This window comes from Lentzea chajnantorensis (assembly GCF_054300775.1).
The window spans coordinates 848,623-904,134 of sequence record NZ_JBSDZT010000002.1; the positions used below are offsets into that span (position 1 = coordinate 848,623).

The following is a 55,512-nucleotide window of genomic DNA, read 5'->3' on the forward strand; positions in this document are numbered from 1 at the left end:
GAACGCCTCCACCCCGGCCGCACCGTCGCGCAGCAGCACCACGGTGACCGCGTCACGGGGTTCGACGGGTTGGGCAACCGGCGCCGCGGGTACCAGGTTTCCCGGCAAGGTCATGTCCTCGGGCATCCTCCGAGCGTACGACCGCGCTGACGTGAGGATGGTGTGATGGCGACGAAGGTCTCCGGCTGCCTGGTGAAGATGCTGCTGGTCCTGTTCGGCGTGGTGGTGGGAACGGGGCTGACGGCGGTGACGGCCGTCCTGCTGTTCCTGCCCGACCGCACGACCGTGATCAGCGTCGACCCGACCGCCGAGTCCCCCGGCGTGTACGTGAAGAAGGTCGAGCGCGTGGTCGGCGGCACCGGCTACGAGATCTGGCTCGGGCCCACGCCCGACAGGGGTCACGTGGTGACCGTTCCCGCCGGGTGGGAACACGACCCCGACCGCGAGAGCACGCCCGACGGCCTGCGGCTCAAGTTCGACAACGGGGGCGAGATCTTCGTCCCCAGGGCCAGCTACCTCTGAGGCAGGATGGGCGAGTGGACGAACAGCTGCGCGTAGGACTCGTCGGTGCCGGACCGTGGGCGGAGATGGTCCACGCCCCCGGTCTCGCCAACCACCCCGGCACCCGGCTCGCCGGCGTCTGGGCCCGCAGGCCCGAGGCGGCGCAGCGGCTCGCGAACGCCCACGGCACCGAGGCGTTCGAGTCCTACGAGGACATGTTGTCCACTGTGGACGCAGTCGCGTTCTGCGTGCCGCCGGGCGTGCAGGCGCCGATGGCGATCACGGCGGCCAACGCGGGCAAGCACGTCGTCCTGGAGAAGCCGATCGCCGAGTCCGCGGACGTGGCCGAGCGGCTCGCGCAGGCCGTGAGCGACGCGGACGTGGCGTCGCTCGTCGTGCTGACCCGCCGCTACGCCCCGGAGACCAAGGAGCTGCTCAGGCAGCTGCACCGCACCGGCGGCTGGACCGGCGCGGACGGCCGCTGGCTGACCGGCGCGCTGCTCGACGGGCCGTTCTCGAACTCGCCGTGGCGGCACGAGAGGGGCGCGCTCGACGACATCGGCCCGCACGCGTTCGACCTGCTGGACGCGGCACTGGGCGAGATCACCGACGTGCTCGCGGCGAACGTGTCGGAGACCGGGCTGTGGCAGCTGATCCTGCAGCACGCGGGCGGTGCGACGAGCACGCTGACGCTCACCCTGTCGTTGCCGTTGCAGCCGCCGTTCACGGACTTCACCGTGTTCGGGCCGAACGGCCACCGCACGCTGAACGGCCGCGACACGTCCACTTCCGACTGCTACACGAACCTGCTCGACGACTTCGTGGCGATGGTGCACAGCGGCACCACCACCCACGAGTGCGACGTGCGCCGCGGCCTGCACCTGCAGAAGGTCATCGACCTGGCGCGGCGCAAGGCCGGGGCGTGACGTCCGCCCCGGGAGCACGAGTCGCCCTCACTGCTGCTGGTGCCCGTTGTTCGTGGCCCCGAACGCCGACTGACGCGCCGATGACCGGTCGATCTGCCAGCGACCGGCGTCGGACGTCTTCGCGCCGGACTGCTCGCGCTGCGCCAGCTCCTCGTGCAGCTGCTGCAGCAACGCGCGTTCGCGTTCGCTGAGGTTCGCGTCCACACCGGACGACTCCGCGGGCGGTTCGGCCAGCGCGGCCTGCAGGGCCGCCAGCTCGTCGCCGCGCAGTTCCATGGTGACCTCGGCCCGGTTGATCGGGGTGGGCTCCGGCAACGACTCCGGCACCGGCTCCAGCTCCACCACCGGTTCCGGCTCCGGTTCGGGCTCCGGCTCGGCCGGGGCCACGGAGATCCGCTTCACGGGCTTGGGCGGGAAGGGCTGCGACCCCTCCAGGGACGGCGTGCGGGCAAAACGTGAGCCGGACTCCTCCACCACTGGCTCCGGCGCCGGTGTCGGCTCGGCCACCGGCGCCGGAGCGGGAAGTTCTTCCGACTGGTCGAACCAGGTGGGCTCGTGCCCCACGCCCGCGGGTGCCGGTGGTGGCATCGACGCCACCTGCGCCCCGGAGATGGGCACCGGACGCGAGGACGTCACGGCGGAGGCGTGGTAGTCGCCCAGCTGCGTGCCGACGGCCAGCACCTCGACCGCGGCCCGGATGCCCGCCTTGCGCAGCACCGTGTCGACCCGGTACGCGGTCGCGGGCGCGAAGCCCTGCGGACCCACGTCCACGAGCACGACCCGTTGCGGCAGCGGCCCGGGGGTGGCCCCGGCCGGCGAGGAACGCCAGACGCAGCGCACCGCGCGCACGTCCGGCAGCACCGACACCGCGCGCGACAGCAGCGGGCCGAGGTCCGCCGCCGGGTCGGAGTCGGAGGTGAAGCGGTGCCGGATGAACGGCAGCACCTCGACGACCGGCATGCGGTCGGTCAGGCTCGCGTCGGAACGCACCTCGTGCAGCGCCCACGTGATGGCGGCCCGCTCGTCGGGCAGCACGGGGATGCCGCCTGCCAGGAGCGTGCCGACGAGGAGCTCGACCGCGCGGTCCAGCTCTCCGACGGCGAGGAACTCGCGCGCCTTCGACAGGGCGTCGTCGTCGACGCGCCCGGCCATCGACAGCAGGAGATCGTGCAGACGGACCGGCAGGCCGACACCGTCGTTCGTCACGGCAACTCTCCTTAGCTGAGCACCAGGTGCTCCTCGGACTCGGCGCCGGCGCACACCAGCTCCGATGCCGCCAGCGCCGCCCGGTGGTAGGGCGGCAGGTCCAGACCGGACGACACGACCTCGACGCACGGGTCGGGCTCGCCCAGCGCCCGCAGCACGCGCTGCAGCTCGCCGGTCAGCCTCGCGTGACCGGTGGTGGCCGCCACCAGCAGGACGCGGTTGACCCCCTCGGGGCCGATGCGCCAGCAGGAACGGACCTCACCGACCCCGTGGCGGCCTCGCAGCGTGGCACCGAGCACGACGGTCGCGGAATCCCCCATCGGCACCCGATCGGGTGATTCCGGGGAGAAGGTGTAGTCGGTGGGGGGCAGTTCGTCCAGCCCTTTGACCGAACTGACGGCTCCCGGCTCGGCCCCGTAGGGCACGAGCGCGTCCTGAAGGAGGCGCATCTCGTGGTCGGTCAGCGGGATGCGCCCGTGCAGCAGCGTGCGCGGCAACGACCGCGCGAGCACCGCGTACGCGTCCGAGGCCGCCCAGTCCCGGTACCGCCAGAGCAGGTCGTCCGGAATGCGTCCGGCGAGCCGCAGCAGCAGTTCGTGGCACGTGTCCGACATGTCACACCCTTCAGCGGAAACCCGGGACGGGGACCGGGAGACTCAGACCTCGACGACCAGTTCGACCTCGACCGGCGCACCGATCGGCAGCTCGGCGACGCCCACGGCGGAACGGGCGTGCTTGCCCGCGTCACCGAAGATCTCCCCCAGCAGCTCGGACGCCCCGTTCACGACACCGGGCTGACCGGTGAAGCCCTCCGCGGAGGCGACGAAGCCAACAACCTTCACGATCCGCTTGATCGAGTCAACGCCCACGAGGTCGTGGACCGCCGCCAGCGCGTTCAGGACGCACGTCCGGGCGTAGGCCTTGGCCTCCTCCGGGGAGACGTCGGCGCCGACCTTGCCGGTGGCCGGGAGCTGGCCGTCGACGAACGGCAGCTGGCCGGAGGTGAACACCCAGGACCCGCTCTGCACGGCCGGGACGTAGGCGGCGAGCGGTGCGGCGACGCCGGGGAGCTCGATGCCGAGCTCGTCGAGGCGAGCGGACCAGGTCATGCCTTCACCCGCTTCAGGTACGCGACGTGCTGCTCACCGGTGGGGTTGGTCAGCACGGTGACCAGCTCCCAGCCGTCCTCGCCCCACTGGTCGAGGATCTGCTTGGTGGCGTGGATCAACAGCGGAACGGTCGCGTACTCCCACTTCGTCATGCGCGGAAGCCTAACCCGCCACCCGAACGACCTCTGCGCGGTTCCGGCCGATCGGGCTACCTTGATCACATGGAGACCTGGCGCGTCATCGCCACCGGCGCGTTCGCGGTGGGCGGGCTGGTGCTGGTGCTCGTCGCCATGGCCCAGGTGCGGGACCGCAAGCACAGCCAGCGGGTGCAGGTCCGGCAGGCCGGGCTGATCGGGCTCGTGGTCGTGGCCCTCGTCACGCTGGGCATCGCGTTCTTCCTGCCGTCGGTCGTGGCGTGGGCGTTGGTCGCGGCGACCGCCATGGCCGTTCTCTTCCTCACCCTGGTCGATTGACCGACCGATCCACGTCCGGCCGGATTCACACATAGTCTGGACGGGTGACGTCGTGGACCGAGGAGCTGACCAGAGCCCGTCTGCACGTGGTCTCCGGCAAGGGCGGCACCGGGAAGACCACGGTCGCGGCCGCGCTGGCGCTCGCGCTCGCCACCGGGGGCCGCCGGGTGCTGCTGGTGGAGGTGGAGGGCAGGCAGGGCATCGCCCAGCTCTTCGACCGGGCCCCGCTGCCCTACTCCGAGGAGCGCATCGCGTCCGCGCCGGGCGGCGGTGAGGTGCACGCGCTCGCCGTGGACGCCGAGGCCGCGCTGCTGGAGTACCTGGCGATGTTCTACAACCTCGGCTTCGCCGGCCGGACGCTGCGCAAGATGGGCGCGATCGAGTTCGCGACCACCCTCGCCCCCGGCCTGCGGGACGTGCTGCTCACCGGCAAGGTGAAGGAGACGGTCAACCGCACCGGCGACGGCGGCAGGCACTGCTACGACGCGGTGGTGCTGGACGCGCCGCCGACCGGCCGGGTGGTGAAGTTCCTGGACGTCACGAAGGCCATGGCCGACCTCGCGAAGGTCGGGCCGATCAAGGGGCAGAGCGAGGGCGTGGTGCGGCTGCTGCACTCCGGTGACACGGCGGTGCACCTGGTCGCGCTGCTGGAGGAGATGCCGGTGCGCGAGACGCTCGACGCGGTCGCCGAGCTGGACGCCGCGGACCTGCGGCCCGGCGCGGTGCTGGTGAACCGGGTGCAGCCGACGCGGCTGCCGGCCAGGTCGCTGCCCGCGGCGGCGGACGGCAGGGTGGACGCGGCACGGGTGCGCGCCGGGCTCGTGGCGGCGGGGCTGGACCTCGCGGAGGAGACGCTGGACGACCTGGTGGACGAGACCGTCGAGCACGCCATCCGGGTGCGCTCGCAGCAGGAGGCGATGGAGCTGCTGCGCGAGTCGGACCTGCCGACGCTCGACCTGCCGGAGCTGACCGACGGGGTGGACGTGGCCGCGCTCTACGAGCTGGCCGAGGTGCTGGTCGCGGCGGGTGTGCGGTGAACAGGCTCGACTTCGACCCGCTGCTCGACGACCCGGCCACGCGCGTGCTCGTGTGCTGCGGGTCGGGTGGTGTCGGCAAGACGACGACGGCGGCGGCGCTGGCGCTGCGGGCGGCCGAACGGGGCCGGCGCGTGGTGGTGCTGACGATCGACCCGGCACGCCGGCTGGCCCAGTCGCTCGGGCTGCGGGAGCTCGACAACCACCCGCGCGAGGTCGTCGTCGACGGCTTCGAGCCCAAGGGCGAGCTGTTCGCGATGATGCTGGACATGCGCCGGACGTTCGACGACATGGTGCTGACCCACGCCGGGCGCGACCGGGCCGACCAGATCCTGTCGAACCCCTTCTACCAGACCATCTCGTCGTCGTTCTCCGGCACGCAGGAGTACATGGCGATGGAGAAGCTGGGCCAGCTGGTGGCCGCGGACGAGTGGGACCTGATCGTCGTCGACACCCCGCCGAGCCGGTCGGCGCTCGACTTCCTGGACGCGCCGCAGCGGCTGTCCACTGTGCTCGACGGCAGGTTCATCCGCATGCTCTCGGCACCGGCGCGCGCCGGCGGCCGGGGCCTGTTGAAGATCGTCGGCACCGGTTTCAGCCTGTTCACGCGCGCGGTGTCGACGATCGTCGGCGGCCAGCTGCTGCAGGACGCGTCGACGTTCGTGCAGGCCTTCGACAGCATGTTCGGCGGGTTCCGCGAACGGGCCCAGCGCACGTACGAGCTGCTCCGCTCGCCGGGCACCGGTTTCGTGGTGGTGGCGGCGGCGGAGCCGGACGCGCTGCGCGAGGCCAGCTACTTCGTGGAGCGGCTCAGCGCGGAGAACATGCCGTTGTGCGGGCTCGTCGCGAACAGGACCCACCCCGTGCTGGCGGCGGACCTGCCCGCGGCGAAGGCCCACGCCGCGGCGGACGACCTCGACCGTTCCGGTGAGGCGCCGCTCGCGGCGGCGGTGCTCCGGCTGCACGCGGACCGGGTGGCGGTCGCCGATCGGGAGAAGCGGCTGCTGGCCCGGTTCACGCGTGCCCACCCCGGTGTCGCCCTGGTCGGCGTGCCCGCGTTGCCCGCGGACGTGCACGACCTCGACGGCCTGCGCGAGATCGGCCGCCGGCTCGCCGGGGAGTAGAGCCTCGTTGATCTTTTGTGCGGAGCCGCGGAACTAGCCGACCCGCGTGTCCTCGTGGTGTTCCTGGCGCGCATTGTCGAGCAATTCGTACCAGGACGTCACGTCGGGACGGCGACGCAGGAGAGCGCGTCGTTCACGCTCCGTCATGCCGCCCCAGACACCGAACTCGATCCTGTTGTCGAGCGCTTCGGCCAGGCATTCCATGCGCACCGGACAACCGAGGCACACGAGCTTCGCCTTGCGCTGCTCCGCACCGCGCACGAAGAGCTGATCCGGCTCCTCATCACGACACGAAGCGTTGATACGCCAATCCCCCTGGTTCATATCCCCCACTCCTCAGTGCTGTCCAAATGTGGAAATCCGCCACACCCCTGCCACGGATGCCGTAGCGTTCGAGCTACGACTGCATTCCTTGGACGTTGACGGACTGTAGTGCCGTTCGGTTCCCCTTCCAAGCCTGGGTCACCCGACTGTTACCTGTCTTGCGTATGTCTACTCATGCTGAGTAACGGCCCTTACTGATCACCTTCACCCGTTCGTGTACGGCGTACGCTGAGGCGCGTGCGAGTCAGGAATGGCGTGCTCAAGATGCTCGGCCTGTGCCTGCTGGCTGGGGTTCTCCTCGCCGGCATGCTGTTCCCAGTCGTGGGCGCGACCGGTCTGGTGTCGAACCGGGCCAGCGACACCGTGGACAGCATCTCCGCCGACCTCGTGACCACGGACCCACCGCTGATCACGACGGTCACCGACAGGGAGGGCGCCCCGATCGCCTACCTGTACGACCAGTACAGAGTCCTGACACCGCCCGAGAAGATCTCGCCGACCATGAAGGCGGCGCTGATCTCGGTCGAGGACCGCCGGTTCTACGAGCACCAGGGCGTGGACTGGAAGGGCACCATCCGCGCCGGTCTGACGAACCAGGTCAGCGGCGCCGTGACGCAGGGCGCGTCCACGCTGACCCAGCAGTACGTCAAGAACTACCTGGTCCACGTCGTGGCGCGGAACAACAAGCTGGAGCAGGCCAAGGCGCAGGAGCAGACCATCGCGCGCAAGATGCGCGAGGCCCGGATCTCCCTGCAGCTGGAGCGGAAGCTGGGCAAGGAGGAGATCCTCGCCCGCTACCTCAACGTCGTCCCATTTGGTTCGACCATTTACGGGATCGCGGCGGCCGCCCAGGCCTACTTCAACACCACGCCCGACAAGTTGACGGTTCCCCAGGCCGCGATGCTCGCCGGAATGGTCAACAGCCCGTCAGCGCTCGACCCCGAAGCGTATCCGGACAAAGCGCTGGAGCGGCGCAACAAAGTGATCGACAGGATGGTCGAGAACGACAAGCTGTCGCGCGACGCGGGTGAGGCGGCGAAGAAGGAAGGCCTCGGCCTGGCGAACCCGGTGCGCACCCCGCCGAACGGTTGTGTGGGCGCCGGACCGGAAAACGGCTTCTTCTGTTCCTACGTCGTGAACTACCTGCAACGCGCGGGTTTCAGCGAAGAACAGCTGCGCACCGGCGGCTACACCGTCCAGACCACTTTGGACAGAGGGATCACCGCGCAGGCCAAGGCGGCGGCGGAGGCGGGAGTCGCCAAGGGCACGCCCGGGATCGCGAACACCATGGCCGTCGTGAAGCCCGGCAAGGAGCGCCACGACGTGCTCGCGCTGGTGGCCAACCGCGACTACGGCCTGAAGGCCGACCTGAACCAGACGACGTTCGACTTGCCCAGCGGCGTGGAGAACAAGTTCGGCGCCGGCTCCGTCTACAAGGTCTTCACCGCCGCCGCGGCGCTGGAGAAGGGCCTGGGCATCGAGAACACCATCGCGACGCCGACGTCCTACACCTCGCGGGTCTTCAAGGGCGGTGCCCAGCGCTGCCCGAGCACCGGTGAGCCCAGCACCCGCTGGTACTGCCTGTCGAACTTCGACTCGAGCTACCCGTCGTCGATGTCGTTGCAGCAGGCGTTGCAGACCTCGCCGAACACGGGCTTCGTGATCCTCGAGGAGCAGACCGGCATGGACGCCGTGGTCGACATGGCGTCGCGGCTGGGCATGCGCGACACGATGGCGACGAACCTGCAGGGCATGCGGCCGGACCCGAAGGCCAAGGACAAGCAGAACCGCATCTCGCAGACCGAGTTCTACAAGCAGAACGGCGGCAACGCCTCGTTCACCCTCTCGCCCGCCCCGGTGTCCACCCTGGAGCTCGCGAACGTCGCCGCGACCATCGTGTCCGGCGGCAAGTGGTGCCCGCCGACCCCGCTCGCGAAGGTGCTCGACCGCAACGGCAAGCCCGTGCCGGTCAACGAGGCGCCGTGCGAGCAGGTCGTCAACGAGGGCCTGGCCAACGGCCTGGCGATGGGCATGAGCAAGGACGACCTGGGCAACGGCACGGCCGCGGCCGCCGCCCGCGCGTTCAAGTGGACCCGCCCGATGATCGGCAAGACCGGCACCACCGAGGAGTACAAGTCGGCCGCGTTCATCGGCGCGACCCCGGACTTCGCCGGTGCGGTGCAGACGTTCAACGACGGCACCGCGCCGCGCCCGATCTGCGTCGGCGGCGCACCCCGCCTGTGCGGCAACGGCAACATCTTCGGCGGCACCGTCCCGGCCCGCACGTGGTTCGACACGATGTCGAAGGTCCACGGCGACCTGCCGGTGTCGCAGCTCGCGCCGGTCGAGCAGCGCTACCTCAAGGGCGGTCGCGAGATCCAGATCCCGGACGTCGTCGGCCGCCAGGTCAACGACGCGGTGCGGGTGCTGGAGCAGGCGGGCTACAAGACGAGCCAGCAGACCGTCAACTCCGAGCAGTCCAAGGGCACCGTCGTCAGCCAGTCGCCGCGCGGCAACGCGTTGCGCGGCACGGTGATCACATTGTCGGTCTCGTCCGGCTACGTGCCGCCGCCGGTGCCGACCGAACCGACGAGCGGTCAGCCGCCGGGGCCCGGTGACCCGAACCCGGGGCCGCCGATCACCCTGCCCACCGAGCCGGGTGGACCACCCCGCAGGTAGCCGACAGGGCCCTCCCGCCGTTCGAGCGGGAGGGCCCTGGTCGTCTTCGTCCGGCTGCGTCCTAGGCGGACTGGGCCTGCCACATCCAGTGCGCCTGCTCCAGCTCCTGCGTGATGCCGATCAGCAGGTCCTGGGTGACGAGGTCCGGCTTGTCGGTCTCGTCGATGCGGGAGCGCATGCGGGCGATGAGCTTGCCCAGGGAGTTGGTGATCGCCGTGACGACCTGGTCCTCCTTCAGCCAGCCGGTCTCGATCTCGGGCACGCCGGACGACTCGGCGATGGTCCTCGCCGTGCCGTTCGGGGTGACGCCGAGAGCGGCCGCGCGTTCGGCGACCTGGTCAGCGGCGGTGCGCGCCGCGGTGACCAGCTCGTCAAGCTGCAGGTGGACGCTGCGGAAGTTCTTGCCGATCACGTTCCAGTGCGCCTGCTTCCCGATCAGGGACAGGTCGACGAGGTCGACGAGCGTTGCCTGCAGCACTGCCCCCACGGCGTCACGGTCGGCGTCGGGGAGCGGGCTGGTGATCGGGTTCTTGGCCATTGTTGAACGCGCCTCCTCAGACGGTGACGGTGAGCGCCACCTCGATGTTGCCGCGCGTCGCGTTCGAGTACGGGCAGACCTGGTGGGCCTGCTCGACGAGCTTCTCCGCGACCGCCTGGTCGAGTCCGGGGATCTTCACCGCGAGCTCGACGGCGAGCTGGAAGCCGCCGGCCCCGTTGGATCCGATACCCACCTTGGCGGTTACCTCGGAGGACGCAACTTGAACCTTCCCGGCGCGCGCGACGGCTGCGATGGCGGAGTTGAAGCACGCCGAGTACCCGGCCGCGAAGAGCTGCTCCGGGTTGGTCGCGTCCCCGCCGGGGCCGCCCATCTCCTTCGGGACCGACAGGACCTCGTCGATCACACCGTCGGAGGAGCGCACCTCGCCGTTGCGGCCTTCGCCGTAAGCAGTCGCCTCAGCCGTGTACAGCGCTTCCATTCCGCTCTCCCTTGAGTCAGGGACGTTGCTTCCACCGGGGAGAACGCATCGCGCACGACTTATCTGCCCGATGGTGACTCAGTTCACGTCAAAGGGTGACGCGTGGCGCAGCGCGAACTCGACGACCTGGCGGCCGATGACCCGCAGGTTCCGGTCGACGTCGGAGTCCGAGCAGGAGCCGTCGCCGTCGAACTTGACCTGCGCGGAGTTGATCGCGGCACCCAGCGGCGTGGGCCACCCGCGCAGCGCGTGCACGATCGAGCGGACCGCCGCGAGCGTGTTGACCGCGGCCTGCCAGCCGTAGGCGGCGGTGATCGTGCCGACCGCGCGGCCGTCGAGGTAGGGGCGGTCGTCGTCGCGCAGGTCCTCGATGTAGTCGAGGGCGTTCTTGACCAGGCCGGAGACCGTGCCGTGGTAGCCGGGCGACACGAGGATCACCCCGTCGGCCCTGCGCAGGTCCTCGACCATCTTCCTCGCGATGTCCGTGCGTTCCGGCACGGACGGGTCGTAGAACGGCAGCACCAGCTCGGGGCCGCTGTACTGGATGGTCCGCGCGCCGAGCTCGCGGGCACCCTCGAGTGCGACCCTCAGCGCCCGCTCGGACTGCGAGTCGGACCTGATCGAGCCGCCGATGCCCACCACCGTCACCGTCATGACGTCGATCCTTCCACCTCCAGATACCTGGAGATCCAGCACTACTCGCGAGTAACGTGCACCACATGTCGAACTTCCGGGCCGGCGTCCTGGCCGGCGCCCTGCGCTTCGCGTTCGGTCTGCCCGCTCCCGTGCGCCGCCTGATCGCCGGCCGCCCGATCCGGCTGGACGGTCAGGACCTGCACCCCGAGGCCCAGTTGCTGCTTCGCCTCCAGCAGCTGTCCGGCACCGGGTGGCGCACGAGGACAGCATCGGAGAGCCGACTAGACCTGGAGTTGAGTTCGAAGCTCGTCTCCGGTCGGAAGATCACCGGTGTGGGCACCCGCGACCTCGCGATCGGGGAGTTCGCCGGGCGGCTCTACACGCCGGACGGGCTCGCTCCCGGCTCCGCGTTGTTGATCTTCTACCACGGTGGCGGCTGGGTGACCGGCAGCCTGGAGAGCCACGACAACCTGTGCCGGTTCCTCGCGCGGGAGGCGGGCGTGCGGGTGCTGGCCGCGGACTACCGGCTCGCGCCGGAGCACCCGTTCCCCGCGGCGGCCGACGACGCGGCCGAGGTGCTGCGCTACGCCGTGGCCAAGGCGGAGGACCTGGGCGTCGACCCGCGCCGGATCGCGCTCGGCGGGGACAGCGCGGGTGGCAACCTGGCCGCGGTGACCGCGCACGGCGCCGAGGTCGACGTGGCGTTCCTGCTGCTCTTCTACCCCGGCGTGGACGCGTCGGTGCGGCGCCGGTCGCGGGAGGTCTTCGGCAACGGGTTCTTCCTGACCGACGAGAAGATGGACTGGTTCCTCGACCAGTACAGCTCCGGCGGCCGCGACCGGCACGACCCGCGCCTGTCGATCATGCTGGCCGACGACCTGTCCGGGCTGCCGCCGACCTACGTCGCGACCGCGGGCTACGACCCGTTGCGCGACGAGGGCGAGGCGTTCGCCGAACGACTGGCCGCCGAGGGCGTTCCGGTGGTCCTGCGCCGGCACGAGGGGTTGTTCCACGGCTTCGCGAACGTGCTCGGCGTCGGCGGGATCTTCCGCGAAGCCGTGTCGGAGGCCGTCGGAGCGCTGCGGACCGGCCTGGCCCTCGCGAACTCCGCTCAGGACGTGGCCGAGACGGCCTGACCGCGGTCGCCGGTCCGCTGCCTGCTCAGCAGCCAGCCGACACCGGCGACCACCAGTCCGGCCAGCCCCGCGACGACGAACCCGAGCGCGGGCCCGCTGTGGTCCACGGCGAGGCCCGCGAGCGGTTGTCCCGCCGCGACCCCGAACGTGAACGCCGAGCCCTGCAGGCCGAGTGCCACGCCGCGCGCGGACGGGGGCGCGAGCTTGCTGATCTGCTCGCTCGACGCGGCGATCGTGGGCGCGCACAACAGGTTCATCGGGACCAGCGCGAGGGCCAGCAGCGCCACGTTGCCGTCGCCGAGACCCACCGGCAGCTCCAGCACCGCCATGCCCGCGAGCAGGACCACGCCTCCCGGCACGCGCCGCAGACCGCCGTAGACGAGCCCGCCGAACGCCGACGCCGCGCACATCACCACGAAGAGCACGCCGAGCCAGCCCTGCCGGCCGGCGTGCTCCAGGCTGGCGATGGCGGCGAGCTCCATGCCCGACAGCACCATCGTCGCCCCGAACGGGATGATCAGCGCCGCGACCATCGGCCCGCGCAGCCACTCCTGCCAGCGCGGCGCCGGCTCCGCGCTCACCTCGTCCTCGTGCACCAGCGGCGGGTTCACCACGTACAGCAGCACGCAGGCGAGCACGATCGCCACGCCGACGGAGACGAGCGCCAGGCCGGTCGAGAACTTCGTCGCGAGCAGCACGCCCGCCGCCGGCCCGACCATGAACGACAGCTCGACGGAGATCGAGTCGAGGGAGAACGCGGGCCTGCGCTGCGGTTCCGGCACCAGTGCCGTGAGGGCCTGCCGGCCGATCGACATCACCGGCACCGAGAACAACCCGTTGGCGAACGCCAGCGGCAACAGCAGGGAGTAGCTCATCATCGGCGCGGTCAGCCAGAACGCGCCCTCGACGACCGCGCTGACGGCCAGGGTGGTCCGCAGACCCCTCAGGTCGATCAACCGCCCCATCAGCGGCGACCCGAGCCCGATGCCGACCATGGTCGCGAACCCGACGGCACCCGCCGCCGCGTACCCCTTGTCGAGCGAGGTCACGACGTGCAGCGTCACCGTGACACCCGCCGCCGTCGGGGCGATCCGCGCGAGCAGCACCAGCAGCATCAGCGACCGCACACCGGGCAGCGCGAGGACGGTCCGGAAGGGGGCGAGGTTCACCCCCACATCGTCACCCCGCGGGCAAGGTGATTTCCCGGCCCGGGCGGGGCCCTCCCACCGTGGCGGGAGGGCCCCGTTCCGCGGCTACCCCGCCAGGTGGCGGCGGGCGAAGTCCACCTCAGCGGCCGTCTGGCGCATGGTCTCGGCGACCACCAGCGAGCCGTGGCCCGCGTCGTAGCGGTACATCTCGTAGGTGTGACCGCGCTCCGCGAGGGCGTCGAGGTAGTTGTCGATCTGCCTGATCGGACAGCGGGGGTCGTTCTCGCCCGCGAGGACCAGCACCGGTGCGGTGACCCGGTCGACGTAGGTGAGCGGCGAGCACTCGCGGTACAGGTCGGGCAGGTCCTCCGGGGAGCCGCCGAAGAGCGCGCGGTCGAAGGCGCGCAGCGGTTCCATCTCGTCCTCGTAGGCGGCGAGGTAGTCGGCCACCGGGACGCCCGCGATGCCGACGGCCCAGCGCTCCGGCTGGGTGCCGAGGCCGAGCAGCGTCAGGTAGCCGCCCCAGGAGGCGCCGTTCAGCACGACCCGCGCCGGGTCGGCCAGACCGGACTCGACGGCCCAGTCGTGGACGGCGGCGATGTCCTCCAGCTCGGTGAGACCGGGGCGGCCCTCGATGGCGTCGCGCCACTTCGAGCCGTACCCGGTGGAGCCGCGGTAGTTCACGTGGACGATCGCGAAGCCCGCGTCGAGCCACACGGCCCGGTAGGCGGAGAAGCGGTCCTCGTCGGAGGAGTGCGGGCCGCCGTGGACCATGAAGACGGTCGGGAACGGGCCCTCCCCCGCCGGGCGGGAGACCAGCGCGTGGACGTCGCCGACGAACACGTCCTCCAGCGGCTGCGACGTGGCCGGGCGGGAGCCGGCGGGTTCGACGAGGACGCGTTCGGTGCCGTCGGCCGACAGCGCGCGGATCACGGTCGAGTTCGACGCGGACGACCAGGAGTACTCGACGGTGCCGTCGGGACGCACGCCGGCCGAGCCGATCACACCGGGCGCGGTGTCCAGGGTGGACAGCTCACCGGTCGTGAGGTCGTAGCGGTGCACCGTGTTGCGCGCGTGGTGCGTGTGGACGATCAGCAACGCCGAGGCGTCCGGGTACCAGTCGGCCGCGACCTCGCCCGGCAGGTCGAGGACGATCTCCTGCTCGGTGTCGGCGGCGACGTCCCACACGAGCAGCTCCTCGCGACCGCGGCGCTCGTGCAGCACGAGCAGGCGCTGGTCGCCGCGGACCGGGCTGAACGAGACGGCGTCGAGGCCCTTGCCCTTGCCGTCCCACTTCTCGGCCGCGGTGGAACCGTCCGCGGTGGAGAGCACGCGCAACGCCATGTGCCGGTTGTCGCCGTGCTCGGAGTGCGCGATGGCGACCAGCGACTCGTCCTTGGCGAGCGCGGTGACACCGGCGTCGTTCTCGTTGCGGTAGACCACCTCGGTGCGGTCGCCGCGGGCCAGCCAGACGGTGGTGCCGTCGTCGGTCGATGCGGCGACGGCCGTGAGCTCGCGGCCGATCTCCAGCCCCGCCGGGTAGCCGGCGGTCACGCCCTCCACGGCGGGCTCGGCCTTGCTGCCGTCGGCGTGGAACGGCTCGCGCACCCAGACGCCGAACTCGTCGCCGTCGTGGTCGTCGAACCACCAGATCTCGGTGCCGTCCGGGTTCAGCGTGCCGTGCGACGTGCCGTTCGGGCGGTCGGTGACCCTGCGGTGCTCGTCGGTGGCGCGGTCCCAGCAGTAGATCTCCCACACCCCGCTCGCGTTGGACAGGTACAGCGCGCGGTCGGGTGCGTCATCGGCCCAGCCGGGCAGGCTCATCCGGGGTGCGGTGAACCGTTCGCGCCACGTGGTCTCCGCGGCGGGGTCGTCGAAGAGCTGGTCCGGAACCTCTGGAGCGGGGTGCGTCGTCACAACCCAACACTAGGTCAGGGGCGGTCCGGCGGGACCGGAATCCCTGGCTGCGCGGCTTCGTGCGCGTTAACGTTGACGAATGCCCGACACGACGGAGCTGCTCGACCAGGCGACCTCGTTGGAGGAAGTGCAGCGGATCGTCCGCACGACGGCCCGTTCGCTGCTGCGCTCCCACGGCGCGACCCTCGTGCTGCTGGACGGCGACCTCTGCTACTACGCGGACGAGGACTCGATGAGCCCGTTGTGGAAGGGCCAGCGCTTCCCCGCCGCGAACTGCATCAGCGGCTGGGCGATGCTGAACCGCAAGACCGTCGTGATCACCGACATCCGGTTCGACGCGCGCATCCCGCAGGAGGCGTACCGGCCGACGTTCGTGCGGAGCCTGGTCGTGACGCCGATCCTGCGGCCGCTGCCCATCGGGGCGATCGGGTGCTACTGGGCGGTGCCGCACACCGCGTCCGAGTCGGAGACGTCGGCACTGGAGGCGCTGGCCGCCGCGGCGGGCGTGGCGCTGGAGCGGTTCCCCGAGGGCCTGCCCGCGCGCGGGTTCCTCAGCTAGCGCCGGTCGCACGGCTCAGCCGAGCTCTTCCTCGAAGATCCGGTCGACCTGCTTCGACGCCCGGCCGAGCGCCTTGACCGCCGCGAACACGACGACGACAGCGGCGACGACGGCGACGGTCACCCACACCGACGTCAGCAGGTACACGATCGCCAGCGCTTGCAGCACGACAACGGTCTTGGCGGCTACGACGAGCCACGACTTGTGAAGGGGTTTCGCAGCGGTGGCGGAGTTCATGGAGCGTCTCCCGATTTGTTCAACAAGTGCCGAACACGTCGTCCAGCTTGTCGCGTCGATCTTGGCGCCTGTTACGCAACGTGACTTGAATCGTCAACCTTCACTCGGAGTGGCTAACGCTACGTGGCCGTTCCGCATGTTTGACCTGGAACGATGGCGCTGTGACCGTGAACTCACGGTGACTGCTGCGGCCACCCGTGTCGATACGTGTCGCCCGATCGTGTGATTTTTGAGGGTGGATTCACTACTTTTTCCGGGAAGTGCGGGACCTTCGACTCTGCGAAGCAGACCGATGTCCCGGCGAGACCCGCAGCAGCCGCCGGCGACCGCCGCCGAGGCGCGGCCCGAGCGGGCGGAAATCGTTCCGCACAAACAAAAATCGGGCCTGGCACCATCGCATGATGGAACCAGGCCCGATTCTCAATCGGGGTGACAGGATTTGAACCTGCGACCTCTTCGTCCCGAACGAAGCGCGCTACCAAGCTGCGCCACACCCCGGTGGGAACGAGTAGAACTCTACATCATGTTCTTCCCAGCTCCGAATCGGACCCCCTCATTACGGCCCTGACCAGGCATGACAGGCCTCGGAACGAGGGTCAGCAGCGAGGCTTCCGGAGGGCAGCAGAAACGCACCGGGGCGTAGGGCGAGGTGCCCATGCCGGCCGACACGTTCATCCACATGTGGGAGCCCCAGCGGGAGACGCCGCGGGCACGGCCGCGGTCGAGCTCGCAGTTCGTGACCAGGGCGCCGTAGAACGGGACGCGGAGCTGGCCGCCGTGGGTGTGGCCCGCCATCACGAAGTCGTAGCCGTCGGCGGCGAACGGGTCGAGGACGCGGGGTTCCGGGGAGTGCGTGACGCCGAGGCGCAGGGCGGCCCTGGGGTCCGGGGTGCCGGCGATGTCGGCGTAGCGGTCGCGCTTGAGGTGCGGGTCGTCGAGGCCCGCGGCGAACACGGTCTGGCCTGCGACCTCGATGGAGCGGCGGACGTGGGTGAGGTCGTGCCAGCCGCGTTCGATCATCCCGGCGCGCAGGTCGCGCCACGGGAGGGTGACGCCGTGGATGCGCTTGGTCTTGGCCGAGGGCAGCAGGTAGCGGACCGGGTTCTTCATCCGCGGGGCGTAGTAGTCGTTGCTGCCGAAGACGAAGAGGCCGGGGCGGTCCAGCAGGGGGCCCAGTGCGCGCAGGACGGCGGGGACGGCGTCCTTGTGGGCGAGGTTGTCGCCGGTGTTCACGACCAGGTCCGGGTCCAGGTCGTTCAGCGCGGCGACCCAGCGCTGCTTGGAGACCTGGTTCGGGGTCATGTGCAGGTCTGAGATGTGCAACACCCTCATCGGCTTGGCGCCGGGGGCGAGAACGGGGACCGTCGCGGTGCGCAGGGTCCAGTGCCTTCTCTCGATTCCCGCCGCGTACGCGATGGTCGCGGTGCCGAGGGCGGTCGTGGCGAGGAGCGCGCGGCCGAGCTTGTTCACGTGTCAAGGGTACGGAAGACGGATAACTCGATCGGCGCCGCATCCGGCGGGCGGTACCGTTCTGCGCCATGGCGGAGTTGAAGACGCGGCTGCAGAACGACCTGACTGCGGCCATGAAGGCCAGGGAGACGGTCACGGCCGGCGCTCTGCGCATGGCCCTCACGGCGGTGACGAACGAGGAGGTCGCGGGCGAGCAGGCCCGTGTGCTCAGCGACGACGAGGTCGTGAAGGTGCTGATGCGCGAGGCCAAGAAGCGCAAGGAGGCCGCGGAGGCCTTCGCGGGTGCGGGGCGCGCGGAGAAGGCCGAGCTGGAGCGGGCCGAGCTCGCCGTTCTGGAGGCGTACCTGCCGAAGCAGCTCGACGACGCCGAGATCGCGTCCATTGTGGACAGGGCGGTGGCCGCGCTGGCCGAGCAGTCCGGTGAGACGCCCGGCCCGAAGCAGATGGGTCAGGTCATGAAGGCCGTCAACGCCGAGGTGGCCGGTCGCGCCGAGGGTGGCCGGGTGGCCGCCGCGGTGAAGGCGAAGCTGACCTCCTGAGAACGGGAAGGCCCCTCCGCGGAGGGGCCTTCGTCAGGCCGGCACGCGGTCGCGCCGCCGGGCGAGCAGCCAGCCGATCCCCGCCACCGCCAGCCCGCCCGCGCCGACCACCACGTACCCGAGCGGTGCGCCGCCGTGGTCGATCGCCACGCCGGCGAGCGGTGAGCCGATCGCGCTGCCGATGGTGAACGCCGAGCCCTGCAACCCCATGGCGAGCCCGCGTGCCGTGGCCGGGGCGAGCCGGCTGATGTGCTCGCCGGACGCCGCGATCAGCGGCGCGCACATGAGGTTCATCGGGATGAGCAGCAGGCACAGCCACAGCACGCTGCCGTCGCCCAGTCCCACCGGCATCTCGAACAGCCCCATCAACGCCAGCAGCACGAGCACGCTCGGCGTCCGCTTCACGCCGCCGTAGACCAGGCCGCCGGTGATCGACGACGCGCACATCGCGAAGAACGCGACCCCGAGCCAGCTCTGCTTGCCGGCGTGCTCCAGGCTCGCGATCGTCGAGACCTCCATGCCCACCAGGCAGAGCGTCGCTCCCGCGCACACCACGAACACTCCGACGACCGGACCGCGCAGCCATTCCCGCACCCGCGGCTTCGGGCCGTCGAGGACCTCGTCCTGGTGCACCATCGGCGGGTTCGCCGCGTACAGCAGGACACCCGCGACCAGGATCGAGATGCCGATGGACACCAGCGCCGCGCTGGTGGAGAACCGGGTCGCCACGAACACCCCGAGCGCGGGACCGGCCATGAACGACAGCTCGACGGAGATCGAGTCGAGCGACAGCGCGACCCGGCGCTGCGCCACCGGCACCAGCGCGGTGACGATCTGCCGGCCGACCGACATCATCGGCACGCTGAGCAGGCCCACGGCGAACGACGCCGCCAGCAGCACCCAGTACGACATCAACGGCGCGACCAGCCAGAACGTGCCCGACGCCGTGACGCTCAGCGCGAGCATCGTGCGCAGGCCGCGTTCGTCGATCAGCTTGCCCATCAGCGGGGCGCCCAGCCCCATGCCGACGGTGCCGGCCGCGCCGACGAGCCCGGCCGCGCCGTAGCCCTTGTCCAGCGTGACGGCGACGTGCAACGTGAGGATCACGCCGGTCGCCGCCGACGGCATCCGCGCAAACAACATCAACAGCACCAGCGGGCGGACCCTGGGCAGCGCGAGGACGTGTTTGAACGGGGCGAGGTTCACACCCCATGCTTACTTTGCCTGGCTAATGATTTAACAGCGCGTTTTCTTGATGTACTCAAGATCACACGGAGTAGAGGTCCTCCAACGCCCGGTAGGCCTTCGCCACGAACGGCCGGGCCATCGCGTACCGCGTGATCGCGTCCGGGTCCGGCGTGATCGTCCTGATCGGCCGCACGAGGTCGACGGTCAGCGACTCGATCACGTCCAGCGACCGCCACGCCAGCAGCGCGGCGCCCACGGCCGAGCCGCCGCTGTCCTCGGTGAGGTGCAACGGCATCCCGAGCGCGTTCGCCAGCACCTGCGCCCAGACCTGCGCGCGGAACGCCCCGCCGGTGATCCGGATCGACTCGACCAGCGGAACGGCGTCGAGCACGAGCGCGAGCTGCTGGCAGGCTCCCTCGACGAGCGCCTTGGTGATCTGCGCCGGCGTGTGTTCGCGGCGCAGGCCGAGCAACGCGGCGTGCGCGGTCGGGTCCCACCACGGCGCGCGTTCGCCGAGCAGGTACGGCAGCGCCACCAGCCCGTCGGAGTCGGCGTGCAGCGCCTGGTCGAGCAGGTCGCCGACCGGGACGCCGAACGTCTCGGACGCCCACTGCGCGACCACACCGCCGTTGCTGATCGCCCCGCCCCGCACCCACAGCCCCTCGGCGATGGCGTAGCTGAACGTGCGGCCCTGGTCGTCGATGCCCGGTCCCAGCTGGGCCACCCGCAGCGCACCCGAGGTGCCGAGCGACACCGCCCCCGCGCCGGGCGTGGCCGCGCCGACGCCGAGGTTGCCCAACGGCCCGTCGCCACCGCCGACGACGACCGGAATCCCCTTGCGCAGCCCCGGGATCTCCGCGGTCAACGGGGTGGCGTGCGTGGGGTCGACGAGCGGCGGGAGCTGGTCCGCGGTGACCCCGGCGAACTCCAGCGACGGCGCGTGCCACTGCAGCGAGTGGATGTCCATCAGGCCCGTGCCGGAGCCGGACGAGTGCTCGTTCAGCAGCACGCCGGTCAGGTGCAGGTGCACGAAGTCCTTGATCTCGCACCACTTCGCGGCCCGCACGCCGTTCTCGTGGAACCAGGCGAGCTTCATCAGCGGCGTGAACGAGTGGATCGGCGCGCCGGTCATCCGGTGCAGCTCGCGCCCCTCCTCGGTGCCGCGCAACCGTTCCGTCTGCTCGACCGCGCGGTTGTCGGCCCAGCTGAGCGACTCGGTGACGGGCCTGAGGTCCGCGTCCAGCCCCATGATCGTGTGCATCGCGCCGGTCAACGCGATGGCGCGCACGTCATCGGAGGCCAGCTCGCGCAGCGCGTCAAACGCTGCCGCGAGCACCACCAGCGGGTCGTGCGTCGCCTCAAGACCGCTGGTGCGCATGGGATATCTGCGCTCGGTCGAGGCGACCACGCGCGCCTGCTCGTCCACCGCGACCACCTTCGTGGCCGTGGTGCCCAGGTCGACCGCCAGGACGATCACGACTCGCCCCTCGCCGCGCTGAAGACCGCGAAGCTCGGCGAGGTCCGCAGCGGTTCCCAGAACTCGGCGCCGCGGTCGTCGTCCGGCAGCACGACGGGGTGGCGCGTCACGTCCGCGAGCCCAGCACGCCGCAACGCCTCGTCGAACACGCCGCGCTCCCAGAAGAAGGAGTCGAAGTCGAACGGCGGGTCGCCCAGCACGTGCACGCGGACCGGCTGCTTGACGTCCATCGGCCCGGTGCGGGTGATCTCGTAGCCGTAGCGGCCGTACTGCGCGAACAGGTCCCAGTCGCCGTCCGGGTTCGGCACCACGACGACGAGCCGCCCGCCGGGCGCGAGGTTCGCGATCAGGTTGCCGATCATGACGTCGAGCGCGCGCACGTCGTCGGCGTACCCGAGCAGCCACACGGCCGTGACGACGTCGAACTCGCCGAGCACCGGCAGGTTCGTGGCGTCGTGCTGGGCGTAGGTGATGCCGCGCGGTTCACGGTCCTCGACGTACCGGGCGTAGCCGACCATCTCACCGGCCGAGTCGACGCCCACGACCCGCGTCGCACCGAGGTCGTGGAAGAGCCGCGGGTAGAACCCGGTGCCGCAGGCCACGTCCAGCACGCTCCGGCCGCGCACGTCCCCGACTGCCGACAGCAGCGTGGCGCGTTCGGCCAGTCCGGTCGGGATGTGCTTGGCGCGCTCGTAGACCGCCCCCAGCGCGTCGTACTGCTCGTCGCTCTCCGCCATGCCGACCACCCTAGGTGGGCGGGTGGCGGCGGAACCACTCCCGTGCCAGCGGCGTCGTGGGACCGGTCTCGATGGCCCAGTCGGTGATCATTCAGTCGATCACGTTCCGGAACTGCACTCGCTCGACCTAGTCCGGCCGGATTCTGTCCACACCGTGCAGCGCGCCGACCAGGTTGCCGCACATGGACGCCATCGAGTCGCTGTCGCCGCCTTGGTTGACCGACACCGAGCAACGCCTCGTTTGGATCGTCGGTGACCAGCGCGACGTACAGCGCGATCGCGAGCGCCGTTTCGCCGACACCGCCCCGGCCAAGCTCCTCGACGCGAGCGACGTCCGGCTCACCGAGGGCGGCCAGCTCGATGGCGTGTTCGAGGCCGGCGACGGCCTCCTCGTGATTTTCCCGCCGGATGAGCGAGCTCATCGCCACGTCGGCGGCGTCGAGCAACCCGTTGCCGCGCAACAGCTGGTGGACGAGCACGGTGAGCGCGCCGGCCGACAGGTACCCGCTGGGGTGGCCGTGGATCAGCGCGGCGTTGTCCGCCGCGAGCGAGAATACGACGCTCGGGTCGTCGTCGGCGAGCGCCACCGGCGCGACCCGCATGACATCGCCGCAGCCCTTGGAGACGTTGGCAGGCTTGAAGATCGTGGCTTGCTCGCCCCGTGCGCGCGCATAGTCCTACAACGCACTCGTGCACGTGAGTCACTGCGCACGCATGCGGAACAGGTCTTGGTGCGTGACCAGCCAGCCGTCCGTTCCTCCAGAGTGGACAGTGGGCCATACGCTTTGGCCTACGACGTTTTCTACGTGTGCAGCCAACTTTGGTACGCGTGCTGCGTGACGCCAATATATTAATTGACGGCGCGCAAGCAGAGTAGAAACCGAACTAACTCAGGCGATACAGTGCCCAGGTGAACACACCTCAAGTATCTGTATGGATACCAATTATTGTCGGCGTCATCGGCCTCGTCGGCGTCATTGCCGGACAGCTGATTAACTCTCGGCGCGAGGATCGCCGCTGGAGGCTCGAGCAAGAGCGAGAAGAGCTGCGCTGGAAAAGGGAGATAGCCAAAGAAGCGGACATGCGACGCGAGGCGAACAGGGCGCACTGGCGTGACAAGAAGTTTGAGACCTATAGCGAAATACTCGCCTTCACCAAGAGGTGGCACGACGCCATTCTGGATGGATCCACGGCAATCTTAGCCAATGAAAAGCTTCCATCCGACCTGAAGGAACGCCTCGAAGAGGCTGGCCTAGAACACATCGATTATCAAGATCAGGTCGATCTGCTCGCCACCGATGAGCAAGCCCAAGGAATCCTGAGGGAAGCGCTTGGAACTTACTCATCATTCACTCATCAAATTTTAGATGGCACCCTACCCGAACGGGATGGACAGATAGGATCTGGCGCATTCTGGGGTGACGCCACCGAGATTATTAATGATGTCATCACCGCCATAAGGCTGGATCTCGGAATTGCACACGAAAAGGATCGTACCTTTTCGCCGCACGTCCGCGAAGTTGAGCAGAGGAAGGGGACGTAAATCGACTTAGCAGCCTTTGGCAGAGGATCGAACGCTGGAGTTGACACCCACGCTGCCAGCACAATTTCGCCACAATGGACATACGTCGACGGCCTCACAAGGATAACCGAGATCACCGGCGACGGCTTGTTCGACAATGACGGCTGAGATCGGTCGATCGGCTGGCCCACTGCGCCAGCGCCACCTTCGGGTCTTCTGCGCAGCACGCGACCAGTCCCGTGCGGACGCCGACGCCGTGTGCGGAACCTTGGAACGCCGCCATGACCTGCTGCGGTCGTGGCGGCTAAAGCCACTGGATCTCCCCCACCGCCGCCCGACCCCATCGGGACGGGCGGCGAGAGAAGACGTCGACTCAGAGGCGCTTCGCGAGCTCTTCCGCGACCTCGTAGGTGTTCAGCGCGGCGCCCTTGCGCAGGTTGTCGCCGCACACGAAGAAGTCGAGCGTGTTCGGGAAGTCCAGCGCCTGCCGCACGCGGCCCACGTACGTGGGGTCGCCGCCCACGACCTCGGCGGGCGTCGGGAACTTGCCCGCCGCCGGGTCGTCGACGAGGACGATGGTCGGCTGCTCGGAGAAGATCTTGTGCGCCGCCTCGACGGTGACCTCACGGGCGAACGTCGCGTGGACGGCCAGCGAGTGCGTGGTCACGACGGGGACGCGCACGCAGGTGGCGGAAACCTTCAGGTCGGGGATGCCGAGGATCTTGCGGGCCTCGTTGCGGACCTTCAGCTCCTCCGACGACCAGCCGTCGTCCTTCACCGAACCCGCCCACGGCACCACGTTCAGCACCAGCGGGGCCGGGAACGGCGAGTCCTCGGCGGACAGGCCGGCGGCGGACAGCGCCTGCGCCACGTCACCCGCGACGACCCCCGCCTCCTTGCCGGCCAGCGCGCTGATCTCGGCGTACAGGCGGTCGATGCCGGACTGGCCCGCGCCGGACGCCGCCTGGTAGGAGGCGACGACGAGTTCCTTGAGCTCGAACTCGCGGTGCAGGGCACCGAGCGCCGCCATCATCGACAGCGTCGTGCAGTTCGGGTTCGCGATGATGCCGCGCGGGCGGTTGTCGATCTGGTCCGCGTTGACCTCGGGCACGACCAGCGGCACGTCCGCGTCCATGCGGAACGCGCCGGAGTTGTCGATCGCGATGGCACCGCGCTCGGCGGCGATCGGGGCCCACTCGGCCGAGACCTCGTCCGGCACGTCGAACATCGCGATGTCGACGCCGTCGAAGGCCTCCGGCGAGAGCGCGACGACCGTGCAGCTCCTGGCCGCGTACGTTGATCTTCTTGCCCGCCGAGCGCGCGGACGCGATCAGCCGGATCTCGCCCCACGGCACGGAGGAGCGGGTGTTCATGATGTCGATCATCACGGTGCCCACGGCACCGGTCGCGCCCACCAGCGCGAGCACGGGGGCGGTCATCGGCCAGTCCCTGCGTAGACGACGGCCTCTTCGTCGGTGCCCAGGTCGAACGCGTCGTGCAGGGCGCGCACGGCGTCGTCGAGCTGGGTGTCGCGGCAGATGACCGAGATGCGGATCTCCGAGGTGGAGATGATGTCGATGTTGACGCCGGCCGTGGCCAGCGCCTCGCAGAACGTGGCCGTGACACCGGGGTGCGAGCGCATGCCCGCGCCGATCAGCGACACCTTGCCGACGTGCTCGTCGTAGAGGACCTGGTCGAACCCGATCTCGCCGCGGGCCTTCTCCAGCGCGGCCACCGCACGCGGGCCGTCGTCCTTCGACAGCGTGAACGTGATGTCGGTGCGGCCGGAGGCGGCCTGCGAGACGTTCTGCACGACCATGTCGATGTCGAGCTCCGCCTGCGCCACCACCCGGAAGATCTTGGCCGCGATGCCGGGGTGGTCGGGGACGGCGGTAACGGTGATCTTGGCTTCGGACCGGTCGTGCGCGACGCCGGTGATCATCGCCTGTTCCACGGAAGCGTCCTCCACTGAACCGGACACGATGGTTCCGGTCTTGTTGCTGAACGACGAACGGACGTGCACGGGGACGCCGTAGCGGCGGGCGTACTCCACACAGCGGAGCATCAGCACCTTCGCGCCGCAGGCGGCCATCTCGAGCATTTCCTCGTAGGTGATCGTGTCGAGCTTCCTCGCGTTCGGCACGATGCGCGGGTCGGCGGTGTAGACGCCGTCCACGTCGGTGTAGATCTCGCACACGTCGGCCTTCGTCGCCGCCGCGAGCGCCACCGCCGTGGTGTCGCTGCCGCCGCGGCCGAGCGTGGTGATCTCCTTGGAGTCCTGGCTCACGCCCTGGAACCCGGCGACGATCGCGATCGCCCCGTCCGAGAGCGCGTCCTGGATCCGGCTCGGCGTCACGTCGATGATCCGGGCCTTGCCGTGCACGGACGTCGTGATCACGCCGGCCTGCGAGCCCGTGTAGGACCGCGCCTCGGCACCCAGCGTGTTGATCGCCATGGCGAGCAGCGACATCGAGATCCGCTCACCCGAGGTGAGCAGCATGTCGAGCTCGCGCACCGGCGGCACCGGGGCGACCTGGTGGGCGAGGTCGAGCAGCTCGTCGGTCGTGTCGCCCATGGCCGACACGACGACAACGACGTCGTTGCCCGCCTTCTTGGTCGCGACGATGCGCTCGGCCACGCGTTTGATCCGCTCGGCACTTCCCACCGATGAACCGCCGTACTTCTGGACGACGAGCGCCACCGACCCAACCTCCCTCACACGCGACTAAAACCGCACGTCGTAGGCAGCCTACCCGGACCACCTGGTGAGACTCTGGAGCCGTGATGCGCGTGACTACTCTGTCCGGGTGTCGTCAGTCGATGTGGTGGAGGCTTCTCCCTCGATGCCCGAACGCGCTCCGCGACCCCGCGTCGGCGAACTGCTGAGACACCCCGCCGCGCTGTGGGTCGCCCCGGCGCTCATCTACCTCTTCGTGCGCCAGCTCGGCCTGGTCGTGCTCGGCTGGATGGTCGACCACCAGAACAGCCGCGGTGGCACGCGGATGACCGTGGCCGGCGAGCTGGGCTCGTGGGACGGCGAGTGGTTCCTGGCGATCGCCGAGCACGGCTACAACGGCGTGCCGATGCGCCTGGTCGACGCGGCGGGCAAGCGGTCGGCGGAGACCCCGCTCGCGTTCTTCCCCGGCTACCCGGCGCTGGTCAGGTGGGTCGACGGCCTGCCGGGCGTGAGCGTGCAGGGCGCGGCGTTCGCGGTGAGCCTGATCAGCGGCCTGTTCTGCGCGTACGGCCTGTTCGTGCTCGGCCGCGCGGTCCGCACCGGCTCCTCGCGTGCCGGTCTGGTGCTGGTCACGCTGTTCGCCGCCTCCCCCATGGGCATCGTGCTGTCGATGACCTACTCCGAGGCCACGTTCTGCGCGTTCGCCGTGTGGGCGCTGGTCGGCGTGGTGCGCAGGCAGTGGGTCGTGGCGGGTGTCTGCTGCGCGGCCGCGGGTCTGGTCCGCCCGACCGCGGGCGCGCTGATCGCGGCGGTCTGCCTGGCCGCCCTGGTCGCGGTCCTCGGCGACCGGCGCGACTGGCGGGCGTGGGCCGGTGGCCTGGTCGCCCCGGTCGGCCTGCTGGGCTACCTCGGCTGGGTGGCCGTCCGCACCGGCGACCTCGCCGGCTGGTTCGGCGTGCAGCAACGCGGCTGGGGCTCGAAGTTCGACGGCGGCGAGGCGACCTGGACGTTCGCCCTGCAACACCTCGGCGAACCGCGCTCGGCGCTGGAGATCGGCACGGTCTGGCTGCTGGTGCTGGCCATCGCCCTGGTCGTCTACGCCTTCCAGCGCCGCCTGGAGTGGCCGCTGGTCGTCTACGGCATCGGCGTGCTGGTCATGGACCTCGGCTCGAACGGCCTGATGAACTCGAAGGCCCGCCTGCTGCTGCCGGCGTTCACGCTGCTGGTGCCGCTGGCCCTGGTCCTCGCGCGCCGCCGACTGTCCACCCTCGTGACCGTGCTCGGCGTGACCGTCCTGTTCAGCGCCTGGTTCGGTGCGTACGCGCTCGCCGTTTGGGACTATGCGATCTGATGAACGAGCTGATCTCGCAGCGCTGGAGCCCTCGCGCCTTCTCCGCTGACGCCACCGTGTCCGACGACGAGCTGCGCGTGCTGCTGGAGGCCGCCCGCTGGGCCCCGTCGCACGGCAACAGCCAACCCGCCCGGTTCGTCGTGGGCCACCGCGGCACCCCGACGTTCGACAAGGTCTTCGACACCCTGCGCCCCGGCAACCAGACGTGGGCGGTGCGCGCCTCCGTGCTGCTCGTCGGCTGCGTGCTCACGACCGACGACCGCGGACCGATCCCGAACGCCGAGTTCGGCCTGGGTCTCGCGATGGAGAACATCGCCCTGCAGGCCGTCGACCTGGGCCTGGTCACGCACATGATGGGCGGCTTCGACAGGGAAGCCACCCACACCGCGTTCGCGATGCCCGCCGACGTGCGCCCGCTGGTGGCGATGGCCGTGGGCCGGATCGGGGACCTCGCGGACCTGCCGGAGGACCTCCAGGCTCGCGAACAGCGGGAACGCCAGCGGTTGCCGTTGTCCGAGACGGTGTTCACCGGCACCTGGGGCGAGTCACTGTTCGGTTGAGAAGTACTTCGTGGCGACCTCGTTGTGCAGCGGGAACGCCAACGGCTCGCACTCGAAGATGACCTTCCGCTCGGACGCCTCCTCGTTCGGCACGAACGGCGGCATGTCCTCGGCGTTGATGGCGGGCGCGGTGGCGAACAACAGCACCGTGCCGCCGTCCGGCGTGGACACGAAGTGCAACGGCCGCAGCTCACCGGGGTCGACGCTGACGCCGGCCTCCTCTTCGAGCTCGCGCGCCGCACTGCACTGCCACGACTCGCCGCGCTCCATGAACCCGCTGACGAACGCCAGCTGCCCGACCGGCGGGATGGCGCGCCGCACCGTGAGCAACCCGGTCCTGGGCCCGTCCTTGACCGGCACGAGCAGCACGACGACCGGCGACGGGTTCGCCCACACCATGTGCGCACAGCGGGGGCACTTGCGGGGGTATGCGGACGTGTCCGCGTACGCGGTGCCGCAGTTGTCGCAGAAGTCGTCGCGCGCCATGGCCAAACGCTAGCCGAGACGCCTCACGAGTTTGAGGACGATCGCTCGAACGGCCAGCCAGAAGATCGCCGCCAACCCGAAGTTGACGATGGTCCGCAGCTTCGCATCGCTCGGCTCGAACAGGTTCCTGAACGCCAAGGACACCGGCTCGGCAATCGCCTTGACGGTGCTGGTGATGGGATTTTCCGGGTTGGCCCCGCCGACGGTGAGCACGACGTGAACGACGAGCACCACCGCCAGCGCGAGGCCGACCCAGCTCAAGATCCCTGCGACGATTCCGACCACGCGCGTACGCATGGGTCAGGAATCTACTCTTCAGTAGCGTGACACCGCGCGGGCGAGCAGGCCGGTGACGACCAGCCAGAACACGGCGGCGAGTCCGTAGTTGAGCAGGACATCGACGTTGTAGTTGCCCGTGGCGAACAGACCGGGGAAGAACAGGGCGAGCGGTTCCGCGAGGGAGCCGACAAACCGGAAGAACGCGTTGGCCTGGTTCGCGCCGAGCACGATCATGAGGATGTACAGGACCTCGATGATCGCGAAGACCGCACCGATGCCGCTGATCACGCGTGAAGCCGTGCCGCGGCCACTAGTCGTACGTAATCTGGACATACCTGAAAACTTCCCGGGTTTGTGTTGCTTCAAACCGCAGGCTTGCGCAGGGGTCCCCTTTGTTTTCGGCGCCCCTGCGTTCGACCGTACTCGCTTGCACCGACAGGGTCATTGCGCTGAGCTGGACGGACGCACGGGCCGACCGGCGCGGGCTTTGGTCGAGCCGGAGCCCCGGGAACAGCCGCCTCGCCAGGCTGGAAGTACGCCGCGCCGAACAGCCACGTCCCACGATCCGGTCGTCGAGTTCCATCTCCCCCTCCCCTATGGCTACTCTGTTCGGCGTGTGGCGTTCCCTCCTGCTTCGCTGCCGTGACGGGGTCTGATCCAGACCGGCCCCCCGTCGCGGGACTCAGCGTTGCCGCCGGTCGTCTGATTCACGACCAGCAGGAGCTACCCCGAAATGTCTGCCTCACCTGACGCGTACACCTCCGGTTCGAGCCGCATCCGCCAGCCCGCGCGCCCGGCCCCGTCGACGCAGCCCCCCTGGAACCCGCAGCTGGGCAGCAGCATGCCGTTCCACCGCTACCGCCCGTTCCACGAGGTGGTGGAGGTCGTCGACGTACCCGACCGCACCTGGCCGGCCAAGCGCGTCGAGAAGGCGCCGCTGTGGTGCGCGGTCGACCTGCGCGACGGCAACCAGGCGCTGATCGACCCCATGTCGCCCGCGCGCAAGCGGAAGATGTTCGACCTGCTGGTGCGGATGGGCTTCAAGGAGATCGAGGTCGGGTTCCCGGCGGCCAGCCAGACCGACTTCGACTTCGTCCGGGAGATCATCGAGGACGGCGCGGTGCCGGACGACGTGACGATCCAGGTGCTGACGCAGTGCCGCGAGGAGCTGATCGCGCGGACGTTCGAGTCGCTGCGCGGGGCTCGCAAGGCGATCGTGCACTTCTACAACTCGACGTCGATCCTGCAGCGGCGGGTGGTGTTCCGCAGCGACCGCGAGGGCATCAAGAAGATCGCCGTGGACGCCGCGAAGTTCGCGAAGGCGCAGGAGGCGGGCTACCCGGAGACCGAGTTCCGCTACGAGTACTCGCCCGAGTCCTACACCGGCACCGAGCTGTCCTACGCGCTCGAGGTCTGCAACGCGGTCACCGCGGTCATCCAGCCGACGCCGGAGCGGCCGCTGATCATCAACCTGCCCGCCACCGTCGAGATGGCCACGCCGAACGTCTACGCGGACAGCATCGAGTGGATGTCGCGCAACCTGGACAGCCGCGACTCGATCATCCTGAGCCTGCACCCGCACAACGACCGCGGCACCGGCGTCGCCGCGGCGGAGCTGGGATACCTGGCCGGTGCTGACCGGATCGAGGGCTGCCTGTTCGGCAACGGCGAGCGGACCGGCAACGTGTGCCTGGTGACGCTGGCGATGAACATGTTCAGCCAGGGCATCGACCCGCAGCTCGACTTCAGCGACATCGACGAGGTCCGCAGGACCGTCGAGTACTGCAACCAGCTGCCGGTGGCCGAGCGGCACCCGTACGGCGGTGACCTGGTGTTCACCGCGTTCTCCGGCTCGCACCAGGACGCCATCAAGAAGGGCCTGGAGGCGCTGGAGGCCGACGCGAAGGACGCGGGCCAGCACGTCGACGAGTACCCGTGGGAGGTCCCGTACCTGCCGATCGACCCGAAGGACGTGGGCCGCAACTACGAGGCCGTCATCCGGGTCAACTCGCAGTCCGGCAAGGGCGGTGTGGCGTACCTGATGAAGCAGGAGCACCACCTGGACCTGCCGCGCCGGCTGCAGATCGAGTTCTCGCGGGTGATCCAGGAGGTCACCGACACGCAGGGCGGCGAGATCGGCCCGAAGGAGATGTGGGACGCCTTCGCGGAGGAGTACCTGCACGGCAAGGTCCCGCTGCACCTGCTGCGGCACCGGGCGTCGTCGGACGGCAGCGGGCGCGAGGAGATCACCGCCGTGCTGCTGATCGACGGCGAGGAGCACGAGATCACCGGGGCCGGCAACGGCCCGATCGCCGCGTTCGTCGACGCGCTCGCGTCCATCGGGTACGACGTGCGGGTCATGGACTACGCCGAGCACGCGCTGTCCGCCGGTGACGACGCCCGCGCGGCCGCCTACGTGGAGTGTGCCGTGGGCGACCGCGTACTGTGGGGCGTGGGCATCGACTCGTCGACGGTGGCGGCGTCGTTCCGCGCGATCGTCAGCGCCGTCAACCGCGCTAACCGGTAGCGACGGACGGGGAGGACGCGTGCGGCACCAGCTGCCGCGGCGCGCCCTCCCCGTTCGCCGGCACGGCCCAGATGCCCTCGCCGGGCAGGCCGTAGGCGATGGTGTCGTCGTCGAGCCACACGACCTGGTCGTCGATCCCGCGGGTCTCGGCCAGCGGTGTCTCCACCATCGTGGTCAGGTCGAGCACGTGCTGGCGCCACGGTCGCGCGCCGTCGCCGGGCACGCGCTTCTTGAACGCCACCTTCTTGCCGTCCGGTGACAGCGACGGGCATTCCGCGTTCTCCCGCAGCGTTGTCGCGGACTCGTCGGTCGAGTCGCCGCGCACCAGGTAGGTCTTGCCGGCGGTGCTCATCGTGGCGAAGTAGGTGCGGTCGTCGGTGGCGAACGTGACGCCCCACCAGTTCATGTCGTTGGTCGTCTTCATGCCGGCGACGCTCGTGCCCTCGACGTTGCTGGCGTACACCTCGGTCTCCTGGTCGAAGATCGCGGTGCGGGTGGAGAACGTGCCGGCCTGCGCGTACGAGTCGCCGGTGACGAACGTCGTCCACGACGCCATCCGCCCGTCCGCGGACAGCTTGGCGCGGTTGGGCACGCCGTCGACCTCCACGCGCCGGCGCTCGGTCAGGCCGCGGTCGACGAACACCGCGGTCGCACCGGGCAACGGGCCCGCGGCGTCCGCGAGGCACAGCCCCCGGCCGCCGGAGGTGTAGAAGCGCTTGCAGGACAACGAGCTGACCCGTCGTGGACCGGACGGGTCGGTCAGCGGCACGGACGCCACCTTGCCGCTCGCCTCGTCCACGAACAGCAGCCGGCCGGACGAGAGCTTCGACCGGACCCCGTTCCACGGCAACGGAGATCTCGCCGGGAGTGCGCAGGGCGTAGGCGGTGGCGCCGGCGCCGAGCACGACCACGGCGGCGATGACGATCAGAACCCTTTTCAAGCGAACCACGTCCACAGTGCACCGAAGAGGACGGAGGAGGCGGCACGGGCGAGGACCTGGCCGGTCTGCAGGAGGGCCAGACCGGAGGTGCGCAGCTCGTCGGGGACCATCGGCCCGGCGACGGCCATCAGCACCCCGTCCGTGCACGCGTAGAACACCCCGTGCAGCAGCAGGACGCCGACCAGCAGGGTGATCCCGGACGTGCCCGCGAGCAGCGCGTACGCACCGAGCAGGGCGAGGTGGCCGGCGAGGAAGATCCGCCACCGCCCGACCCGGTCGGCCAGCGACCCCAGTGGCACGGCGGCGAGCAGGTACACGCCGGCCGTGCCGAGGGGCAGCAACGCGATGTAGGCGAGCTCGACGTCGAGCTTCTTCTGCAGCAACAGGTAGACGAAACCGTCGCCGAGCGTCAGGAACCCGAGCCCGCACGCGACCAGGCAGACCCGCCGGAACGGCCTGGACCGCAACAGCCCGAAGGCGTTCCGCAGCGACACCGCCAAGCGGGGCAGCACGTCGCGGTGGTCGCGGACGAAGAGCACGAGCACCAGGAAACCCAGTGCGGCGAAGCAGAAGCTGACGACGAACACCACGTCGTAGCGCGCGGGCAGCGTCCACAGCAGGCAGAACGCGACCAGCGGGCCGAGGAACGCGCCGACGGTGTCCATGGCGCGGTGGACGCCGAAGGCGCGGCCGAGCGCCGAGGGCTCGCTGCTCAACGTGATCAGCGCGTCCCGCGGCGCGGTGCGCAGGCCCTTGCCGGTGCGGTCACCGGCGAGCACGAGCCCCATCGCGGTGGCCGAGGTCCCGGCGGCGAGCAGGCCGAGCTTGCCCAGCGCCGAGATCCCGTAGCCGAGGCCCGCGACGAACTTGCGGCGTTGCCAGCGGTCAGCCGCATGACCGCCGACGACGCGCACCAGTGCGGTCACACCGGTGTAGATGCCGTCGAGCACACCGAACTGCAGCGGGGAGAACCCCAGTCCCAGCACGAGGTAGAGCGGCAGGATCGCGGTGACCATCTCGGACGAGACGTCCGTGAGCAGGGACACCGCGCCCAGCGCGAGGACGTTCCCCGCGATCCTGCCGGTGCCGCCCGAAGCCGGGGCTTGTCTTGCGGTTGCGATGTACACGACGGCCTCCGATCAACAGCCAGGTGCGACTAGCGACAGGTGAAGGGACCGGCCTTGTCGCGCACCCGGCCCGCCGTGTCGATGACCTCCCACGAGTAGGAGCGACCGGACAGGGTGAACTTCACGACGCCGTGGGTGTCGGCGAACCACTTCTCGACCCCGGTGCGCGGCTTGACCGCGTCGTACAGGTAGTCGCCGCCGATGCCGATGATCGCCGAGCGCAGGCCGTTGGCCTCGTCGACCGCACCGCTCTTGTTGAGCGGCTTCAACCGCTCGTAGTGGTGGTCGTGCCCGCTGAGCACCAGGTCGGCCTTGGCGTCGGCGAAGACGTTCCACAGCGCCGACATCTTGGACTTGTCACCGTACTCGCCGGAGTTGAACCGCGGGTGGTGCCAGTACCCGACGACGCACGCCTTGGTGTTCGCGGCGAGGTCGGCCTTCAGCCAGTCGAGCTGCGTCGAGTCGGCACCGGTGTCGTAGATCTTCTGGGAGTCGAACGACACGAAGTGGAAGTCGCCGGCCTCCCAGCTGTAGTACGGCTTGCCGGCCGGGTAGGCCTGAGCGCCGAAGTACGACTTGTAACCGTTGAGGTTGTCCTCCCACTCGTGGTTGCCGGTCGCCGGGTGGGTGATGCTCTTGTAGCGGCCCCACGACTTGTCGTAGTGGTTGCGGAACTCGGTGAGCGTGCCGCTGTCGTACTGGTTGTCGCCGACCGTGAGGATGTGGTTCGGCTTGATCTGGTCGATGAGCTTCGCGGTCTCGTAGTGCTCGGTGTTCGTCAGCGACGCGATGTCACCGGCGGCGACGACCGTGATGGTGTCGCCGGGTGCCGGCGGCCGGGTGGTCGCCTGCACCGCGTTGCTCGCGGCACTGAGGTTGCCGGCGGCGTCGCGCGCCTTGACGGTGTAGGTGAACGCCGTGCCGGAGGCCAGCCCGGTGTCGGTGAACGTGGTGCCGGTGGGCGTGCCGACGACGCTGCCGTTGCGCAGCACCTCGTAGCCGGTCACACCGACGTTGTCGGTCGCCGCGGTCCACTGCAGGCCGACCGAGCTGGACGTGGTGCCGGTGCTGGTCAGCCCGGACGGCGCGGTCGGCGCGGTCACGTCGCCGTTCGCCGAGCTGCCGTAGACCTCGAGCTCGAACAGCGAGTAGCCGTAGGCCGTGCCGCGTTTCGTGCCGTAGATCCGCACGTACCGGCCGGACGCGCTCAGCGCCGTCTCGTCGACGCCGCCGTTCTGCCCGGTCAGGGTCTTCTTGGTGCTCCACGACGAGCCGTCGCTCGACGTCTGGATCTTGTACTCGGAGGCGTACGCGGCCTCCCAGGTGAGCTTGACCTTGGAGATGGTGGCGGCGCCACCCAGGTCGACGGCGACCCACTGCGGGTCGACGCCTTCGAGGCTCGCCCACCGGGTGGTGGGAATTCCGTCGACGGCGTTGGCTCCGCCGAAGGTCTCGGCCTCGGTGGAGGAGGTGGTGGTGGGTTTGTTCGCCGAGAGCAGCGAGTCGGCCGCCTGCGCCGGTCCTGATGCCGCCAGAGGCGGAATCACCAGCGCCAACACTGCGACGGCGACACCTGTTCTGGTGTGCTTTCTGATCACTTCGTCCTCCTGGGCAAGGGTGGCGGCGAAGGATTGGTAAACAAGCTTTCCTATTAAGGTCGGAGGTTAGACGTGCTCGAAGACACAGGTCAACGGCAGAAGTGCCGGATGAACGCGTGACAGATCAGCGCTTCACCGGCGGAACCGAGCAGTCATCGCCTGTCATGCGATGACTCGGCGAACCGCCACGCCACGGCGTTGAGCAGCAGACCGGCGCCCAGCCCCTGCATACCGCCCACCAGCAGCGCGCGCACCCAGTCATATGCGCTGACCTGGCTGACCGGATCGGACAACGACCAGACCGCGCCGACCACGACTGCGACGGCGATCAGCGCCCGGAACATGGACCGGGAAATCCCGGACCATGCCCGCCAGTCATGCCCCTTCGGACACCGTGCCGCCATCCAGCCCAACAGCAGCATGCCCCCTGCGGAGGACATGTAGCCGATCACGTTGTAGAGCCGATGGGGGCCGACGACCGACGTGGTCAACCAGTCCCACCGCTGCACGAACCACCCGTCGGTCTGCGTGACCGCGTCCCACACCAGGTGCGTCAGCACACCGGCCACCACGGAAAGCCCGCACCGCAGTGGCCGGCGCAACGGGCCGGGGTGCGGCACCCTCGTGCGCACGAGCTCCGGCGACAACGCCAGCACCGACGGCAGCAGCAACCGCCCGACCAGCAGCAACACCACCGCCGCCAGCGAGCCGCCCGGGACGTCGTGCGTCGGCAGCACCGGCAGGTAGTAGCCCAGGTCGGGCGCGACCGCCCCCGCCACCAGCCCCGGGAACCACAGGAACCGGCGCAACGGCAGGACGGCGGCGGGATGGGCGAGGGTGAAGGGCACGCGAGAGTGTAGATCGACTTCCACCCTGTGGGCGGGCTGAAGAAACACCCAGGTCGGGATTGTTCAGCCGCGTCACGTACGTTCACAGATCATGAGCACCGCAGCCGCCAGTCTCGTCGTGCTGTTCCTGGTCGCCGTCGTGCCGCTGGCACCGACGGAGGCCGTGCTCATCGGCGCCGGTGTCCTGGCCGCGTCCGGTGAGGTTCCGCTGTACCTGGTGATCGCCGTGGCCGCCGCGGGCTGCCTGGCCAGCGACATGATCAACTTTACCGCAGGCCGCCGGATGGGCATGAGGGCCCTCGACAAGGTGAACAAGAACGCCAAGGCGCGGGCGATGGTGGTGTGGACCGCCGACCAGCTGGCGACCAGGGGCGAGACGATCCTGGTCGTGGCGCGGTTCCTGCCGGCGGGCGGCATCGTCGGCGCGATGCTCGCCGGGGCCCTGAAGTGGCCGCTGCGGCGCTTCCTGCCGGTCGCGACCGTCGGGTCCGTGGTGTGGAGCCTCTACCCCGCCACCGTGGGCTACATCGGCGGTCAGATCATCGATGAGGCCTGGCTCGCGATGCTGCTGTCCCTGGGCGTCGCGATGCTGATCTCCGTGCCGATCGGCATGGTGTGGCGTGCGCGCAACGCCAACCGCACCCTCTCGTACGCCGAGGCGTCGTCGTAGAGCACCGCGAACCGGTCGGCGGCCGTCAGCAGCGCGTCGACCTCGAACGCCAGCTGCGCGTCACCGCACAGCCGTTCCAGCAGTGACACCCAGCGCAGGTGGAACAGCATCAGCGCGTCGCGCACGCGGCCGGGTCTGGCCGCGAACTCCGAGCGCGTGACCACGAAGAAGCAGCCGCCGGGGAAGACGCGCCGCTTCGAGTAGTCGAGCCAGCGCCCGCACAGGTCGAGGACCGAGCCGCCGGCGACCACGACCTCGTGCGCGAAGATCTCCGACGCCGTGTGCACGGTCGCGAGCTGCAGCTCCTCCTTGGAGCCGAAGTGCGAGAACACCCCGCTCTTGCTCATGCCGAGCTCGACCGCGAGCCGCCCGATCGTGACTCCTTCGAGCCCGTCGACGGACGCGATCTCCGCCGCCCTCAGCAGGATCGCCGCACGACTGTCCATCCGCCCACGACAGCGGACCCCCCTCAAGCCCCACCCGCGCTCCCCTCGAAACGAGTGCACGCGGGGAGCTTTCGTACTCTCCTGGAGCACGAAAGGTCCCCGCGTGCCCCTTGAAACGGCACGCGGGGGCCCCGCGTTCCCCGGAAGGGAACGCGGGGCCCCCGCGTGACATCGGAGCTACGGGTTGAGCGCCTCTGTGACGGAGGCCGGTCCGACCAGGGGGACGTCCGGGGAGAGGCCGTCGCCCTCCTCGACCAGGACCGGCTTCACCTCGTGCGGCTGGATCTCGCCGGAGCGGATCTGCTCGGCCCAGTGGCACGCGACCTTGTGACCGGGCTTGAGCTCGCGCAGCACCGGGCGTTCGGTGTCGCAGCGGGTCTGCTGCCGCCACGGGCACCGGGTGTGGAACCGGCAGCCGGTGGGCGGGTTCGCGGGCGACGGGAGGTCACCCGCGAGCAGGATCCGTTCACGCCGGTCCTCGACCACCGGGTCGGGCACCGGGATCGCCGACAGCAGCGCCCGCGTGTACGGGTGCAGCGGCTCGGCGTAGAGGTCCTCGGAGTCGGCCTCCTCGACCAGCCCGCCGAGGTACATCACGCCGACCCGGTCGGAGATGTGCTTCACGACCGCCAGGTCGTGCGCGATCACCAGGTAGGTCAGGCCGAACTGCTCCTGCAGGTCCTCCAGGAGGTTCACGACCTGCGCCTGCACCGACACGTCCAGCGCGGACACCGGCTCGTCGGCGACGATCAGGTCCGGCTCCAGTGCCAGCGCCCGCGCGATGCCGATGCGCTGCCGCTGACCGCCGGAGAACTCGTGCGGGTACTTGCGCAGGGCCGACGTCGGCAGGCCGACCGCGGTGAGCAGCTCGCGCAAGCGCTTGGCGGTCTCCTCCTTGCCCTTGTCCAGGCCGTGCGCCCGCAGGCCCTCGACCAGGATCGACTCCACGGACTGGCGCGGGTCGAGCGAGGACAGCGGGTCCTGGAACACCATCTGGATCCGGCGCCGCATCTTGCGCAGCTCCTCGCCCTTGAGGGCCGAGAAGTCCTGTCCGTCGAAGACCATCTTGCCCGCGGTCGGCTCGTTCAGCCGCAGCATCGCCCGCCCGAGGGTGGACTTGCCGCAGCCGGACTCGCCGACCAGGCCGTAGGTTTCGCCGCGCCGGATCTCCAGGTCCACGCCGTCGACGGCGTAGACGTGGCCGACCGTGCGGTCGAAGAAGACACCGCGCTTGATCGGGAAGTGCACCTTCATGTCCTGCACGGACACCAGGGTCTCGCTCATACCGACACCTCCTCGGCGGCCGGGGTGCCCGGGACCACCGGGTTGTGGCAGCGGAGCAGGCGACCGAGCTTGTCGACCTCCGCGGGCGTCTCCGCACGGCAGACGTCGAGCGCGTTCGGGCACCGGGGGGCGAACGCGCAGGCGCTCGTCCACGGGATGTTGTCGGCGACCGAGCCCCTGATCGGCGTCAGCTTCTCGCCGCGCGGGGCGTCGAGCCGCGGGATCGACGCCAGCAGGCCGTGCGTGTACGGGTGGCGCGGCTCGGAGAAGAGCTTGTGCCGCATGGCCTTCTCGACCACCTTGCCGCCGTACAGCACGTTGACCTCGTCGCACAGGCCGGCGACGACACCCAGGTCGTGGGTGATCATCACGAGCGCGGTGCCGAGGTCCTGCACCAGTTCCTTCATCAGCGTGAGGATCTGGGCCTGGATGGTCACGTCCAGCGCCGTCGTCGGCTCGTCCGCGATCAGCAGCTTCGGCCGGCACGCCAGCGCGATCGCGATGAGCGCGCGCTGCCGCATGCCGCCGGAGAGCTGGTGCGGGTACTCCTTGAGCCGCCGGTTCGGGTCCGGGATGCCGACCTTGTCCAGCAGGTCCTTCGCCTCGATCATCGCTTCCTTGCGGGCCAGGCCGCGGTGCCGTTCGAGCACCTCGGTGACCTGCAGGCCGATCGGGACGACGGGGTTGAGCGACGACAGCGGGTCCTGGAAGACCATGCCGAGGTCGCGGCCGCGGCGGTCGCGCATCTCCCTGTCGGAGAGCTTGAGCAGGTCGGTGCCGTCGTAGTGCACCGAACCGGTGATCTTGGCGCCGCGCTTGGGCAGCAGTCTCATGATCGCCAGCGAGGTCACCGACTTGCCGCAGCCCGACTCGCCGACGAGCCCGACCGTCTGACCGGGTTCGACGTCGAAGCTGACGCCGTCGACCGCGGTGAACGGCTGTTCGCCCTTGCGCTGGAACACGACGGAGAGGTCACGAACTTCGAGCAGTGCCACGACGACTCACCGCCTGTTCTTCGGGTCGAGGGCTTCGCGCAGCGTCTCGCCCATGAGGGTGAAACCGAGCGCGACGATGATGATGCAGACCGCGGGCCACGCGGCGAGGTGCGGGTGGGTGTCGAACACCTTCTGCACGTCGCCGAGCATCTGGCCCCACTCCGGCACCCGGTCGTCCGGGTTGCCGAGGCCGAGGAACGACAGCGCCGCCGCCTCGATGATCGCGGTGGCCAGCACGAGCGTGGACTGCACGATCACGGGACCGAGCGAGTTCGGCAGCATGTGCCGGAACACGATCGCGCCCTTCTTCACGCCCAGCGCCGTCGCCGCGAGCACGTGGTCGCTGTGCCGTTGCGCCAGCATCGAACCGCGCAGCAACCGGGCGAACACCGGGATCTGCACGATCGCGACCGCGAGGATCACGGTGAACTGGCTGGGCCGCGCGAACATCGCCGCGATGGAGAACGCGAGCAGCAGCGACGGCAGGGACAGCATGACGTCGACGACGCGCATGACGAGCGAGTCGACCCAGCCGCCGAGCGCGCCCGCGAGCGTGCCCAGGATCAGGCCGCCGGTCAGGCCGATGACCGTCGCGCCGATGCCGACGATCAGCGTCTGCTGCGAGCCGATCAGCAGGCGCGACAGGAAGTCGCGGCCCTGCAGGTCGCCGCCGAGCGGGTGGCCCGGCTGGGCGGGCGGGATCTCGTTGCGCGCCTTGACGACCTGGTCGATCAGCATCGGGTCGGCCGGGTTGTGCGGCGCGAGCCACGGCGAGAGCAGCGACACCGCGATGAAGATGCCGATGATCACCGCGCCGGTGAGGAACACCGGGCTGCGGCGCAGCCTCTTCCACGCGCTGGCGGCGAGCGAGGTGCCCGCGCTCTCCGCGAGACCGTCGATCTTTTCCTTCTTGGTCACTCCCAGTGCCACGGTCTCACCTCGTCCTGATGCGCGGGTCGATGAGCGCGTACGAGAGGTCGACCAGCAGGTTGACCACGACGTAGACGCTCGTGGCCATGATGATCAACAGCAGCAGCACCGGGTAGTCGCGCCGTTCGAACCCGATGGCGAGCGCCTCGCCGACACCGGGGAACGAGAACACCTTCTCGGTGAGCACCGCACCCGACAGCAGCGCACCGGTCTGCAGGCCGATCGTGGTGACGACCGGCAGCATCGCGTTGCGCAGCACGTGCCGGCGGCGGATCACCGGAGCGGTGAGGCCCTTCGACTCGGCCGTGCGCACGAAGTCCTCGTCGAGCACGTCGAGGACGGCGGCGCGGGTGATCCGGAAGATCACCGCGAACGGGATCGTCGCCAGCGCGACGGCCGGCAGGATCAGGTGTTCCAGCGCGTTGAACGTCGCGTCCCACTCGCCGGTGAGGATTCCGTCGAGGGTGAAGAAGCCGGTGACGCGGGTGGCGTCGATGGCGTCCTGGCGGCCGCTGGACGGCAGGCCGAGCGTGGACGACGCCACGCCCTTGAGCACGTAGGCCAGGAAGAACACCGGAACGGCGACACCGATGAGGGAGCCGACGACGCTGAGGTTGTCGAACCAGCCGCCGCGGCGCTTCGCGGCGAGGTAACCGAGCGGGACGCCGACCGCGATCGCGATGAGGATCGCGAAGAAGCTCAGTTCGAGCGTGGCGGGGAACCGCTGGAGGAAGATGTCGAGCGCCGAGTCACCGGGTTGGACACCGGTGGAGACGCCGAAGTCGCCGGTCGCCGCGCGACCGAGGAACTTGAAGTACTGCACGAAAATCGGTTGGTCGAGGCCGAGCTGCTTGGTGAGCTCCGCCGCCTTCTCCGGTGTGGAGCGGTCTCCCAGGAGGGCCGAGACCGGCCCTCCTGGGAGTACGCGCAGCCACGCGAAGAGCAGCAGCGAGAGCACCAGCACCACGCCGACCAGCTGGACCAGCCGTCGAATGGTGTAGCGGAGCACTGTGAGCTACCCCGTTGTTCTCTTGTGGTGGGAGCTGGTCGACTCAGCCCTTGGAGGCCGAACCGAACCTCTCGTCGGTCAACGGGCTCGGGACGACACCCTTGATGTCCGACTTGAACACCAGAGCGGGCGGGGAGTACGAGATCGGGATCGCGGGGAGGTACTCCTCCATGATCTTCTTGTTGACCTCTTCGTACAGCTTGGTGCGGTTGCCCTCGTTCGGCTCGGAGTTCGCCTTGGCGAGGTCGGAGGCGAGCGAGGCGCCCCACGCCGACACACCGGTGTTGAAGCGGTTGTCGGTGCGGCCGAAGAACGTGCCGACCCAGTTGTGGGCGGTGCCGTTGTCACCGGTCCAGCCGAGCAGGAACACGTCCGGGATGCCGTTGTCGACGTCGGTCAGGTAGCCGCCGTTCCACGGCTTGGTGACGACGTCCAGCTTGATGCCGGCCTTCTGCAGGTCGCCGGCGATGGCGCCCCACAGGTCCTTCGGGGACGGCATGTACGGGCGGGTGACCTCGGACGGCCAGTAGGCCTTCAGGGTCAGGTCGGTGGCACCGGCCTCGGCGAGCAGCGCCTTCGCCTTCTCGACGTCGTACTTCACCTCGGGGATCGACTTGTTGTAGCCGTTCACCGTGTCCGGCATGAACTGCGTCGCGACCTTGGCGCCCTCGGGCAGCTGCGACTTGACCAGCTGCTCGCGGTTGATCGCGTACATCAGGGCCTGGCGGACCTTGAGGTCGGCGAGCTTCGGGTTGTTCTTCTGGTTGATGCCCAGGTAGAACACGTTGAACGCCGGGCGGATCGCCACGTTGAAGCCGTCGGTCTTCAGACCGGCCCAGTCCGCCGCGTTCGGCAGGTCGTAGCCGTCGATGTCGCCGGCCTTGAGCGCCTGCTTGCGGGCGGTCTCGTCCGGGATGATCTTGAAGACGATCTTGTCCAGCTTGGCCTTGGTGCCGTGGTAATCGTCGTTGCGGACGAGTTCGACGGTGTTGTTGGCCTTGTCGTACTTGCTGAACTTGAACGGGCCCGTGCCGGTCGGGTGCTCCGTGGCGTAGGCCGGGTAGGTGAACGAGTCACCTGCGGCCTGGACGTTGTCGGCGTCGTACTTCTTCAGCGCGTCGGGGCTGGAGATCGAGAACGACGTGAAGCCGAGGACCGACGGGAACTGCGAGGTGACCTCGTTCAGCTCGATGACCGCGGTCTTGGCGTCCTTGGCCGTGCAGGACTTGTACAGCGAGGGCTTGTCCGGCGTGCCCTTGAACCCGCCGAAGTTGTCCAGCCAGTACTGGGAGACGGCGTCGGACTGGCCGGCGCCCTTCTGGTTGTACCAGCGCTCGAAGTTGAAGCAGACCGCCTCGGCGTTGAACGCGGTGCCGTCGTGGAACTTCACGTTCTCCTTGAGGGTGAACGTCCACGTCTTGCCGTCAGCGGAGGGCTCGTACTTCTCGGCGAGCGCGGGCTCGACCTCGGCGGTGCCGGGCTTGAAGCCGACCAGACCCTCGTACATCTGACGGGCGACCCGGAAGGTCTCGCCGTCGGTCGCGTAGAACGGGTCGAACAGCTTCGGCGCGCCTGCGGCACCGAAGGTCAGCGTGCCGCCCTGCTGGCCGCCGCCCCCTGAGTCGCGCTGGGATTGCGCGCAACCGGACAGGGCCAGCGCGCTGACGCTGAGGAAGCCGATCGCGGCTACCCAACGGCGGCGAGCCGTTACTGAGTGGACCATCAAACACCCCTTGGACAATCCGCACATCTCACGGTGTGGTCGCCGACCATAACCGTTGTTCATACCCCTCCCGAGGTAGTCCAGGTCACGATCCGGCCACTAGACCAGGCATTCTGATACGTCCGGCGCATGCGCGCTGACCCAACGTGAGCACGCCAGATGCGTCGAACGCTCTCCTAGGCTGTAGAAACAACAGCGACACGCGGAGGAGGGCGCATGAGCAGGCACGTCGAGTTCCGCGTGCTCGGCCCTCTGCAAGTGCTCGTCGACTCCGAACCTTTGCTGGTGAGAGCGGGTAGGCAGCGCGCGTTGCTGGTGTCGCTGCTGCTGCGCGCGGGCACGTCGGTGTCGGTCGACGAGCTCGCCGGGAACGTGTGGGGCGACGAGCCGCCGGCCAGGGCCCGCGCGACGCTCCAGACGTACGTGATGAGGCTGCGGCAGCTGCTCGGTCCGTCCGTGCCCATTCGGACCGTGCCAGACGGATACCTGATCGACGTGGACGAGAAGACCATCGACCTGATGCGCTTCGAACCGCTGATCGAGCAGGGTGAGCAGGAGCGCGCCGCGGGGAACCTGCCGGCCGCGTCGGCCGCATTCACCGCCGCACTGGGCCTGTGGCGGGGTCCGGCGCTGGTCGACGTGCCGTCGGAGATCCTGCACCGCGACGAGGTGCCGCGGCTGAACGAACGCCGCCTGCACGTGCTGGAACGCCGGGTCGAGGTCGACCTGGAGCTGGGCAGGCACGGCGAGCTGGTGGCGGAGCTGTCCCGGCTGACCAGCGAGCACCCGTTGCGCGAGCGGTTCTGGGCGCAGCTGATGGTGGCGCTGTACCGCTCCGGCCGACAGAGCGAGGCGCTGGCCGCCTACCAGCGGGTGTCCCGGCTGCTCGGTGACGAGCTGGGCATCGACCCCGGTGACGAGCTGCGGCGGGTGCACGGCCAGGTGCTCTCCGGCTCGATCGACGCGGTGGCGCCCGCCGTCTCCGGTGCCGCGGTCGTGGCGGCGAAGCCCGAGCGGGTGGTGCCGTCGCAGCTGCCCGCCGACATCCCCGACTTCGTGGGCCGCGACGAGGCCGTGGCGTTGATCATCGCCCTGCTCCGGACCGCCCAGGGCGTGCCGGTCGTCACACTTGCCGGTCCGCCGGGCGTGGGCAAGACGGCGCTGGCCGTGCACGCGGCGCACCGGATGCGGTCGGACTTCCCGGACGGCCAGCTGTACGTGAACCTGCGCGGGTACGCCCCCGGTCCGCCGTTGAGCGCGGTCGACGTGCTGCCGCGGTTCCTGCGGGCGCTGGGCACCGAACCCGATCAGGTGCCGCTGGACCAGGACGAGCAGGAGGCGATGTTCCGCTCGACGCTGACCGGTCAGCGGGTGCTGCTGCTGCTCGACAACGCGTCGTCGGCCGAGCAGATCCGGCCGCTGCTGCCGGGGTCGCCGGGCTGTGCGGTGCTGGTGACCTCGCGGGACACCCTGCGCGGGCTCGCGGTGTCGCACGCGGCCTCGAACGTGCGGCTCGACGTGCTCGACTGGCCGGAGACCAGGGCGTTGCTCGCGGGCATCGTGGGCGCCGCCGAGGTGGACGCGCAGGAGGACGCGGCCGCGGAGCTGGCTGCGCTGTGCGCGCACCTGCCGCTGGCGTTGCGGATCGCGGCGGCGAACCTGGTGTCGCGGCCGGAGCTGTCGATCGCGGACTACGTCGAGGAGCTGCGCGCGGGCAACCGGCTCGCCGCGCTGGCCGTGGAGGGCGACGAGCGGGTCGCGGTGCACGCGGCGTTCGACCTCTCCTACACGGCGCTGAAGCCGGAGCTGGCGCAGATGTTCCGCCTGCTGTCGCTGGTGCCCGGTACCGACTTCACACCGGAGATGGCGGCCGCGCTGTCCGGGCTGACCCCGCAGGACGCCCGCCGCCGGCTGGACCGCCTGGCCACGGCCAACCTGATCGCGAACCACGCGCCGTCCCGCTACCAGTTCCACGACCTGCTGCGCGACTACGCGGCCGAGCGGCTGGCGTTCGAGGAGGGCAAGGTCGACGCGCGCCTGGCGTTGCGGCGGCTGGTGGACTGGGCGGTGCGGTCGGTCGACAACGCGACGGCCGCGCTCAAGTCGACGCTGTTCCGCTTCCCCCGCCCCGACCCGCTCGACGGGGTGGTGCCGCGGGCGTTCAGCACCTCGACCGAGGCGTTGAGCTGGCTCGACGTGGAACGCGGCAACCTGGTGGCGCTGGTCGCGCACGCCGTGGAACGCGACCCGGAGAACTCGCCGTGGCTGCTGGCGGACGCGTTGCGCGGCTACTTCCACACGCAGGGCCTGGCCGCGGAGTGGCGGGAGACCGCGAAGGCGGGCCTGCTGGGCGCCCGCGCACCCCGCGACGAGCTCGGCCAGCTCGCGATGCTGTCGTCGCTGGGCACGCTCTACTGGGTGACCGGCCAGCTCCGCAACGCCCTCGGCTACTACCAGCAGGCCATCGCGCTGGTGCCGCGCATCTCGCTGCCGCAGGCGGAGGCCGCGGTCCTGTCGAACGCGGGCGGCGTCTACATCGACCTCGGCGAGCTGGAGCACGCCGCCGACCACCTGGAACGCGCGCTGGTGATCACCAGGCGGGTCCAGGCAGACCAGCTGCAGGCCACCGCGTTGTTCAACCTCGGCGGCATCTACATGCAGCTCGGCCAGCTCGACCGGGCCGCCGCGAACTTCGAGGAGGCCCTCGAAGCCGGCACGCGGCTCGACTCGTGGATCACCCAGGCGCACGTCATGCGCGCGTTGGGCGAGGTGTACGCGATGCGCGGCCAAGCCGACCTCGGCGCCGACTACTTCGTGCGCGCGGGCGAGCTGTACGAACGTTCCGCGGCCCGCACGTTCGGACACACGCTGCACGAAGGCATGGCCATCACCCTGCTGATGCGCGGCCGGTACGAAGAAGCGGCGACACACGCCCGTGCGGCCATCGAGATCGCCGCTGACCTGGAGAACGTCAAGAGCTCGTGCGACGCCACGAACCTGCTGGGCCGCGCGCTCGAAGGTGCCAAGCGCTACGAGGAGGCGCTGACGCAGTTCTCGGCGGCATTGGCGAGCGCGACCGAGACCGGTTACTCGTGGGGCATGATCCTCGCCCGCCGCGGTCTGGCCGCCGCGTACCGCGGGGTCGGCCGCTACGAGGAGGCGCTGGCGCAGGCGACCTCGGCGCTGGTGGAGGCGGGCCGGTCGCAGTTCCGCAGCGCCGAGATGGAGGTGCTGCTCGTGCTGGGCCGCATCCACCTCGACACGGGCGACGCCGCCCAGGCCCTCGAATGCGCCCTGCGCGCGTCCGCACTCGGCGAGTCGTCCGGCCACCGCTGGGTCTACGCGCGGGCGCTCGGCCTGGCCGGTGACGCGGCACTGGCGTCGGGATCCGTTGCGGCAGCGAGGAAGTACTGGGAGTCGGCGCTTGAGGTGTTCAACGCGATCGGCTCACCGGAGGCCGACGTGGTGCGCGATCAACTCGCGGTGACCACGTAGTCGGCCCTGTCCCGCGTCTCGTCGACGGCGAACCAGCCGCGCTCGAACTGCTGCCACCGCCGGAAGTGCTCCCGGTGCCGCTCCCCGTCCCGCGCGACCGCGCGTTCCAGCCGGGCCTCCTCGGTGCCGTGGTCGACGAAGATCGCGGTGCTGGCGCGGTGGTTCGCCTTCCTGGCGGCGGAGAACCCCTCCAGGACCAGCACCGGTCGTGGCTCGACCTCGACCCACTCCCCCTGCTCCGGCCGCGCGAACCCCTGCGACCAGTCGGTCGTGCGGTAACGACCGGTCCTGCCCTCCGCGACCTCGTCGAGCGCCCGCACGAGCCGCGGCCACCACCTCGTGACGGGATCGTCCCAGGTGGCGAAGTGGTCGGTGCGGATGAGCTGAGCCCCGAGCTGCTCGGCGAGCCGCTCCGCGAAGGTGGACTTCCCCGCGCCGGAAGGACCATCCACCGCGATCAGCCTGGTGCTGCCCAACCGCGGTGGATGGTTCGTCACATGCTCCGGCGCCCAGATAGCGCACGCCCCAGCGTGAGCTCGTCCGCGAACTCCAGGTCGCCACCCATCGGCAACCCGCTCGCCAGCCTGGTGACCGTGAGCCCCGGGAAGTCCCGCAGCATCCGCACCAGGTAGGTGGCCGTCGCCTCACCCTCGGTGTTCGGGTCCGTGGCGATGATCACCTCGGAGATGTCGACCCCGTTGGTCGGCGTGCCGATCCGCGTGAGCAACTGCCGTATCCGCAACTGGTCCGGCCCCACCCCGCTGAGCGGGTCGAGCGCCCCGCCGAGCACGTGGTAGCGCCCCTTGAACTCCCTGGTCCGCTCGACCGCGAGCACGTCCTTGGGTTCCTCGACCACGCACACCAGCGTCAGGTCCCGCTTCGGGTCCCGGCAGATGCGGCAGGTGGTCTCCGCACTCACGTTGCCGCAGACGTCGCAGAACACAACGCCTTCCTTCACCTTCTGCAACGCGCTCTGCAGCCGCTCGATGTCCGCGGGCTCCGTCGCGAGCAGGTGGAAGGCGATGCGCTGCGCACTCTTCGGGCCGACACCGGGCAGCCGGCCCAGCTCGTCGATGAGGTCCTGAACCGGCCCCTCGTACATCGCGACTTACCCGAGCAATCCGCCGAGGCCGCCCTGCGCGAGCGGACCGAGCTTCTGCTCCACCAACTGCTGGGCCTTCGTGTTCGCGTCCTTGATGGCGGCGATCACCAGGTCCTGCAACGTCTCGACGTCCTCGGGGTCGACGATCTTCGGGTCGATGGTGAGGTTCATGAGCTCACCGCCACCGGTGACGGTCGCGGTGACGAGGCCGTTGCCCGCGGAACCGGCGACCTCGGTTTCGGCCAGCTCCTGCTGGGCGGTGGCCATCTGCTGCTGCATGTTCTGGGCCTGCTGGAGCAGTGCCTGCATGTCGAAACCGGGTTGCACCTGCTGGTCCTCTCGGGTGGGTTGGGAGTGGGGTCCAGCGTACGGCGCGCAGCGTCGGTGGGTGGGGCTCGCCCCTCGTGGGGGTTGGGTGGGGTGGGGGCCTGGTGGGGTGGGCGGCGCGTGGAATCGGGCGGCGTGTGGGGTGCCGGCGCATGGGCGGCGCGTGAAGTGGGCGGCGCGCGACACATGCGGTGGCCCCACGCGCGGTGAGGCGGCGGCGCGCGGTGCGGTGCGGTGCGGTGTGGTGCGCGGCGCGTGGGGCGGCGGCGCGTGCGGTGCGGTGCGGTGCGGTGGGCGGCGCGTGCGGTGGCGGCACGTGCGGTGGCCACGGTGCCAGCGTGGGTGCGCGGGTGGTCCAGGTGCCGGGAACGCTGGTGCGCGGTGCCGCGCGGGCCACCGCTCCCGCGGCCTACCTCCCAACCACCGCACCGGGTGCGCACGCCGGCCGCCCCCATGGGCTGTCCTCACCCACGACACCGGCTGAGCACCGCGGCCTCACCGATGCCGCCGCCCCGGCTCGACCACGAGCATCGCCCCCTCCGCGCGCTTCCATACCTGCGGGCGCCGGAGCAGGTGTGATCCGGACACCTACAGGACGAGCCCAGGCGTGGATCAGGACAAGCTTCACCCGGTCGGGTGGCGCGTGCGGAACCCGTCAGGCCTTTTTCAGCGGGCGGGCGCCCAGTTCGTCGGCCAGGAGCTGGAACATCTTGGCCTCCGGGTCCAGGGCCGCGACCGGCGTTGCGTTGGGGTCGGCTGGGCGGGCGGCCTCGGCGAGCATTGCCTCTTCGTCGTACGGCTCTGGCGGGAGGGGCTCGTCGGGCTCCGGGGGTTCCGGTGGGGGTGGGACGTCGTCGACCGGTGGGCGCGGGGCCGCGCGGGGCTGGGGTTCTGGCTGGGGGCGGGCCGGGGGTTGCGGCGGTGCGGACGACTGGCTCGGGCGGGTCGGCGCGGGACGGGGGGCCTTGGCCGGGCCGGAGGCCTGGGTGGTGGCGCCGGGGGTGCCGTGGATGCAGCGGACCTGCCAGGTGCCGCCGAGCACGGCGGACAGAGCTGCGGCGATGGCCTCGGTGTTGCGGGGTTCGGCCAGGCGGCGGGCCAGGGGGGCGGAGGTGTGGGCGATGGTGACGACGTTGCCGTCGACCTCGCTGACCATCGCGTTCGTCAGCATCGCCTCGGTGCTGCGGCTGCTGGAGCGGACCGCGGCCAGCAGTTCGGACCAGATGCGGCGCACGGCCGGCGCGTCCATCGCGCCGGTGCTGGGAGCGGTCGAGAGTTCCGACGGAGCAGGAACCGCCGCGGCAGCGGGAGCAGCGACAGGTTCTGGCTGAACAGCGACGGGCTGAGCGGCAACGGGCGGAGCAACCGGTTGGGCGACGGCCTGGACAACGGGCTGAGCGGGCTCGACAACGGGAGGAGCGGGCTGAGCAACCGCCGCGACCGGCGCGGGTGCCGCAGGTGGAGTGGCGGCCTGCTGGGACCTGCGGGTGAACACCGGACCGCCGGCCGGAGCAGCCGACGGGTCGCCGGGACCGGCCGCGATGGCGGCGGGTGGGCGGCGTTCGAGTTGTTCGAGGCGTTGCAGGAGTGCGGCCTCGGACTGGGAGACCGAGGGCAGCAGCATGCGGGAGCAGAGCAGCTCCAGCAGCAGGCGGGGGGCGGTGGCGCCGCGCATCTCGACCAGGCCGGTGTGGACGATCTCGGCGTAACGCGTGAGTGCGGCGGGGCCGATGCGCTCGGCCTGGGACGACATGGTCGCCAGCTCGTCGGCCGGGGCGGAGACGAGGTTGCGGTCGGCCGCGTCGGGCACCGCGCAGAGCAGGACGAGGTCGCGGAGGCGGTCGAGGAGGTCGGAGGCGAAGCGGCGGGGGTCGTGGCCCGCTTCGACCAGGCTGTCGATGGTGCCGAACACCGCGGCGCCGTCGCCGGCCGCGAGGCCCTCGACCACGTCGTTGATCAGGGCCGAGTCGGTGACGCCGAGCAGGGTGAGGGCACGGTCGTACCGCACGCCCTCGGGGCCCGCGCCGGCGAGGAGCTGGTCCATCACGGACTGGGTGTCGCGGGCGGAGCCGCCGCCCGCGCGGATCACCAGGGGGAACACCGCGGGCTCGACGGCGACGCCCTCGGCGGCGCAGTTGCGTTCGAGGAGGCTGCGCATCACGCCGGGCGGGATCAGGCGGAACGGGTAGTGGTGCGTGCGCGAGCGGATGGTCGGGAGGACCTTGTCCGGCTCGGTCGTGGCGAAGATGAAGATCAGGTGGTCCGGCGGCTCTTCGACGATCTTCAGCAGGGCGTTGAAGCCCTGCGTGGTGACCATGTGCGCCTCGTCGATGATGAAGACGCGGTACTTGGCCTCCGCCGGGGCGTAGAAGGCCTTGTCGCGCAGGTCGCGGGCGTCCTCCACACCACCGTGGGACGCGGCGTCGAGCTCGACCACGTCGACGCTGCCGGTGCCGTTCGGCGCGAGGCCGATGCACGAGTTGCACTCGCCGCACGGGTCGGGTGTCGGGCCCTTCACGCAGTTCAGCGAGCGGGCCAGGATGCGGGCCGACGAGGTCTTGCCGCAGCCGCGTGGACCGCTGAACAGGTACGCGTGGTTCACCCGGCCCGCCGACAGTGCGACACGCAGCGGATCGGTCACGTGCTCCTGGCCGACGACCTCGGAGAACGTGGCCGGACGGTACTTGCGATACAGAGCGAGCGCCACGCCGCAGACAGTACCGGGGAGCACCGACACAAAAAGGGGACCCCGTGCACCCACCAGAGCCCGCTTATCCTTGCTGCCTTCCGGCCCTGGGGAGGTTCGCGAGATGTGTGCCGCACGAGGTCCGACGCAAGTGTAACCGATCTAGTTCTTCGAACGCATGTTCGACTTACCCACAGGGTTGTCCCCACCTGTGGACAACCACTTCATGATCACGGTTTCTCCTCGACGGCGGTGAGCCTGCGGCGCAGGAAGTCCTGTTCGGACGCGGTGCCGGCGAGTGCGATGGCCTCGCGGTAGGCCTGGGCGGCCTCCGCGGAACGGCCCAGGCGGTGCAGCAGGTCGGCGCGGGCGGCCCGGTACGGGTGGTAGTCGCGCAGCCTGGGTTCGGCGGCGAGCTCGTCGAGCAACGTGAGGCCCGCCGCGGCACCGTCGCGCATCGCGACCGCGGCGGCCCGGTTCAGCGCGACCACGGGCGACGGCGCCAGCTTCAGCAGCACGTCGTAGAGCGCGACGATCTGCGGCCAGTCCGTCGAGGCGAAGTCGGGTGCCTCGTCGTGCAGGGCGTTGATCGCCGCCTGCACGCCGTACGGGCCGTGGCCGCCGGTCAGCGCCTGCTCGGCCAGCGCGCTGCCCTCGTCGACCATGTCGCGGTCCCAGAGGGAGCGGTCCTGGTCTTCCAGCAGCTCGGCGCGCGCGTCCCGGCGGGCGTGGACCAGCAGCATCAACGCCAGCAGGCCCGTCACCTCGCGGTCGGGCAGCAGGCCGCGCAGGATCCGCGCGAGCCGGACCGCCTCCGCCGCGAGGTCGGCGCGCTGGGCGGCGTAGCCCTCGGTGAAGATCGAGTAGACGGCCTGCAGCACGCCGGGCAGGCGTTCCGGGAGCTCGTGCGGGTCGGGGACGCGGAACGGGATGCGCGCCTCCCTGATCTTCTTCTTCGCGCGCACGATCCGCTGCTGCATCGTCGTCACGGGCACGAGGTGCGCCCGCGCGACCTCCGGCGTCGTGAAGCCGGCGAGGCACCGCAGGACGAGCGCCCCGCGGTCCTCCTCCGCCAGCGCCGGGTGCGCGCACGTGAAGAACAGCTCCAGCCGCTCGTCCGGCAGCGCGTCGCCCTTCGGCGGGTCCGCGCGGTCGACCTCCACCTGCAGCAGCGCGAGCCGGGCGGCGTGCACCCGGTCGCGCCGCAGCCGGTCGACGGCCTTGCGGCGCGCGGTCGTGAGCAACCACGCGCCGGGCCGGTCCGGCACCCCGTCGACCGGCCAGTGCCGCAGCGCCGCCTCGATCGCGTCGGAGGTGACCTCCTCGGCGAGGTCGAGGTCGCCGAAGCGCTTGACCAGGGTGGCGAGCAGCCGGCCGCGTTCCTCCCGGAACACCTGCTCGACGTTCATCGAGAACTCAGAGGTCGAACTCGGCGATCGGCCGCACGACGACGGCGCCGCCGTCACGCGAGCCGGGGCACTTGGCCGCCCACTCCAGTGCCGCGTCGAGGTCGGGCACGTCGATGACGTTGTAGCCGCCCAGGACCTCGCGGGTCTCGGCGAACGGCCCGTCGGTGACGCTGCGCCGGCCGTCCGGTCCGACCTGGACGGTGGTCGCGGTGACGAGGTCGGCCAGCGAGTGCCCGGAGACCAGGACGCCCGCGTCCTTCATCTCCTTCTCGTAGGCGATCCAGTCCTCGACGGTGCAGTTGGCCTCCTGGTCGGCGGCGGCGTGGATCAACAGCATGTACTTCACGGAAGTCCTCCTCGGTCCGGGTCTACGGGATCACGACGAGCGGGCACCCGCCAGATCGACACGGCCTCAGAAGATTTTTCGGCGAGGTGGTCGAGACCCCCCGTTTTGGGCCGTGGGACACCCGTCCGGTAAGGTTCTCCACGGAGGATTCGCATAGCGGCCTAGTGCGCACGACTGGAAATCGTGTTGGGTTCACCCCCTCACGGGTTCAAATCCCGTATCCTCCGCTCTCTTCGCAGAAGGGCGCCGAACCTCACCGTTCGGCGCCCTTCTCGCGTTACGGTGGCATGGTGCTGCACGAAGAGCTGATGCTGCTGTTCATCAACCGGCAGAACGGGAAGTTGCACGTCGACTCGGCGTCGGCGGACAACGCGCTCGCCGGTGCCGTGCTCATCGAGCTGGTGAGCTCGGGGCGGGTCGCGTTCGAACCGACCGGCAAGAAGCTCCAGGTCGTCGACCCGGCGCCGCTGGCGGACCCGTTGCTGCGGGAGTCGGTCGCGCGGATCGACAAGCCGATGTCACCGCGGAAGGCGGTGGAGCGGCTGCGGAAACGCGTGCGCGACAACGTGCTCGCGGACCTGGAGGCCCGTGGCGCCGTGCGGGTGGACGCGCGCAGGGTGCTCGGGATCTTCCCCGGCAGGAGTTACGTGATCACCAACGAGCGCGCGGACGACGAGGTGCGCAAGGCAGTCGGCGAGGTCGTGCACGGGTACCGCGGAGCGGATGCGCGCACGGGGTCGTTGATCACGCTGCTGCACGCGGCGAACGCGGTGCACCGGGTGTTCGAGGGCGACAAGCGCGAGCTGAAGCGGCGGGCCGGGGAGATCGCCGCCGGCAACTGGGCCGGTGACGCCGTGCGCAAGGCCATCCAGGCGATCCAGGCCGGTGTCGCGGCCGCGACGGCCGCTGCCGCCGCCGCGTCAGCTGGATGACGCGGCGACGGCAGCAGGTGGAGCGGGTTACTTCTTGAGGCAGTCGATGACGTCCTCGAGCGTGAACACGATCCGGTCGACGCTCGCGTCACCCGTGGACGGGCGGAGGCGGACGATCTGCGGGTCGTGGTCGCTCGCCTGGTCGGCGAACTCGGCGTTGACGTGGACCACGTCGTAGCTGAAGCGCGTGATGTTCTTGCTCATCACGAGGTGGTCGAGCGTCTGCGAGTTGCCCTCGAAGACGTAGCTGTACCGCTCGTTCACGGGCAGCGTCTCGATCAGCGCCTTGAGGTTGCCGTCACCGGTCAGCGCCTTCAGCGCGGGCGAGAACTGGTAGTCGTTCAGGTCGCCCGCGAGGATCACGTTGGCGCCCTTGTCGATCGCGCGGATCTGCTCGGTGAACGCCTTGAGCGACGCCGCCTGCTTGCCGCGCTGCACCTCGGAGGTGCGACTCGGCGGCTGGTTGCGACCGTGGACGGCCTCGTCGCCGCCCTTGGAGTTGAAGTGGTTCGCGACGACGAAGACCGTGCGGCCGCGGAACTTGAACTCGCCGGCGAGCGGCTTGCGGCTGCTGGCCCACGCGTCGTTCAGCGGGTCGATCCGGCCCGGTGACACGGAAAGCGCGGCACGGCCGTTCTTCTTCACGACCTGGACGGGCGTCTTGAAGTCGCCACCGGGACGGTCCACGAAGGACACCCGCTGCGGGTTGAAGAAGAAGCCGACGCGGATGTTGCCGCCGGGCTCGCCGCCGTCCTTGAGGTTCTCCGGGTCGATCTGCCGCCACTGGTAGCGCGGGCCGCCCTTGGCGACGATCGCGTCGGAGAACTTCTGCAGCGTCTGGTCCGCGGCCACGACACCGTCGTTGGTCGCGCCGTTGTTGTCCTGGATCTCTTCCAGGACAACGACGTCCGGGCTGCGCAGGTTGGTGGTCACGCCGTCGGCGAGCCGGTCGAACTTCTCCTGCGGGTCGGACGGGTCGAGGTTCTCGACGTTGTAGGTCGCGACCGAGAGCTCGGACTCCTTCTGCTGCGCGGTGATCTCGCGCTGCAGGTTGGACGAGACGTGCTGGCCGAGGGTCAGCGCCGCCAGCGTGTAGCCGCCGAAGTTGGTGTACTCGACGGCACCGACGGTCGCGCCGGCGAACACGTCACCGACGTTCGCGGCGGGCAGCTGACCGGCGGTCTTGATCTTCAGGCGGCCGCTGTTCTGCTGGTCGTACGCGGTGTAGGTGGTGCCACCGCGCTGGTTGCGGTTCTGGTCGGGGTTGACCGTCACCCAGACCTCGCCGAAGGAGTTGCTCGGGCCGACGACGCGGGCGTCGTTCACCTGCACCAGCGTGCCTTCGAGCGACTCGAGGTAGTCGAGGCCGTACTTCTCCGGCTCCAGCGGGAGCTGCTCGATGCTGCCGCCGGGGGCGGGCAGGTAGCCGGCCGGGATGTTCTGCACGACGACCGGTGCCGGGACCGCGTTGCCCTTGGACAGCGTGGTCGTGGTCGGAGCGGTGATCTCGGTGAGGGTCTGGTTCGAGCCCGTCTCCCCGCCCGGCCGGTACTCGGCGATCGTGCCGCTGACCAGCACCTCGTCGCCCACCGCGACGGTCGGCGCGGAGCCTGCCGTGTAGACGAACACGCCCTCGCTGGTGCGCGGGTCGGCGTCCGGGGTCTTGGTGTCCTGGATCCAGAAGCCGCGGTCACCCGTGGCGCGCGTGCCGGTGACGACGCCGGGGACGTTCGTGACCTTCTGGCCGACGAGCGGCGAGATGCGCGTGACGCCCTGGATGTCGTGGATGCGCTTGTCGCCGGGCGTGGGGTCCGGGTCGGGGCCGGGACCGGGGTCGCCGCCGCCCGGGGTCTCGCCCTTGGAGTTGGTCGGGGTGGGGGCGCCGACGGTGAAGTCGGCGGAGTTGTCGTCGGTGTCGGGCAGGCCGGTCTTGCGGGCCGCCGAGGTGGTGTTGCTCAGCGCACCGGTCGCGGTGCCCTCGCGCACGACGGCGGTGCCGTAGCCGACGAGGTCCTTCACACGCGGCTCCGCGGCGCAGTCGGCGGCGGTCTTGCAGGTCAGCGGCGTGGTGCCGGAGACGAGCGCGATGGCACCGCCGGTGGCGCTCATGGCGAGGGTGCCGGTGGCGTCGGGGGTGGGCAGCTCGACCGTGCCGCCGGTGCCCTTGGCCTGGGCGACCAGGAAGGTCTTGCCGGCGGCGATGCTGCCGGTCAGCGGGGTGACGCCCCACTGCGTGGAGGCGCCGGGGCTCGCCGAGATGTACTGGACGCTGAAGCCGTCCAGGCCGACGGGGGCCGTGCCCTTGTTCGCGAGCTCGACGAAGTCCTGCGTGAGGGTGGCGCCGGAGTTGCCGCCGCCCCCGTAGACCTCGGAGATCAGCGCATCGGAGCTGGGTGCGGCAACGGCGGGGACGGCGGCGAACACGAGCGCCACCACCGCTGTCCCGACACCGGGCAGGGTGGGTCTCAAAACTTCCTCCAGGGGATGCGGCGGACCGCCGCATCCTTCCTCGATCGAGTGGTGTTTGGAAGCTGTTGTCACTAACGGTTAACCAGTTGGCCCAGCAATGATCACTCGAACAAGTGTTCGATCATGGTGTATGCTCGTTTTCGGAACGCTGGCCGGTGGGCCCCTCCCAGGCACCGGCCGGCGTCCCTATGTTCACAGGTGTGGGGATTCCGAGCTACGAGCGCCGCTGCGCCGAGATCATCAACCAGACCGCACTGCTGACCGCCGCCCTCGAAGGCGCTGACCTGCGCGTTCCTGTCCCGTCGATCCCGGACTGGACGCTGAACCAGCTCCTGCGCCACCTCGGCCACGTCCACCGCTGGGCCGACGTGATGCT

53 protein-coding genes, 2 tRNA genes, 1 other RNA gene and 4 pseudogenes (2 of these 60 cut by a window edge) are annotated in these 55,512 nt (G+C 70.1%); 18 read left to right on the forward strand and 42 right to left on the reverse strand.

All coding sequences use genetic code 11. The annotated features are described in order from the left end of the window. Nucleotides 1-114 carry the 5' portion of an NUDIX hydrolase gene (locus ACVDFE_RS04715; protein WP_458429686.1) on the reverse strand. The gene continues 669 nt to the left of window position 1, outside the view, so only the first 114 of its 783 coding nucleotides appear in the window; its start codon is at nt 112-114; its stop codon lies beyond the left edge, outside the window. A 51-nt stretch (nt 115-165) separates the two neighbouring features. Here ACVDFE_RS04715 and ACVDFE_RS04720 point away from each other — a divergent pair, with 51 nt between their 5' ends. After that, nucleotides 166-522 carry a hypothetical protein gene (locus ACVDFE_RS04720; RefSeq protein ID WP_360385080.1) on the forward strand — a complete coding sequence of 119 codons (357 nt, stop codon included), beginning with the start codon at nt 166-168 and terminating at the stop codon, nt 520-522. Nucleotides 523-536: 14 nt separating this feature from the next. Next, complete coding sequence (locus ACVDFE_RS04725; protein WP_458429687.1) at nt 537-1,427, forward strand: Gfo/Idh/MocA family protein; 891 nt, start codon at nt 537-539, stop codon at nt 1,425-1,427. 27 nt (nt 1,428-1,454) lie between these two features. Here ACVDFE_RS04725 and ACVDFE_RS04730 read toward each other — a convergent pair whose 3' ends face one another. The 4 genes from ACVDFE_RS04730 to ACVDFE_RS04745 are packed head-to-tail and all read right to left on the reverse strand — an operon-like array spanning nt 1,455 to nt 3,894. Next, complete coding sequence (locus ACVDFE_RS04730; RefSeq protein WP_458429688.1) at nt 1,455-2,633, reverse strand: hypothetical protein; 1,179 nt, start codon at nt 2,631-2,633, stop codon at nt 1,455-1,457. Between the two features lie 11 nt (nt 2,634-2,644). Further along, entirely contained in the window at nt 2,645-3,247 is a 603-nt protein-coding gene (locus tag ACVDFE_RS04735) for a hypothetical protein (RefSeq protein WP_458429689.1), read from the reverse strand. A gap of 42 nt (nt 3,248-3,289) precedes the next feature. Next, the gene (locus ACVDFE_RS04740; RefSeq protein WP_360385072.1) at nt 3,290-3,742 is read right to left on the reverse strand and encodes a RidA family protein; all 453 of its coding nucleotides are present in this window, start codon (nt 3,740-3,742) and stop codon (nt 3,290-3,292) included. After that, nucleotides 3,739-3,894 carry a DUF4177 domain-containing protein gene (locus ACVDFE_RS04745; protein WP_086668176.1) on the reverse strand — a complete coding sequence of 52 codons (156 nt, stop codon included), beginning with the start codon at nt 3,892-3,894 and terminating at the stop codon, nt 3,739-3,741. The genes ACVDFE_RS04740 and ACVDFE_RS04745 overlap by 4 nt, the downstream gene beginning before the upstream one ends. Before the next feature lie 69 nt (nt 3,895-3,963). On the opposite strand from ACVDFE_RS04745, the gene ACVDFE_RS04750 reads away from it, so the two are divergent. Genes ACVDFE_RS04750 through ACVDFE_RS04760 form a run of 3 tightly spaced genes read left to right on the forward strand, consistent with a single transcriptional unit; the run spans nt 3,964 to nt 6,373 of the window. Beyond that, on the forward strand, nt 3,964-4,215 hold the full coding sequence (locus ACVDFE_RS04750; RefSeq protein WP_360385070.1) for a hypothetical protein: 252 nt from the start codon (nt 3,964-3,966) through the stop codon (nt 4,213-4,215). A 44-nt stretch (nt 4,216-4,259) separates the two neighbouring features. Beyond that, a complete protein-coding gene (locus ACVDFE_RS04755; protein WP_360385068.1) occupies nt 4,260-5,252 on the forward strand; it encodes an ArsA-related P-loop ATPase in 993 nt (330 codons plus the stop codon). After that, nucleotides 5,249-6,373 (forward strand): ArsA family ATPase, encoded by a 1,125-nt coding sequence (locus ACVDFE_RS04760; RefSeq protein WP_458429690.1) that lies wholly within the window; start codon nt 5,249-5,251, stop codon nt 6,371-6,373. Before ACVDFE_RS04755 ends, ACVDFE_RS04760 begins: the two co-directional genes overlap by 4 nt. A 33-nt stretch (nt 6,374-6,406) precedes the next feature. Here ACVDFE_RS04760 and ACVDFE_RS04765 read toward each other — a convergent pair whose 3' ends face one another. Next, on the reverse strand, nt 6,407-6,697 hold the full coding sequence (locus ACVDFE_RS04765) for a WhiB family transcriptional regulator (protein ID WP_360385064.1): 291 nt from the start codon (nt 6,695-6,697) through the stop codon (nt 6,407-6,409). A 237-nt stretch (nt 6,698-6,934) separates the two neighbouring features. Between ACVDFE_RS04765 and ACVDFE_RS04770 the strand changes: the two genes are divergently transcribed. Beyond that, nucleotides 6,935-9,376, forward strand: a complete 2,442-nt coding sequence (locus ACVDFE_RS04770; RefSeq protein WP_458429691.1) for a penicillin-binding protein — start codon at nt 6,935-6,937, stop codon at nt 9,374-9,376. 61 nt (nt 9,377-9,437) lie between these two features. Here ACVDFE_RS04770 and ACVDFE_RS04775 read toward each other — a convergent pair whose 3' ends face one another. The 3 genes from ACVDFE_RS04775 to ACVDFE_RS04785 form a co-directional block, all read right to left on the reverse strand. Next, complete coding sequence (locus ACVDFE_RS04775; protein ID WP_360385060.1) at nt 9,438-9,914, reverse strand: Dps family protein; 477 nt, start codon at nt 9,912-9,914, stop codon at nt 9,438-9,440. Between the two features lie 16 nt (nt 9,915-9,930). Further along, nucleotides 9,931-10,353, reverse strand: a complete 423-nt coding sequence (locus tag ACVDFE_RS04780; protein WP_325512784.1) for an organic hydroperoxide resistance protein — start codon at nt 10,351-10,353, stop codon at nt 9,931-9,933. A gap of 78 nt (nt 10,354-10,431) precedes the next feature. Further along, on the reverse strand, nt 10,432-11,007 hold the full coding sequence (locus ACVDFE_RS04785; protein WP_458429692.1) for an NADPH-dependent FMN reductase: 576 nt from the start codon (nt 11,005-11,007) through the stop codon (nt 10,432-10,434). A 65-nt stretch (nt 11,008-11,072) separates the two neighbouring features. On the opposite strand from ACVDFE_RS04785, the gene ACVDFE_RS04790 reads away from it, so the two are divergent. After that, nucleotides 11,073-12,125, forward strand: coding sequence for an alpha/beta hydrolase (locus ACVDFE_RS04790; RefSeq protein WP_458429693.1), 1,053 nt, complete (start codon nt 11,073-11,075; stop codon nt 12,123-12,125). On the opposite strand, the gene ACVDFE_RS04795 is transcribed toward ACVDFE_RS04790, so the two are convergent. Further along, nucleotides 12,101-13,294 carry an MFS transporter gene (locus tag ACVDFE_RS04795; protein ID WP_458429694.1) on the reverse strand — a complete coding sequence of 398 codons (1,194 nt, stop codon included), beginning with the start codon at nt 13,292-13,294 and terminating at the stop codon, nt 12,101-12,103. The two genes, ACVDFE_RS04790 and ACVDFE_RS04795, sit on opposite strands and share 25 nt — an antisense overlap. Nucleotides 13,295-13,378: 84 nt before the next feature. After that, the gene (locus tag ACVDFE_RS04800; protein WP_360385051.1) at nt 13,379-15,190 is read right to left on the reverse strand and encodes a prolyl oligopeptidase family serine peptidase; all 1,812 of its coding nucleotides are present in this window, start codon (nt 15,188-15,190) and stop codon (nt 13,379-13,381) included. Nucleotides 15,191-15,269: 79 nt separating this feature from the next. Between ACVDFE_RS04800 and ACVDFE_RS04805 the strand changes: the two genes are divergently transcribed. After that, entirely contained in the window at nt 15,270-15,749 is a 480-nt protein-coding gene (locus ACVDFE_RS04805) for a GAF domain-containing protein (protein WP_458429695.1), read from the forward strand. A gap of 15 nt (nt 15,750-15,764) precedes the next feature. On the opposite strand, the gene ACVDFE_RS04810 is transcribed toward ACVDFE_RS04805, so the two are convergent. From ACVDFE_RS04810 to ACVDFE_RS04820, 3 genes are all read right to left on the reverse strand, one after another. Beyond that, nucleotides 15,765-15,986: a hypothetical protein gene (locus ACVDFE_RS04810; protein ID WP_360385047.1), complete on the reverse strand. Its 222-nt coding sequence runs from the start codon at nt 15,984-15,986 to the stop codon at nt 15,765-15,767. Nucleotides 15,987-16,410: 424 nt separating this feature from the next. Continuing rightward, nucleotides 16,411-16,484: transfer RNA gene (locus tag ACVDFE_RS04815), tRNA-Pro, on the reverse strand. Nucleotides 16,485-16,502: 18 nt separating this feature from the next. Beyond that, entirely contained in the window at nt 16,503-17,456 is a 954-nt protein-coding gene (locus ACVDFE_RS04820) for a metallophosphoesterase (RefSeq protein ID WP_360385041.1), read from the reverse strand. Nucleotides 17,457-17,524: 68 nt separating this feature from the next. Here ACVDFE_RS04820 and ACVDFE_RS04825 point away from each other — a divergent pair, with 68 nt between their 5' ends. Further along, nucleotides 17,525-17,995, forward strand: a complete 471-nt coding sequence (locus ACVDFE_RS04825; protein ID WP_360385039.1) for a GatB/YqeY domain-containing protein — start codon at nt 17,525-17,527, stop codon at nt 17,993-17,995. Between the two features lie 33 nt (nt 17,996-18,028). Here the strand turns inward: ACVDFE_RS04825 and ACVDFE_RS04830 are convergent, their stop codons facing one another. The 5 genes and pseudogenes from ACVDFE_RS04830 to ACVDFE_RS04850 all read right to left on the reverse strand — a co-directional run. Then, on the reverse strand, nt 18,029-19,201 hold the full coding sequence (locus ACVDFE_RS04830; protein ID WP_360385037.1) for an MFS transporter: 1,173 nt from the start codon (nt 19,199-19,201) through the stop codon (nt 18,029-18,031). A 61-nt stretch (nt 19,202-19,262) separates the two neighbouring features. Further along, nucleotides 19,263-20,660, reverse strand: coding sequence for a gluconokinase (locus tag ACVDFE_RS04835; protein WP_360385035.1), 1,398 nt, complete (start codon nt 20,658-20,660; stop codon nt 19,263-19,265). After that, on the reverse strand, nt 20,657-21,397 hold the full coding sequence (locus tag ACVDFE_RS04840) for a class I SAM-dependent methyltransferase (RefSeq protein ID WP_458429696.1): 741 nt from the start codon (nt 21,395-21,397) through the stop codon (nt 20,657-20,659). The genes ACVDFE_RS04835 and ACVDFE_RS04840 overlap by 4 nt, the downstream gene beginning before the upstream one ends. A 127-nt stretch (nt 21,398-21,524) precedes the next feature. Continuing rightward, nucleotides 21,525-21,590: a hypothetical protein gene (locus ACVDFE_RS04845; RefSeq protein ID WP_458434265.1), complete on the reverse strand. Its 66-nt coding sequence runs from the start codon at nt 21,588-21,590 to the stop codon at nt 21,525-21,527. A 94-nt stretch (nt 21,591-21,684) separates the two neighbouring features. Continuing rightward, nucleotides 21,685-21,999: pseudogene (locus ACVDFE_RS04850) on the reverse strand (ADP-ribosylglycohydrolase family protein); the annotation flags it as partial. A gap of 308 nt (nt 22,000-22,307) precedes the next feature. On the opposite strand from ACVDFE_RS04850, the gene ACVDFE_RS04855 reads away from it, so the two are divergent. Next, nucleotides 22,308-22,940, forward strand: coding sequence for a hypothetical protein (locus ACVDFE_RS04855; RefSeq protein ID WP_458429697.1), 633 nt, complete (start codon nt 22,308-22,310; stop codon nt 22,938-22,940). 352 nt (nt 22,941-23,292) lie between these two features. On the opposite strand, the pseudogene ACVDFE_RS04860 reads toward ACVDFE_RS04855, so the two are convergent. Both ACVDFE_RS04860 and ACVDFE_RS04865 read right to left on the reverse strand, forming a co-directional pair. Then, nucleotides 23,293-24,358: pseudogene (locus ACVDFE_RS04860) on the reverse strand (aspartate-semialdehyde dehydrogenase). After that, nucleotides 24,355-25,620, reverse strand: a complete 1,266-nt coding sequence (locus ACVDFE_RS04865; protein ID WP_360385028.1) for an aspartate kinase — start codon at nt 25,618-25,620, stop codon at nt 24,355-24,357. Before ACVDFE_RS04865 ends, ACVDFE_RS04860 begins: the two are co-directional and overlap by 4 nt. 106 nt (nt 25,621-25,726) lie before the next feature. Between ACVDFE_RS04865 and ACVDFE_RS04870 the strand changes: the two genes are divergently transcribed. Together ACVDFE_RS04870 and ACVDFE_RS04875 are read left to right on the forward strand one after the other, a co-directional pair. Next, nucleotides 25,727-26,947 (forward strand): hypothetical protein, encoded by a 1,221-nt coding sequence (locus tag ACVDFE_RS04870; protein WP_458429698.1) that lies wholly within the window; start codon nt 25,727-25,729, stop codon nt 26,945-26,947. Continuing rightward, the gene (locus tag ACVDFE_RS04875) at nt 26,947-27,507 is read left to right on the forward strand and encodes a nitroreductase family protein (RefSeq protein WP_360385024.1); all 561 of its coding nucleotides are present in this window, start codon (nt 26,947-26,949) and stop codon (nt 27,505-27,507) included. The genes ACVDFE_RS04870 and ACVDFE_RS04875 overlap by 1 nt, the downstream gene beginning before the upstream one ends. Here the strand turns inward: ACVDFE_RS04875 and ACVDFE_RS04880 are convergent. From ACVDFE_RS04880 to ACVDFE_RS04890, 3 genes are read right to left on the reverse strand one after another with little or no spacing between them, the layout of a single operon-like run. Then, the gene (locus ACVDFE_RS04880; RefSeq protein ID WP_360385022.1) at nt 27,493-27,993 is read right to left on the reverse strand and encodes an NUDIX domain-containing protein; all 501 of its coding nucleotides are present in this window, start codon (nt 27,991-27,993) and stop codon (nt 27,493-27,495) included. The genes ACVDFE_RS04875 and ACVDFE_RS04880 overlap by 15 nt on opposite strands. Nucleotides 27,994-28,002: 9 nt before the next feature. Next, nucleotides 28,003-28,290, reverse strand: a complete 288-nt coding sequence (locus tag ACVDFE_RS04885) for a hypothetical protein (protein ID WP_360385020.1) — start codon at nt 28,288-28,290, stop codon at nt 28,003-28,005. 18 nt (nt 28,291-28,308) lie between these two features. After that, the gene (locus ACVDFE_RS04890) at nt 28,309-28,605 is read right to left on the reverse strand and encodes a hypothetical protein (protein WP_360385018.1); all 297 of its coding nucleotides are present in this window, start codon (nt 28,603-28,605) and stop codon (nt 28,309-28,311) included. Between the two features lie 400 nt (nt 28,606-29,005). Here ACVDFE_RS04890 and leuA point away from each other — a divergent pair, with 400 nt between their 5' ends. Then, nucleotides 29,006-30,799, forward strand: a complete 1,794-nt coding sequence (gene leuA / locus ACVDFE_RS04895; protein WP_458429699.1) for a 2-isopropylmalate synthase — start codon at nt 29,006-29,008, stop codon at nt 30,797-30,799. On the opposite strand, the gene ACVDFE_RS04900 is transcribed toward leuA, so the two are convergent. The 4 genes and pseudogenes from ACVDFE_RS04900 to ACVDFE_RS04915 form a co-directional block, all read right to left on the reverse strand. Then, nucleotides 30,789-31,649, reverse strand: coding sequence for a hypothetical protein (locus ACVDFE_RS04900; protein ID WP_458434477.1), 861 nt, complete (start codon nt 31,647-31,649; stop codon nt 30,789-30,791). The genes leuA and ACVDFE_RS04900 overlap by 11 nt on opposite strands. Nucleotides 31,650-31,665: 16 nt before the next feature. Then, a pseudogene (locus ACVDFE_RS04905) lies at nt 31,666-32,867 on the reverse strand (MFS transporter); the annotation flags it as partial. Nucleotides 32,868-32,896: 29 nt separating this feature from the next. Then, on the reverse strand, nt 32,897-34,414 hold the full coding sequence (locus ACVDFE_RS04910; protein WP_458429700.1) for a discoidin domain-containing protein: 1,518 nt from the start codon (nt 34,412-34,414) through the stop codon (nt 32,897-32,899). 203 nt (nt 34,415-34,617) lie between these two features. Then, nucleotides 34,618-35,313 (reverse strand): DUF4184 family protein, encoded by a 696-nt coding sequence (locus tag ACVDFE_RS04915; RefSeq protein ID WP_458429701.1) that lies wholly within the window; start codon nt 35,311-35,313, stop codon nt 34,618-34,620. A 91-nt stretch (nt 35,314-35,404) separates the two neighbouring features. On the opposite strand from ACVDFE_RS04915, the pseudogene ACVDFE_RS04920 reads away from it, so the two are divergent. Then, a pseudogene (locus ACVDFE_RS04920) lies at nt 35,405-35,827 on the forward strand (DedA family protein); the annotation flags it as partial. Between the two features lie 20 nt (nt 35,828-35,847). Here ACVDFE_RS04920 and ACVDFE_RS04925 read toward each other — a convergent pair. The 6 genes from ACVDFE_RS04925 to ACVDFE_RS04950 form a co-directional block, all read right to left on the reverse strand. Next, nucleotides 35,848-36,429 (reverse strand): TetR/AcrR family transcriptional regulator, encoded by a 582-nt coding sequence (locus tag ACVDFE_RS04925; protein WP_360385006.1) that lies wholly within the window; start codon nt 36,427-36,429, stop codon nt 35,848-35,850. A 177-nt stretch (nt 36,430-36,606) separates the two neighbouring features. Next, nucleotides 36,607-37,713 (reverse strand): ABC transporter ATP-binding protein, encoded by a 1,107-nt coding sequence (locus ACVDFE_RS04930; RefSeq protein WP_458429702.1) that lies wholly within the window; start codon nt 37,711-37,713, stop codon nt 36,607-36,609. Continuing rightward, on the reverse strand, nt 37,710-38,708 hold the full coding sequence (locus ACVDFE_RS04935) for an ABC transporter ATP-binding protein (RefSeq protein ID WP_458429703.1): 999 nt from the start codon (nt 38,706-38,708) through the stop codon (nt 37,710-37,712). The genes ACVDFE_RS04930 and ACVDFE_RS04935 overlap by 4 nt, the downstream gene beginning before the upstream one ends. A gap of 6 nt (nt 38,709-38,714) precedes the next feature. Beyond that, nucleotides 38,715-39,638: an ABC transporter permease gene (locus ACVDFE_RS04940; RefSeq protein WP_458429704.1), complete on the reverse strand. Its 924-nt coding sequence runs from the start codon at nt 39,636-39,638 to the stop codon at nt 38,715-38,717. Nucleotides 39,639-39,642: 4 nt separating this feature from the next. After that, nucleotides 39,643-40,647: an ABC transporter permease gene (locus ACVDFE_RS04945; RefSeq protein ID WP_360396897.1), complete on the reverse strand. Its 1,005-nt coding sequence runs from the start codon at nt 40,645-40,647 to the stop codon at nt 39,643-39,645. Between the two features lie 43 nt (nt 40,648-40,690). After that, nucleotides 40,691-42,370, reverse strand: coding sequence for an ABC transporter substrate-binding protein (locus ACVDFE_RS04950; protein ID WP_360396898.1), 1,680 nt, complete (start codon nt 42,368-42,370; stop codon nt 40,691-40,693). Between the two features lie 216 nt (nt 42,371-42,586). On the opposite strand from ACVDFE_RS04950, the gene ACVDFE_RS04955 reads away from it, so the two are divergent. After that, the gene (locus ACVDFE_RS04955) at nt 42,587-45,865 is read left to right on the forward strand and encodes an AfsR/SARP family transcriptional regulator (RefSeq protein WP_458429705.1); all 3,279 of its coding nucleotides are present in this window, start codon (nt 42,587-42,589) and stop codon (nt 45,863-45,865) included. Here ACVDFE_RS04955 and ACVDFE_RS04960 read toward each other — a convergent pair. The 7 genes from ACVDFE_RS04960 to ACVDFE_RS04990 form a co-directional block, all read right to left on the reverse strand. Next, nucleotides 45,844-46,317 carry a uridine kinase family protein gene (locus ACVDFE_RS04960; protein WP_458429706.1) on the reverse strand — a complete coding sequence of 158 codons (474 nt, stop codon included), beginning with the start codon at nt 46,315-46,317 and terminating at the stop codon, nt 45,844-45,846. The genes ACVDFE_RS04955 and ACVDFE_RS04960 overlap by 22 nt on opposite strands. 41 nt (nt 46,318-46,358) lie before the next feature. After that, entirely contained in the window at nt 46,359-46,967 is a 609-nt protein-coding gene (gene recR / locus ACVDFE_RS04965) for a recombination mediator RecR (protein WP_458429707.1), read from the reverse strand. A gap of 6 nt (nt 46,968-46,973) precedes the next feature. Next, nucleotides 46,974-47,276 carry a YbaB/EbfC family nucleoid-associated protein gene (locus tag ACVDFE_RS04970; RefSeq protein ID WP_360397099.1) on the reverse strand — a complete coding sequence of 101 codons (303 nt, stop codon included), beginning with the start codon at nt 47,274-47,276 and terminating at the stop codon, nt 46,974-46,976. A gap of 673 nt (nt 47,277-47,949) precedes the next feature. Beyond that, nucleotides 47,950-50,001 (reverse strand): DNA polymerase III subunit gamma and tau, encoded by a 2,052-nt coding sequence (locus tag ACVDFE_RS04975; RefSeq protein WP_458429708.1) that lies wholly within the window; start codon nt 49,999-50,001, stop codon nt 47,950-47,952. A 30-nt stretch (nt 50,002-50,031) separates the two neighbouring features. Continuing rightward, nucleotides 50,032-50,128, reverse strand: an RNA gene (gene ffs, locus ACVDFE_RS04980) — signal recognition particle sRNA small type. A gap of 82 nt (nt 50,129-50,210) precedes the next feature. Then, nucleotides 50,211-51,389: an RNA polymerase sigma factor gene (locus tag ACVDFE_RS04985; RefSeq protein WP_458429709.1), complete on the reverse strand. Its 1,179-nt coding sequence runs from the start codon at nt 51,387-51,389 to the stop codon at nt 50,211-50,213. A gap of 7 nt (nt 51,390-51,396) precedes the next feature. Beyond that, complete coding sequence (locus ACVDFE_RS04990) at nt 51,397-51,735, reverse strand: YciI family protein (protein WP_360396904.1); 339 nt, start codon at nt 51,733-51,735, stop codon at nt 51,397-51,399. 142 nt (nt 51,736-51,877) lie between these two features. Here ACVDFE_RS04990 and ACVDFE_RS04995 point away from each other — a divergent pair. Both ACVDFE_RS04995 and ACVDFE_RS05000 read left to right on the forward strand, forming a co-directional pair. Further along, nucleotides 51,878-51,962 (forward strand) — tRNA-Ser (locus tag ACVDFE_RS04995). A gap of 60 nt (nt 51,963-52,022) precedes the next feature. Next, nucleotides 52,023-52,667, forward strand: coding sequence for a GOLPH3/VPS74 family protein (locus ACVDFE_RS05000; protein ID WP_458429710.1), 645 nt, complete (start codon nt 52,023-52,025; stop codon nt 52,665-52,667). A gap of 27 nt (nt 52,668-52,694) precedes the next feature. Here the strand turns inward: ACVDFE_RS05000 and ACVDFE_RS05005 are convergent, their stop codons facing one another. Continuing rightward, nucleotides 52,695-55,136 carry an endonuclease/exonuclease/phosphatase family protein gene (locus ACVDFE_RS05005; RefSeq protein ID WP_458429711.1) on the reverse strand — a complete coding sequence of 814 codons (2,442 nt, stop codon included), beginning with the start codon at nt 55,134-55,136 and terminating at the stop codon, nt 52,695-52,697. A gap of 200 nt (nt 55,137-55,336) precedes the next feature. Between ACVDFE_RS05005 and ACVDFE_RS05010 the strand changes: the two genes are divergently transcribed. Then, nucleotides 55,337-55,512 carry the start of a maleylpyruvate isomerase family mycothiol-dependent enzyme gene (locus tag ACVDFE_RS05010; RefSeq protein WP_458429712.1) on the forward strand. It continues 595 nt past the right edge of the window, so only the first 176 of its 771 coding nucleotides appear in the window; the start codon lies at nt 55,337-55,339; its stop codon lies off the right edge, out of view.

Excerpts from the sequence above, each read along its gene's own strand:
- ACVDFE_RS04885 (WP_360385020.1), bottom strand. The coding sequence starts at position 28,290 with ATGCGTACGCGCGTGGTCGGAATCGTCGCAGGGATCTTGAGCTGGGTC.
- ACVDFE_RS04825 (WP_360385039.1), top strand. The coding sequence starts at position 17,525 with ATGGCGGAGTTGAAGACGCGGCTGCAGAACGACCTGACTGCGGCCATG.
- ACVDFE_RS04750 (WP_360385070.1), top strand. The coding sequence starts at position 3,964 with ATGGAGACCTGGCGCGTCATCGCCACCGGCGCGTTCGCGGTGGGCGGG.
- leuA (WP_458429699.1), top strand. The coding sequence starts at position 29,006 with ATGTCTGCCTCACCTGACGCGTACACCTCCGGTTCGAGCCGCATCCGC.
- ACVDFE_RS04735 (WP_458429689.1), bottom strand. The coding sequence starts at position 3,247 with ATGTCGGACACGTGCCACGAACTGCTGCTGCGGCTCGCCGGACGCATT.
- ACVDFE_RS04765 (WP_360385064.1), bottom strand. The coding sequence starts at position 6,697 with ATGAACCAGGGGGATTGGCGTATCAACGCTTCGTGTCGTGATGAGGAG.
- ACVDFE_RS04925 (WP_360385006.1), bottom strand. The coding sequence starts at position 36,429 with ATGGACAGTCGTGCGGCGATCCTGCTGAGGGCGGCGGAGATCGCGTCC.
- ACVDFE_RS04875 (WP_360385024.1), top strand. The coding sequence starts at position 26,947 with ATGAACGAGCTGATCTCGCAGCGCTGGAGCCCTCGCGCCTTCTCCGCT.
- ACVDFE_RS04970 (WP_360397099.1), bottom strand. The coding sequence starts at position 47,276 with ATGCAGGCACTGCTCCAGCAGGCCCAGAACATGCAGCAGCAGATGGCC.
- ACVDFE_RS04930 (WP_458429702.1), bottom strand. The coding sequence starts at position 37,713 with ATGAGCGAGACCCTGGTGTCCGTGCAGGACATGAAGGTGCACTTCCCG.
- ACVDFE_RS04840 (WP_458429696.1), bottom strand. The coding sequence starts at position 21,397 with ATGGCGGAGAGCGACGAGCAGTACGACGCGCTGGGGGCGGTCTACGAG.
- ACVDFE_RS04810 (WP_360385047.1), bottom strand. The coding sequence starts at position 15,986 with ATGAACTCCGCCACCGCTGCGAAACCCCTTCACAAGTCGTGGCTCGTC.
- ACVDFE_RS04950 (WP_360396898.1), bottom strand. The coding sequence starts at position 42,370 with ATGGTCCACTCAGTAACGGCTCGCCGCCGTTGGGTAGCCGCGATCGGC.
- ACVDFE_RS04785 (WP_458429692.1), bottom strand. The coding sequence starts at position 11,007 with ATGACGGTGACGGTGGTGGGCATCGGCGGCTCGATCAGGTCCGACTCG.
- ACVDFE_RS04740 (WP_360385072.1), bottom strand. The coding sequence starts at position 3,742 with ATGACCTGGTCCGCTCGCCTCGACGAGCTCGGCATCGAGCTCCCCGGC.
- ACVDFE_RS05000 (WP_458429710.1), top strand. The coding sequence starts at position 52,023 with ATGGTGCTGCACGAAGAGCTGATGCTGCTGTTCATCAACCGGCAGAAC.
- ACVDFE_RS04955 (WP_458429705.1), top strand. The coding sequence starts at position 42,587 with ATGAGCAGGCACGTCGAGTTCCGCGTGCTCGGCCCTCTGCAAGTGCTC.
- ACVDFE_RS04790 (WP_458429693.1), top strand. The coding sequence starts at position 11,073 with ATGTCGAACTTCCGGGCCGGCGTCCTGGCCGGCGCCCTGCGCTTCGCG.
- ACVDFE_RS04745 (WP_086668176.1), bottom strand. The coding sequence starts at position 3,894 with ATGACGAAGTGGGAGTACGCGACCGTTCCGCTGTTGATCCACGCCACC.
- ACVDFE_RS04985 (WP_458429709.1), bottom strand. The coding sequence starts at position 51,389 with ATGAACGTCGAGCAGGTGTTCCGGGAGGAACGCGGCCGGCTGCTCGCC.
- ACVDFE_RS04720 (WP_360385080.1), top strand. The coding sequence starts at position 166 with ATGGCGACGAAGGTCTCCGGCTGCCTGGTGAAGATGCTGCTGGTCCTG.
- ACVDFE_RS04880 (WP_360385022.1), bottom strand. The coding sequence starts at position 27,993 with ATGGCGCGCGACGACTTCTGCGACAACTGCGGCACCGCGTACGCGGAC.
- recR (WP_458429707.1), bottom strand. The coding sequence starts at position 46,967 with ATGTACGAGGGGCCGGTTCAGGACCTCATCGACGAGCTGGGCCGGCTG.
- ACVDFE_RS04780 (WP_325512784.1), bottom strand. The coding sequence starts at position 10,353 with ATGGAAGCGCTGTACACGGCTGAGGCGACTGCTTACGGCGAAGGCCGC.
- ACVDFE_RS04890 (WP_360385018.1), bottom strand. The coding sequence starts at position 28,605 with ATGTCCAGATTACGTACGACTAGTGGCCGCGGCACGGCTTCACGCGTG.
- ACVDFE_RS04775 (WP_360385060.1), bottom strand. The coding sequence starts at position 9,914 with ATGGCCAAGAACCCGATCACCAGCCCGCTCCCCGACGCCGACCGTGAC.
- ACVDFE_RS04805 (WP_458429695.1), top strand. The coding sequence starts at position 15,270 with ATGCCCGACACGACGGAGCTGCTCGACCAGGCGACCTCGTTGGAGGAA.